This is a genomic window from Azospirillum terrae (genome assembly GCF_053470425.1).
In genome coordinates, this window is the sequence record NZ_JBPXMR010000009.1 from 1 (window position 1) to 55,851 (window position 55,851).

Genomic DNA, 55,851 nt, shown 5'->3' on the forward strand with positions numbered 1-55,851 from the left:
TGCGCGCCAACCTCATGCACCGAAAGCGCCTCGACCGCCTCAACGCTCCCCGTCCAAACCTAGGCGAAGAGCCAAGGCAACTCACCCTGCAATGGACATGATCCTTAACCGGACAGCCGTGGGCTTGACCCGGCCATCTCCGTCACCGCACGCCAGCGCCGGCCAGAGGTGGATGCCCGTGTCAAGCACGGGCATGACGGTGTGGGAGATGCAATGCTTCCTTGACCGCAAACGTCAGCGCACCACGGCCGAGCGTTCCTTGAAGTACGCCACCATCGCCGCATCGGCCGGCAGCAGATGCTCGACGAACATGGTGTGCGCCTCGGCGATCAGGGCGCGGGCGGCCGGCTCGTCGCTCCGCGCCACCGCAGCCGCCAGAGCTTCGAGCTTTTCGGAAAACGCCTCGTGCATGACGATGTGCTGTTCGGTGTCCGGCGTCGGGTGCTGGAGGAGGTAGGCCTCCTCGCGCCGGAAATGCTCGCGCGCCTCGATCACCAGCCGCTGCGCCATCGACGCCGGATATCCGCTGCCGGGCAGCATCGCCAGCGAGTCCTCCAGCAGGTCGAGCAGCGTCGCCAACTGCTTGTGGTCGAGGTCGAAGACGCTGTGTCCCGTGCGCCAGCTGTCATCCCAAGCCATAACACCCCTCTCCATAGGTCCTGTTTTTTGTCGGTGCCGCGTTCGGCGGTCACTTCTTCGCGTGGGCCTTCCAGGCCGAAACCAGGCGCGTCGCCTCGGCCGATTGCGCCGGGGTGAGCTGCGCGGCCACTTCCTTCAGCAGCGGCGAGGCCACACGCTTCACCTCGGTGTCGCTGGCCTCGTTGGCAAGGTAGAGCCAGCGGTAGGCGCTGACGGTGTGCTTCAGCTCGCCGGTGCTCTCCAGGCGGCCCAGGTTGAACTGCGCCCAGGGGTCGCCCTGGTCGGCGGCCAGCTGGTACCAGATCGAGGCGGCGCGCAGGTCGCGCGACACGCCCATGCCGTGCTCGTACATGGCGGCCAGATTGTACTGGGCGATGGCGTAGCCCTGCTCCGCCGCCTTCTCGTACCACTTGGCGGCCTGCTTGTAATCCTGCGCCACGCCGGAGCCGGTGGCGTACATGACGGCAAGGTTGTTCTGCGCCACCGCGTCGTTCAGTTCGGCGGCCTTGGTCAGCTCCGGCAGGCTCTTGCCGATGGCGGCGCCGTGGCCGGCCTGTTGGTTGGCGAGGGCGATGCCGGTCGTGACCGACAGGGTTCCGGCGATGGCGAGCGCAACGAGCAGCCTCATGATTCTTGTCCTTATTCGTCGATGCTCGTGGGGGAGGTTTCTTCGAGCTTGCGGTAGAGGGTGGAAAGGCCGAGGCCGAGGTTCCGCGCCGCGATGCGGCGGTCGCCCCCGGCGGCCTGGATGGCGTTCAGGATCAGCTTGCGCTCGAACGACGCCACCTGATCCTTGAGCGAGTTGTTCGAGTCGATGGGCGCTGCGTCCGCCACCGCCGGCATGCCGGCGTTCGTCCCGGTGATGCTGGCCGGCAGGTCCCACTTGGTGATCGTGTTGTCCTCACACAGCAGAACCGCACGCTCCAGCACGTTCTCCAGCTCGCGCAGATTGCCCGGCCACTGGTAGCCGCGCATCAGCGCCTCGGCTTCCGGGTCGATGGTCAGGCCGTCCATCTGGTGGTTGGCGCGGTAGCGCGACAGGATGAACTCCACCGCCGTGGGGAACACCGACATCTGCTGGCGCAGCGGCGGCAGGCCAACCTCGAAGATGTTCAGGCGGTAGTACAGATCCATGCGGAAGGTACCGGCCGAGACCATCTGTTCGAGGTTGCGGTTGGTGGCGGCGATGATGCGCACGTCGGTCTTGCGCGAATGGTTGCCGCCCAAGGGGCGCACCATCTTCTCCTCGATGGCGTGCAGCAGCTTGACCTGCATGGCCAGCGGCAGCTCGCCGATCTCGTCGAGGAACAGCGTGCCGCTGCTGGCGCCGACGAACAGGCCGTCCTTGGCCTTCTCGGCGCCGGTGAAGGCGCCTTTCACGTGGCCGAACAGCTCGCTCTCGACCAGCGTCTCGGGGATGGCGCCGCAGTTGACCGGGATGAACGGCTTATCGGCGCGTGAGGACAGCGAGTGGATAAGACGGGCGGTCATGCCCTTGCCGGTGCCGGACTCGCCGGTGATCAGCACGGTCAGGTCGGTGCGGCTGACCTTGCCGAGCATCTGCTTGATTTGGTGGCCGTCCGAAGTGTCGGGGAACCAGTAGCGCCCCGGCTCCTGCTGGATGATCTTGCGCAGCAGCTGGTTTTCGCGCTTGAGCTGATCCAGCTCGTGGATCTGGCGGAGCCGCCGGATCAGGTCGGGAACGCGGGCCGGCTTGATGATGTAGTCGGCCGCCCCGGCCTGGAGCGCGCTGACCGCGGTGGACACCGAGGCGTAGGCGGTCATCAGCAGCGCCGGGATCTCGATGCCCTGCTCGCGCATCTCTCGCAGGATCTCGACGCCCTCGCGGTCGGGCAGGCGCAGGTCGGTCAGCAGGATGTCGAAGCCGCCGTCGGGCAGCAGCGCCAGAGCCTCCTCGGCCGTGCCGACGCCGACCCCCTCGATGCCGTCCTTGCCCATCTGCTCGATCAGCACCTGACGGAACGAAACCTCATCTTCGACGACCAGTACCCTCATGCTGCGCACTCGCTGTAAGGCAAACGGATCACGATGGACGTCCCGGAATCCGGGGCGCTGACGATCTCGATCTGACCGCCGTGGTCCTTGACGATGGAACGACAGATGCTGAGCCCGAGCCCGGTGCCCTTGCCTTCCGGCTTGGTGGTGAAGAACGGCTCGAACACGGCCTTCTTCACGGACTCGGGGATGCCGGGGCCGTTGTCGGAAACCGACAGGATCACGCGCCGCCCGGCCCGGCGCGTGGTGACGAGGATCCAGCCCTGCTCCGGGTCCACCGCGTCGGCGGCGTTGATCAGCAGGTTCATCAGCACCTGGACGATGTGGTCCGGGACGCCGTCGATGTACAGCCGCTCGGCGCACAGCTCGGTGCTGAGCTTGATCTTCGCCAGCCGCGGCTCGAAGCGCATGAGGTTCAGCGTGCGCTCGACCACGCGGTTGAGGTCGAAGCGTTGCGTCTCCGGCACGCTGGGCCGCGCGAAGCCGCGCACCTCGTCCAGCGTGCGGGCCATGCGGCCGGCGTGCTCGGCGATGACGTCGGTGTGGCCGAGGAGCGTGTCGCGCCGCTCGCACGGCGATTCGCACAGGCAGCCGGCGAGCTGGTCGCACACCGCCATGATGGACTGCAAGGGGTTGCCGACCTCGTGCGCGATGCTGGCGGCCAGCGTGCCGAGCGCCAGCATCTTTTCCTGCTGGGCGGCCTGCTGGCGCACCGCATTGGCCTCGCGGTCGCGCTCGGCCAGCTTGCGCGCCATGGTGTTGACCGCCTCGATCAGGTGGCCGACCTCGTCGCCGCGGCCGGCGGGGATCGGCTCGCCGTAGTCGCCGGCGGCGATGCCGCGACTGCGCCGCTCCAGCACCGCCAACGCCTTGACCAGACGGGTGACGAACAGGCCCCCCAACACCGCGATGCCGGCGAAGGCGCCGACGCACAGCGCCACGAAAACGACCATCAACTGCTGGCGCCGGGTCTTCGCCTGTTCCAGCTCGTCGATGTGGCGGCGGCGCATCTCGACCAGCGCGTCGTGCGCCTGACCGGTGAAGCGGTTGATCGCCATCTCGATCTCGGAGCGGAACTCGTCGAGGCGCTCCTGCGTGTTCAGCCCCTCGGTCAGCATGGCTTCCAGGCGCTGCACGTCGTACTCGAAGGCGGTGACGTCCTTGGGGTGGAGCGCCGCAGCCAGCAGCCCGTCCGGGCGCATGGCGGCAAGGTCGCCGAGCCAATGTTCGGCCAGCGCGCGGCTGTGCGGTCCGCCGGCGTCCGCGGGAATGGTCAGGTCGCGCAGCAGATCCTCGCCCTGGGCCGAGACGCTGACGAGGCCGTAGGCCAGATGCTCGATGGTGTTGACGCGCCCGAGGTCGCTCTCGGCGCGCTGGTAGTAGACGACGGCGAGCCCGATGGAGAACACCACCAGCAGCCCGATCGCCGCGAACAGCATCCGCGCCTTGGCCGCCAGCGTGTTGGCGCTCAGCCGCCCCACCCATCCCGGCAGACCGGCGGGCACGCGCGACGGCCCGGACTCCGCCCGGGCGGGTTCCCCGCCGGCGATGTCCGGGGCGCCGTCGTCGCGCCGCAGTGCCTGGATGCTGGACAAAAGGAAACGCCTCCTCAACCTGCCCAGGGCGACAACGCACGCCGGAAGGCGCGCCCCGAACCCGTGGAGCCGGATGGACGGGAGCATGCCGCGTGCCAACCGGTCATACCTCTCCGCGTAAATTTCCTGCTGCGACAATAATGTACAGCGGTTGCCTCAATTGCCGGGGATGCCCCGGTCCGTGCCGGACGCCCATGCACGGCACACCCGGCGGGACGGCGGCAGCGCTCGGAAAAATTCCCGGTTGTGGGACGGACTTTCCCGCCTCGGGGAATGGGCGCGGCGATTCTCACGTTTGGAACAGGCTGCGCTGGCTGACGGGGTAGGGCGGGATCGGCTGCTCGCGCGGCTTGCCGAACAGGCTGCCGGCCAGCATGGCGTAGCCGGCGCCGATGGAGAGCTGCGCGTCGAGCCGCGTGTCCACGCCCCAGATGTAGGTGTAGAAGCCGCGCCGCAGGCAGTCGCTGCCGAAATGCGAGATGTATTTGCGGATCGTCTTCTTGCCGAACGGCGAGATGAACGCCGCGTGCAGGCTGATACCAAGATGCCGAACGCCGAAATCCTTGACGTACTCGATGTTGGACGCCTCGGTTTCGCAGCGGATGATGATGAACTTGGCCGACGGCGACAGCAGCCGCAACGCGTTCTCCAGCACCGCGCGCGAGGTGTCGTCGTTGACGCCGATCAGCTCGTAGACGATGTGCTGGCGCCAGGGATCGGCGGCCAGCGTCATGGCGAACTGCTCGAACTCGCGCTTCCCCTCGTTCAGGAAGGTCCCCATGTGGATCGGCACGACGAGCTGTGCGTCGGCGTGCAGGCCGCGCGAGATCATGTCGGCGGCGGTCTCCAGCATGAACAGGTCGAGGTAGGCGACCATCGGGTCGAAGGCGCGCTCGATCAGGATCGCCTCGCCGGAAACCACCTTGCCGCGCACGGCGCGCGACGGGTACAGGCGGTAGCCGAACACCTGCTGGTTCTGCAACGACCAGACCGCCACATATGTGATCTCGACGGAGTTGAGGACGCGCCGCACCAGACTGTCGGCGTTGCCGCTGCGGTCGTCGCCGCCAGTGGAATGGTGATACTGGGCGTGGCCGCGTGGCCCGCGCGGCGCCGGCTTGGCATCGGCACCGAACTGGCGGACATCGACCACCGAGGCGGCGATGTCGATGCCGTTCATGGACGAGCCCTGGACGCCGATCAGCTTCTCGCGGATGCGGCGGGCCACCTGGTTGGCCTTGAGCGACGCCTCCTGCATGGACAGGCCGGCGAAGATCACGATGAAGCGGTCGTCCTGGACGAGGAAGCCGTCGCGCGGCGTCAGATTCTGCGTCAGCACGCGCTCGGCCATGGCCATGGCGCGCTCGCGGATGCGCCCCCACTCAACCGCTCCGAAGGCGGTCGCGACCTGATCGAGGCTGATCACATGCAGGCGGTCGAAGGTGGCGACGTCGCCGTCCTTGAGCTGGGTGCGAAGCAGGTCCTCGAAGTTCGTCCTATTTGTCTGCTGGTCCATGGGACACCGCCTCGGCCGCGTAGGCCATGTCTTCGCTCATGATGTGCTCGAACAGCCAGATGCGAAGGAATTCAGCCATCTCCCCAGCAAGCATCGAGCGCCGCCCCTCCCGGTATTCGGTCACGAAGAACTGGACCTTCTGGATGAACAGGTCGTGCTTCTGCTCATGCTCGGCGATCTTCGAGTAGCCGATGTCGCGCATGTACGACTCTTCGCGGCCGAAGTGCGAGACGGTGTACTTGAGCAGGCGGTTCAGCACCGGCTGCACCTTGTCCCCATCATCACTGCCCTTGAGCGCGGAAAGCTCGTTCAGGGCCTTGATAATGCCTTTGTGGTCGCGGTCGAGCTGGTCTCGACCGACGCTCATCGCGGGGCTCCAGGTGAATGTCTCGCTCATGTCCGGCCTCCTGGCGCATGGCCCCGGTTCTTTAACCTAAGACCAAGCAATTATTATGCCGCACGACACCCGCAGCGCGCCTGAAACAAAATTGGATGGCGCGCGCGTTACACGCGTACGGCGGCACGTGTGTTGCAACGATAACCGAGCGGTCGCGCGGCCGCGGGAGGCGTTTTGTCCCACTTGCAACGACGCGCGATCGAGCGACTTGACGAACGACCCAAGGCCACGCGGATGCGCCCCATGCCCCGGTTCCTCCTGACCCTGCCGATCACGGTCCTGTTGCTGGCCGGCTGCAACGCCACCACATCCGGCACCGGCGCCCGCGACACCGCCGCCCAGGCGGCCCGCGAAGCCGCGGTGCTGCCCGCGGCGGAGGCCAATCCCGGCTTCGAGGAATGGGCGCGCATGGCCGAAATCGGCGTGGCCTTCGGCCCGGCCATCGCGCCGGTGGTCTTTGACGGGCTGTCGGCGTCCGACAAGGCGACGCTGCTCGCCCTGTCCCGCTCGACCGCCGGGCGCGAGGGCGAGTTCGCCAGCCTGAGCCACACCGCGCCCAATGGCTGGACGTTCGAGCGGGTGTTCCTGCGCGCGCCAACCGAACGCCCCTGCGCGCTGTTCGAGTTCCACGCCCGGCGCGGCACGTCGGAAGCGACGGGCTTCGCGCTCGGCTGTCAGGTCAAGGACGCGCTGCTCGTGTATCAGGTCGGCGGATCGGACGTGACCAGCCCAAACATCTTCGACAGCATGTTGAGCTTCGTGCCCGATGGCCGCCTGTCCAAGGTTGCGAATTACGTCAAGGCCGACGCCGGCCGCTTCCAGACGACGCCCCCGCCGGGCGACTGGGAAGAGCTGGGGGCACGCCGCGCGCAGTGGCGCCGGGAATTCCGCGAAGACGCGCCCGTCATGATCGAACGCACTGCCGCCGCCAAAGAGTAGCCCGCCCCAATCCGTCGCACCCCTGCCCGGTTCCCCCTCCCTAGGCGATGTGGCATCAGATGTTGGAATGGCCCTTCCCATACTCGGAAACTTTTCCCGCCCCAACCGGGCGCTGCGGGGCCTCGTCGGCAAAAAACGGCGGAAATTCAGCGATTCGCGTCAGGCACGCCGCTTGCTTATATGACCTCCAGGAAGCAGCCGTATGGTGCGGCACCACTGGAGGGGAACCCCATGCAGAGAATTCTCTTGCCGCTCGAGCCCCTGCTCCAGCTCGTCAGCGGCCAGGTGAACGGCATGCCGGCGCCCTCGCCGAGAATCCTGGAAGCCATCGCCGCGGTGGACGCCCAGGTCGCCTGCGCGCTGAAGGAGCGCGGGGCGCTGATCTGCGACGTGCGCGGCCGGGCGAAATGGCGCGCCGCCCGCATTCCGGGCGCCCTCAACATGCAGATGGACCAGCTCAGGGAATTCGACTTGGCGCGCTTGGCCAAGAAGGACACGCCGATGGTCTTCTACGGAGAGGGCCACGGCTCCTACGACGCGGTGGTGGCGGTGCGGCGGGTGCACAGCTGGGGCTACAACGAGGCGTGCTGGCTGCCGACCGGGCTGAACGGCTGGATCGCCGCCGGCTATGCCGCCGAAACGCAGAGACAGCGCCGCGAGCGCTCGGCTCAGGGCTACGGTTTCGCACCGCCGATGGCGGCCACGGCCGGGTAACCGCCAGGAAAGGTTCCGGGGCATGAACGCACACGCTCGCATCGCAAAGCGCAGGGGTGTCGGCATGCCCGTCCGGGCGGTGGTCGGCGCGCTGGTCGCCTCGCTGCTCATCCTCGCTACCGTCGGCGTGCTCGACACCTTCGAGCGCGCCAGCCACCAGCAGGAAAACCGCCTTCAGGCGGTGCTCTACGCCAGCGTGCTGCGCGCCAAGTTGGAAGGCGCACTGAACAAGCGCCTGCGCCTCGTCTACGGCGTCTCCGCCTTCGCGCGCAGCCAGATCAACCACCTCGACGAGGGATTCGACTCCTTCGCCGACGCCATCGCCCACACCGGCGTGGACGGCATCCGCAGCCTGCAACTCGCCCCGCAGGGCATCGTCAGCCACGTCTATCCCTTGCAGACCAATAAGAAGGTCGTGGGCCACGATCTGCGCGCCGACCCGGCCCGCCGTCAGGCGGTGGACCGCACCATCGCGCAACGCCTGTTCGTCGTCGCCGGCCCGGTGGCCCTGGTGCAGGGCGGCACCGGTCTGATCGCCCGCCTGCCGATCTTCCTGTCCAGCACGCCGGGCGGGCCGGAGGACCGGTTCTGGGGCTTCGCTACCATCATCCTCGACCTGGAGCCGCTGCTGCGCGAAGGCGGGCTGGTGCCCAACGACAGCATCTACGACGTTGCGCTGCGCGGCGCCGACGGGCTGGGCGAAGGCGGCGCCAACTTCTTCGGCGACAACGCCCTGTTCGAGCGCGAGCCGGTGGTGCTGGACGTCAGCCTGCCGACCGGCAACTGGCAGCTCGCCGTCGTTCCGCGCGAGGGCTGGTCGTCGGCCGGCGCCGCGTCGACGGCGATCTGGATCATCGGCATCCTGCTGGCGCTGGCCACCGGGCTGCTCATGTACATCCTGCTGGCCTCACCCGAGCGGTTGAAGCGCGAGGTGACCCGCGCCTTGCAGACCGCGCGCGAGCGCGAGGAGCAGTTCCGCCGCGTCGCCGAATCCGCCACCGACGCCATCGTCTCGGCCGATGAGGACGGGCGCATCATCTTCTGGAACCGGGCGGCCGAGCGCTGCTTCGGCTACCGTGAGGCGGACATCCTCGGCAGCCCCATCGAGCGGCTGATCCCGCCGCAGTACCGGACCGAGCACGCACGTTGTCTAGTGTGCCGCGGCGGCGATGGCGAGGGCTATGAGAGCTGCGGGCGGCTGATCACCACCCACGGCCGCCACCAGGACGGCCACGAGTTCCCCATCGAGTTCACCAACGCCCACTGGGCGTCGCACGGGGCGATGTACTCCACCTCGATCATCCGCGACATCTCCGAGCGCCGGAAGGCCGAGCAGCAGCAGGCGCTGCTGACCGAGCGCTATCATCAGGCGCAGCGCATGGAGGCGGTGGCGACGCTGGCGGCCGGCGCCGCGCACGAGTTCAACAACATCCTCAACTCGCTGCTGGCCCGCGCCGAGGCGGCGGCCTACGAGATCGAGCCCGAGCACCCCGTGCAGAAGCACCTGTCGGAGGTGCTCGACGGCGGCTGGCGCGCCGCCGCCATCGTCCGCGACCTGCTGGCCTTCAGCCAGCCGGTGGAGGAGTCGGACGAGCCGGCGCATGTCGAGACCACCGCACGCTCCGTGGTCGAGCGCCTGCGGGTGAGCGCGCCGAAGGGCGTCGCCGTCGAGGCGCGGATCACCGATGCGCCGTGCGTCGTCCGCGCCAACCCGCAGCAGATCGAACAGGTGGTCGACGGGCTATGCCGCAACGCGGTCGATTCCATGGGCGATTCCGGCACGCTGACCGTGTCGGTGGACACCGTGACCGACGCCGCGGCGACGACGGGCGAGACCGTTGCCGATGCCGGCGGCGAGGCGTCGGGCAGTGTCGAGATCGGCTTGGTGCCGGCCGGCAGCTCCATCCGTCTGGTCGTGCAGGACACCGGCTGCGGCATCCCGGCGGAGAATCTGGCGCGCATCTTCGAGCCGTTCTTCACCACCAAGCGCGTCGGCGACGGCAAGGGCCTCGGCCTGTCGGCGGTGCACGGCATCGTGCAGCGCTACGGCGGCGCCATCCGCGTTCAATCGCGTCCGGCGTGGGGAACACGGGTGGAGATCTTCTTCCCTTGCGAGGATGCACCGCCGCCTGCTATCGCGGAACCGGCGCACCGCCGGGCCTGAGCGGCGCCCGCCCTCGAAGGAGACCGCCGTGCTGACACGCCTGCTTCCCCTGCTGCTGCTGGCGGGCTGCACGTCCGCCGGCACCGTCCCCGCCGCTTCCGAGCCGTCCGCCGTCCAGGCCGCGGAAAGCTGCACGGCGCCCGGCGGCTGGTACGACGGGCGGGGCCGTCAATTGGGCACCGACACCGTGCTGGGGCGGGCCGCCGCGGCACCGGCGGTGCTGTTGGGCGAGCGGCACGACAGCGCCGAGCACCACCGCTGGCAGCTCCAGACGCTGACCGCGGTGCACGCGCTCAACCCGAACATCGCCATTGGGCTGGAGATGCTGCCGCGCTCCAAGCAGGCGGTGCTGGACCGCTGGGTGGCCGGCGAGCTGAACGAGGCGGAACTGCTGCGCAACACCGATTGGGGCACGCTGTGGGGTGTCGACGCACAGTTCTACCTGCCGATCCTGCACTTCGCCCGCATGAACCGCGTGCCGCTGGTGGCGGTCAACATCGACCGCGCGCTGGTCACCCGCACCCGCAAGGAGGGCTGGGCCGCCGTCCCGGTGTCCGAGCGCGCCGGCATCGGCGATCCGGCGCCGCCGCCGGCCGCCTACATGGACTACCTCTCCGCGGCGCTGGGCATGCACGACGAGGGCGGGAAGGACAAGCCAGCGGATGCGCCGCGCGAGCCGGGGCGCGAATCGCCGGAGTTCCGCCGCTTCATCGAGGCGCAGTCGGTGTGGGACCGCGCCATGGCCGAGCGCATCGCCGAGACGCACCGCAGCACCGGCCGCACGGTGGTGGTGATCGTCGGCTACGGCCACATCGAGCGGCGCTTCGGCATCCCGCACCAGCTCGACACGCTGGGCGTGAACGGGTCGGCGGTGCTGCTGCCGTGGGACGGGGCGCGCACCTGCGCCATGTTCGACGGCACGGTGGCCGACGCGGTGTTCGCCATGGCCCCGACCGACGACGCCTCGCTGATGCCGAAGCCCCGCCTGGGCGTGACGCTGGAGCCCGGCCAGGACGGCCTGCGCATCACCCGCATCGGCGAGGACAGCGTCGCCGCCAAGGCCGGGTTGGCGGTGGACGACGTGCTGGAGACCGCCGCAGGCGTCCCGGTCCACCGTCTGGCCGAGGTCACCGCGGTGGTGCAGCGTCAGGCGCCGGGAACCTGGATGCCGATCACCGTGAAGCGCAACGGCAAGACTCGCACCATCGTGGCGAAGTTTCCGGTGCAGCAGTAGCGGAGTGCAGGCTTCGTGGGTGAGGCAAGGTTTCACACGGATTACACGGATTTAGGCACGGATTACACGGATTTTTTATTCGTGCGCAGCAGCGGCCTTCGGGGTGACCCGAGACTTTGCAAGCATCAAAGAAAATCCGTGTAATCCGTGTTCAAATCCCCAAAATCCGTGTGAATTCCTGCCCTTACCAACATCACACCGCCCGCACGCAATCCCGGCCATCGGACTTGGCGCGGCGCAGGGCGTCCTCGGCGCGGCGGATCGCCACGTTGATGTCGTCATCCGGCAAGCAGCGCGTGATGCCGATGCTCGCCGTCACCGGGCGACCGCCACCGGCCGGCGCGGTGGCGGCGGAAACGGCGCGTCGGATGCGCTCGCCGAACAACACCGCGGCGCTGAGGTCGGAGCGCGACAGCACCGCCAGGAACGTGCCGCCACGGTGGCGGCCAAGCAACTCCTCGTCACCCATCTGCTCACGGATGGCGGTGGAGACGACGCGCAACGCCTCGTCCACCATCACCGGGGCGCCGGTGTCCACCAGGGATGGGAACTGGTCCACCTCGATCAGCGCCAGACAGGTCGCCCCCGCCTGCCTCAGCTCCTCCGCCTTCTCCAGGAGGGCGTGGTGGTTGAGCGCGCCGGTCAGCGCGTCGGTGGCATCGCGGCGTTGCAGCTCCGTCAGCGCGGCGGCGTAGCGCGCCGCGGCGCCGCGGGCGAAGGTGTACAGCATGGCGAAGGCGGTGACGATGAGCAGCACCGCCACCGCCAGCGACGACACCACCGAGCGGCCGAGATGCTCGTACTGGCGGCCGAGGTCCAGGTAGACCTCGAAGCTGCCGATGATGCGGGCCTCGTGGCGGATCGGCAGGTAGGTCTCGACCACATCGACGCCGAAGCGCACCCCGCCGCCGAGGTCGGCCACCTGCCCCCGCCGCTTGATCGACGACAGCGTGCTGCCGGTGGCCAGCACCTCGCGGAGCACGGGGTTCTCGGTGTCGGTGCGGTCGATGAGCGGCATGTCCGTACTGTACACGATGCGCGTGTCGGCGTTGTAGATCTTGATCTTGTAGATGCCGAAGGGCTGGAGATAGCGCCGCATGCGATGGTCGAAGGCGGTGAACTGCTCCTCCGGCAGCCGCACCGCCACCACGCCCGGTTGCGCCGGCAGCAGCAGCAGATCACGCTCCTGCGCCAGCAGCGCCTCGCCGACACTGGAGGCCAGCACCTCGGCGTCGCGGATCATCTCCGAGCGGTAGATCGCGTACACGCCGGCGCCCATCAGCAGCGAGATCGTCACCGCCGCGACGGTCAGCAAAACGGCGAACCGGCGCAGCAGGTCCGCCGGGAGCGACGGGTCGAAAGCCCCACGCGGCGTCCGGGCGCGCCAGCCCGCGCCGTTTCCGAAAAATGAAATCCTGCCCGAACTCACGAGCGCACCGAACTTTCTCAAAGCCCCGGCCCCGCCGCCAGCACAACGCACACAAACGAGCGGTCACCGAACAGTTTAATTCAATACAGCATTTTACAAATACCGCAAGCTCGACACGTGAAAAACCGAGCCGCAACTTGGTATGACCACAATGCTGTGCCGCACAACATATCAGCGCACTCGACACTGTCACACCAGCCACCAAAAGATCTCAGATCAGAGAACCTGGAATTCGCCTTCCCAATATTGAGAATATTTGGATATTTATCCTCCCCGCTCGCAGATCATGGCGGCTCTGCGACTTACAATGATTCCATAGTGTGCAATCCCCTCTTTCTAATACCGGGGAATTGTGATAAAGAAAACGGCATCGCGATCTTCTACCGGCGCAGCGGGAACTGCGTTCAATCCAACGATTGCTAAGGCGTTGAACGGACCGTCCATGCACATTGTCCTGGCGACACATCACTCTTTGCTGATAGACGGGCTGCGCCCGTACATGTCCCCGATGTGCCGCGAGGGCGGTCTGGTCGAGGCGAGCACCATGCGCGCCCTGCGCGAGGCGGTGCAGGCCGACGCGCCGATCGATATCGTGATCGTCGACTTCTGCATGCCTGGTGTGAACACCGTCGAACTGGTCACCGACATCCACCGCCAGCGGCCCGACACCAAGGTGATCGTGATGGGCCCGGCGCTGCACCGCTCCTTCATCCTGGACGTCATGAAGTCCGGCGCGTCCGGCTACATCTCCAAGCAGATGAACGCCAACATCGTCATGTCGGCGGTGCGCCTCGTCGCCAGCGGCGAGCAGTACGTGCCCGCCGCCATGCTGTCGCTGGAGGACGCGCCAAACGGCCAGATCTGCGGCCACGACCTGGCGCCGGACGGCGCCTGCGGCGCCAAGGCGCTGACCGACCGCGAGCGGGACATCCTGCACCTCCTCAAGGAAGGGATGCCCAACAAGGTGATCGCCAACACGCTGGACATCAGCGTCGTGACGGTGAAAAGCCACCTGTCCAACGTATTCCGCAAGATCGGCGCCCGCAACCGCGTGCACGCGCTGCGCCTGCTGAACGATAGCGGCAACAAGGCGCAGTATTCGCGCGCCTGCTGCTGACGCACATTCCTGATCGGCGTGAAACGCGGCGTTGCGTTCGTGACCGCCGACGTTGCAATCACGTGCCGGTAGGGGCTTGCTGGTTTCGTTGAACATCAATGGCTTAGCCTGAACCGGCAGCGGCGGATGCAACGCTATGAAACACTATGAAACGCGATTCGATGGTGGACTGCACCCCTGGAGTGAGACAAAGAATGTGTCACAGGGTTGTCAGCAAAGGTTGTGCCGGCTGGCCAGCCGGCACAACCTTTGGAATATTTTCCTGAAGCGCCATACCTTCGGCTTCGGCCTCGGTGGGAGTCCGATAGCCGAGAGCTGAGTGCAGGCGCTGGGCATTGTAGACGGTTTCGATGAAGCGGCCGATAGCTTGTTTGGCGTCGGCGAGGTCGCGGTAGCGCCGTCCATCGACCTCTTCCAGTTTGAGGGTTTTCATGAAGCTCTCCGCCATGGCGTTGTCGTAGGGACAGCCGGCCCGGCTCATGGACGGCAGGATGCCGCGGGCCTCCAAGCGGGCGATGTAGTCGCCGCAGGCATACTGGATGCCGCGGTCGGAGTGATGAACCAAGGCGCCCGCCACCACCGCGCGGTTCGCCAAGGCCATCTCCAGGGCGGCGAGGGCGAGGCTGGCCTGCAGGTGGTCGGCCAGCGCCCAGCCCACCACCCGCCGCGAGAAGGCGTCGAGCACCACGGCCAGATAGACGAAGGCTTCGCCCAGCCGGACGTATGTGATATCGGCCACCCACAGCTGGTTGACCGCCAACGGGTGCAGGTGGCGGGCCAGATTGGGCCAGATCCGCCAGGAGTGGCGGGCGTCGGTCGTCGCCGGCCGGAAGGCCGGGCGGCGCAGGCACAGCAGATTGTCCGCCTGCATCAGGCGCAGCACCCGCTTGTGATTGACCCGCCGGCCGTCGCGCCGCAGCAGCGCGGTGATCCGGCGATAGCCGTAATGGCGATGGGCCAGCGCCAAGCGCTGGATGGTGTCGCGCAGATCCATCTCCTCCTCGCCGGGGGCGTCGCTGCGCCACTCCCGGTAAAAGCCGGCCCGGCTGCCCCCGGCCAGCCGACACATCCTCTCCACCGACAAGCCGCCTTGCTGCGTCGTCATCGCCCGGATGCTGGCGTAGACGCCGGTCCGCCAGAGCCGAGTTGCGGCTGGCGGGCCTCCTCGAGATGCCGCAAGGCGTGCTTGAAAAAATCCAGTTCCAGTTGCTGCTGGCCGACCTTGCTCTCCAGCAGGGCCAGTCGCTCGCGGATCGCCGGAGGGAGGTCGTCGCCCTCCAGCGCGGCCACCGGAACCGGAGCTCGGCCAGCCGCCAGCGCTTGCGCCCGCCCCCGCCGCCCGGGAGGCCGAAGCCCGGCCTCACCGTGCGCCTTCCAGGCCCGGTACCACCGGTACAGTTGCGCCCGGTGGATCCCGACCTCCCGCGACAGCGCGCTCACAGCGCACCCGCCGTCCATCCGCCGCACAACGGCCAACTTCAGATCCAGAGAATATGATCCCGTCATCAGCTCTCCTTCCTATGAGAACTGTGACACGTTTCACTGTCTCGGTTTAGGGGTGCACTCCAATGGAGTGTTGCATCCGCTCGGCATCGCGCGGATGCGCCTCGGCAACGAGGATTTTCATCCTAGAGCGAACAACCGGCCAGAGCAAGCGCGCCGTTCAACCGACGCCCGAAACACTATTGTCCGAAGAGTCCGGGAAAGCCGCGAATGCGACGCTGACAGGAGATAAAGTGCTCAGCCGAGCAGACGGCTTTTCTGCATTCGAATTCGCAAAAGGCGAGCGATTCAGGGACCGGAACGACAAGGCGAGCCATAAACTTGTCGACGAGCCGACGCAGCACCTTGACCTCCGGTTGCTCATTCCATCGTCTTCATATCAGACGATAAAAGACAGAATGAGACTCTATGCGCAGCATTCTGCGGCGGTCAAGGCATTCATTAGCACTCTAACGAATCATAACGTTCGCCCGAAGAGCCTCACTTGGTTCGGGTCACCACCTCCCTACCCCAGCCGGATTCCCATCAGGCGGCCGAGGGTCGACAGCATGGCCGGGTCGTCCCAGTTGGCGGCGCCGATCATGCGCGTCTTGGTGCGGCCGGCGGCGTCGATCACGATGGTCGTCGGGTAGTCGGCCAGATCGAGACGCCGCGCCGTGCTGCGGTCGGTGTCGATGTGACGGGCGAAGGTGATCCCCTGCCCGCGCAGGTACTCGCGCACCGGGAAGGGGTTGGAGTCCTCCGACACGCCGAGCAGCAGCCCGCCACGCGACGCCAGCCGGGTCGACAGCCGTTGCAGCGACGGCATTTCCGCCCGGCACGGCGGACACCACGTGGCCCAGAAGTTGATCAGCAGCGGCTTGCCGGCGAAGTCGGACAGCCGATCCTCGCCCGCTTCGTACAGCCGGACCAGCCGCAGGTCGCCCGGCAGGTCCGAGGCGGAGGGCTCCGGCGCCGCCTCGTCGCGGCAGCCGGCCAGCAGACCCGCCATCGCGGCGGCCGAGGCGCCGCCCAGGAACGTCCGGCGATCCATATCAGTTGCCCTCCTTCGGGGCGGCGGGCTCGGGTGGGGCGGGCTCGGGCGGTGTGGCGGGCGGCGGTGTCCGCGCTTCCTCGCGCTTGGCGCGCAGCGCGGATTCCCACTCCCAGATGGCGCCGCTGGCCAAGCGGCGGAACTTCTGCTCGTCCTTGGGCAGCAGGTGCTCGAAGGTGCGCATGGCGCCCAGCGCCTCCTCCATCCGCTCCATGCCCTCCAGCGCCATGGCGAGGCCGTAGTAGGCGTTGGCTTGCGACGGGTTGATCTCCAGCGCCCGGTCGAACGCCTCGGCGGCGTTCTGGTGGTTGCCCAAGGCCTCGTGCGCGAAGCCGATGTTGACGAAGACCTCCGGCACATGCGGGCGCAGATGGCTGGCGGCGTTGAAGCTGACCAGCGCCTCGTGTGCGCGGCCCTGGCGCATGTACTCCACGCCGCTTTCGAAATACTCGCGGAACGGATCGGCGCCCGGTGCTGGGGCTGGGGCTGGAGTTGGAGCGGCGACCGCGGCCACCGGGTCCGGCACGGCAACCCCGTGGTCGCCGCCGCTCAGCATGACGATGGCGGTCCCCACCGCCGCCACGGCGGCGAGCACCCCGGCCAGAACCCGGGTGGTGCGCGGCGTCTTTCTCATATCATTCCCTTGTGCGGGGCGACCGAGATGAACGGCATGCCGAAGAAGGTGCCGAAGGCGATCACGAAGATGGCGAGGATGGCCAGCGCCGACACCTCCGGCGGCGGCCGCTTGGTGACGCGCAGGTGCAGATAGCCGGCCACCGCCATCCAGGTCAGGAACGCCCAGGTCTCCAGCGGGTCCCAGTCCCAGTAGCGGCCCCAGGCGTCCTGCGCCCACACGGCGCCCGCGCACAGCATCAGACACTCGAACACGAAGGCCAGCAGCACCAGACGGAAATTGATCTCGTCCAGCAGCTTGGTGGAGGGCAGCGCCGCGAAGCCCTGCGGCGAGGCCCAGCGGCGCAGCAGGATGACGATGCTGCCGCCCACCGCCACCACCGTGATGCCGAGGAACACCTTGCCGAGGAACACGTGCACCGGCAGCCACAGCGTGTCGTAGGTGACCGGGAAGACGGTGTCGCGCACCTCCACCGTCAGCAGCCAGAGCACCAGGATCTGCAACACCGGCAGCACCGCCGCCAGCAGCCCGCGCAGCCGCGGCATCAGCAGCACGGCGGCAAGCGCCGCGGCGTGCAGGCTCCAGACGTTGCTGGACAGCACTTCGAACATGTCCACGTACGGCCCGTGGTCGAGCCGCTGCCAGCGCAGCGCGATGGACACCGCGTGCACCAGCAGCGCCACGGCGATGGGCGCCGCTACCGGGAGCGGCTTGGTCCGGCCGCGCCGCGCCTCGACGACGGCCATCACCGCCGCCACGGCGTACAGCCCGAGCGCCACCAGCAGCGTCCAGTCCTCAAGCATCCGCTTCCCCCGAAACCGCCCGGATCTTGGCGACCGCGTGCCAGCCCAGGCCGGCGCAGGCCACCAGCGCCGCCGCCGCCAGCCACGGCAGCGACGGGTCGTAGAACACGGTGTAGCCCATCCAGGCGCGCAGATCCTCGTAGCGCAGCCGCGCGTCGCCGATGCGCACCTCCTGGCCGGGCTTCAGCTCGTGCCGCCGCCCGCCAAGGCCGACCACCAGCGTGGCGTCCTCGGGCACGCGGAAGGTCCAGGCGGAATCCTCGGCCAGCACCGGCGTGGGCATGTCGAGCCACAGATCGAGCACCGGGCCGCCGTCCGGCATCGGCCAGCTGTTGGCCTGCTTGTACTCGTTCATCGGGTAGGACGGCAGGTGCACGGCGCCGGTCTGGCGCCGCCCATCGGCGCCGATGTGCGTCAGCACCAGCGCGAAGCCCTTGTTGGGGGTGGTGTAGAACCGGTAGCCGGAGATCTTCAGCGGCCGGTCGTCGCCGACGTCCACCTCGTCCCAGGTCCCGCCGGCCGCCGGCACGAAGATCGTGCTGTGCGTGTGGCGGCGTTGCAGGCCGGGCTCATAGTCGATGCGGAACGGCCCCTGCACGAAGGTGACGCCACCCAGGCCCCAGGGGTGCAGCGGCGCCGCCTTGGCGGTCACTTGCGCGGCATCGAAGGCCGAGCCCTGCGTCACCTCGACCGAGCCGGAAAGCGCCGTCAGGCGCCCGACCGCGGCGGTCAGCGCCAGCACCGCCAAGCCGACGTGGAAGACCAGCAGGCCGGGCTGGGTCCGCAGCCGCTCGTTGGTGACGAGCGCCGCCGCCAGATTGACGAACAGCCCGCCGCACGGCAGCGCCAGCCAGCGCGCGTCCAGCGCTCCGCTCAGCTGACCGTGCACCAGCACGGCGGCGGCGAGCGCCATCCACGCCAGCGTCCACCACAGCGACGACAGCACGGCCAAGGCGCGCGCCAGCGGGCGCACCGGCGCGCGCGGCGTTGATCCGGACGCCGGGGAGCGGCGCGCCGCCTTCGCGCGGCGCCGTTCGAGCGCGGCGGCGCCCATCAGTCCTTCCCCTGGGTCAATTCCTTGAACACTGAGACGCGCCCGTTGAACATGTCGGCGACGTAGACGCGGTTGGTGGCGTCGGTCCACACGCCGGCCGGCAGGTAGAAGCGCCCCTCGTCCGTGCCGGTGCCGCCGATGGGCATCAGGAACTGCCCGGCCGGATCGAACACCAGCAGATGGTCGTAATAGGATTCGACCACGTAGACCCGGCCGTCGGCGCCGACCGCCACGCCCTTCGGCCGCGACATGTTGCCGACGTTGAGGCCGATCTGGCCGAAGCTGAGCCGCCCGTCGCCCTCCAGTGTGAAGACCTGGATGCGGAAGTTCAGCGTGTCGGCGACGTACAGGCGGTCGCCGGCTATGGCGAGGTGCGTCGGGAAGTTGAACTCGTACTTCTCGTGGCCGCGGGCGCCGATGGTGTCGATCAGGTGCCCGTCCGGCGCGAAGATCAGCACCTTGTGGCGGGCCGTGTCGGTGACGTAGATGCGGCCGCCCTTAGGATCGCGGGCGATGCCCGTGGGGCGCGTCATCTCGCCCTTGCCGAACGTACCGAGTGGCTTGCCGCCCTGGTCGAGGTGAACGACGACCCCCAGCTCGGCGTCGGTGACGTACACCCCCCCGGCACCATCGGTGGCGACGCCCGAGGGTGCCGCGAAGTCCTGCGCCTCGGACACTTGGCTCCAGCGCAGGAACTTCTTGGCGGGCATGTCGAAGACCATGACCGCCTGCTGCCCCATGTCGGCCACCATCACGCGCCCGGCGGCGTCGACGGCGCCGGCCACCGGGCGCTGCAACTCGACCGGCGCCGCCTGGCCGAACAGGGCGCCGGTGATGAACTCGGCGATCTTCAGCGCGGTGCTGCGCGTCGTGTCGGCGGTGTCGGACGCGAAGTCGTTCTCGCCGATCAGCGTGCCGGCGTAGGCGTACCGCGGAGTCTCCGGCGCCGCCGGCCAGACGTGCGCCTTGGGACCGGGGGCCAGCGTGGGCGCCAGCTTGGGCCCGGCACAGCCGGCAAGCAGCAGCACCGCCAGCAACGCCGCGGCGGCCCGCCTCATTTCGTTTCTCCCTGCGGCGCTTCGCTTTTGGGGGCTTCGGTGCCGGTGCTGGTGTCGGAGGCGCGCTGGCGCGCCTGATCCTCGGGCACGACGCGGAAGACCTGGATGCGGGCGTTCTGCCGGTCGGCCACGTACAGGCGGCCCTGGTAGTACGCGAGGTTGCCGGGGTTCTGGAACTCGCCTGGGCCGGAGCCGGCTTTGCCGTAGGTCTCCACGACGCGGCGGTTGGCGTAGACGATGATGCGGTGGTTGAAGCCGTCCGACACGTAGACGCGCCCGTCGTCGTCCACGGCGATGCCGCCGGGGTCGGTGAACGTCTCCTTGCCGAAGGTCGCGATGTACGACCCGTCCAGGCCGAAGACGTTGATGTGCCGGCTGATGCCGTCCACCACGTAGAGCAGGCCGTCCGGCCCCTGGATCATCGCGCGGATATTGCGGAAGTTGCCGTCGCCGTCGCCGCGCGCGCCGATGCCGTACAGCGAGATGCCGGCGCGGTTGAAGGCGACCACGCGGTCGTACAGGCCATCGGCAACGAAGACGCGCAGGCCGCGCTTGTCGGTGGTCACCGCCACTGGGCGGTTGAGGCTCTCGTCATCCTTGAAGACGCGGACCTGCTCGGCGTCCTTGTCGTACTGGACGACCTTCTTGCCGTTGCCGTCCGACACGAAGATGTCGCCGAGCTGGCTCAGGTGCAGGTCGGTCGGCTCGTCCACATCGCTCAACGTGCGCAGGCGCTGGAAATCGGCGCCGGGCATGCCGTCCTTCGCTTCGTCCGCGCGCCAGCGGAAGCGGTAGAGCGCGTGCGAGGCCTCGTCGACGATGAAGATGCCCGGCTCGCCGGCCGCCACCGCCACCGGCGTGCGGACCAGCGGCGTCAGCTCGGACGCCCCGGTGATGGCGCGGGCGACCGCCCCCATGCTGCTGCCGGAACGCGCCAGATAGCCGTCGAGCGTGGTGTAGGGGATGAGCCGCCGGCCGCCGCCGCCGGCCTGCTCGACCGAATAGAGGCGCCATTGCCGCTGGTTGTCGGACGCGCTCATGGACCCGGTCTGGCAGGCCGCCAACAGCAGCGCCACGACGACCGCGGCCACACGTGTAGAGGTCGTGCGCATGGCCGGCCAACGCATCACTTCAGTCTCCGGGAATCCTGTGGCGTGTTGTGGCAGCGGAAGCAGTCCGTCAGCGGGAACGCCACCTTGCCGTGGCACACCCCGCAGAACTCGCCCTTGAGGATGGAATACATGTTGATCGGATTGCCATCCTTTTTCGGCAGGAATATGGCCGGATGGCAATTGGTGCAGGCGAGCCACTCCGTGTGTTCGCGGTGCGGGAACTTGACGTTCGGCATCGACGCCGTGCGGCTCATCAGCACGTTCATGTCGACGACGTTCATCTGCGCGTCCGCCGCCACGCCCTTGCGCGGGTTGATCTGGCCACGCCGCAGCGCCTCCACCCAGTTGACGTGGTTGCCGCCCGACAGGCCGGGCGGGAGCGGGCCGAGCGCCTCCTCCGGCGCCTGGAGGACAGACAGGGACGGGTTGGTGGGGTCGTAGATGCCCTCAGCCCCCAGGGGCGGGTGCATCTGTGCCTGTGCCGGCGCGCCCTTTTCCGCCGCAGGGGCGGACGCCGCCCCCCACAGGAGGACGGCGCTGAGGAACACGGCGATGGTGAGGAACCGACGCATGATGCCTCTCAAATGGCCGGCGGATGATGCACGCACCGTCCGCCGGCCGTAAAGCCCGACCGATCGGCGCCCTTTGGGGGCGCCGTCCGCATCAGCCGGGGATGTAGGCTCCGGCCATGCGCAAGGCGCGGATCAGAAGATCCGTCGATTCGCCGAGCTGATCGATGGCCTTTTTGTGATCGTTCCGCTTGGCCTTGCCCTCGGCGTCGGTGCGCATGCTCTGGGCCTTGCCGCGGAGATCCTCGACCTGCTTGAGGATCATCGGATCAGGGTTCTTCTCCGAGATCGTCAGCTTCAGCAGGAAGAAGTGGCTGTCGTTGCGGTCCACCTCGTAGACGTACTCGTCGGCGGGCGAATCGAACTTCAGCGTCTTGGTCAGCTTGTCGCCGTCGCGCAGCGCCGCGACCTCCTTGGTGATGGAGGTGTAGGCCCGCTCGGCGATCACCAGGGCGCCCTCATGGTTGCCCTTGGCGGCCATCGATTCCGCCTCGTTGAGGGTCTGCTGGATGGCCGCCTTGCGTTCCGCGGCCTTGCCCGCCTGCTTCTTCTCTTCGGCGACGCGGGTGTAGGCGTCCATCATCGCCTTAACCGAGGCGATGCGGCTGGCGTAGACCTCCTGCGCCCGGCCCGACTTGACCGTCGACTCCGACAGCCGGCGGGACTGCGTCATCACATGGTCGACCGCCTGGTTCAGCTTGGTGTCGGCGGCTTCCCACTTGCTGGCGGCGATGTCCTGCTTGGCCGCCTCGATCAGCGAGCGGGCGGTCGCCAGGGCCTTCTTAGCTTCGGCGTCGTTGCTGGACTCGATGGTCCGGCTCGCCACGGACTGGGAGACCAGGTTCGTGACGAACTTCGCCTTCTGCTCGGTGGTCGAGGGCGTCACCGGGACGCGCTTGTCCGACGCCATCGGCTGCGAGCACACCAGAACCAGGGCCACGAAGGCGGCGGCAGCGGCGCCGCCAAATCTCAAAAGCACGTTCATGTCGTTTCCCCGTTATCTCGCGGCCTTGATGGCGGCGGGCTGGACCACGTCGCCGGTGTTGTTGCCCCACGAGTTGCGCTTGAAGGTGATGACCGCCGCGATGTCCTCGTCGGACAGGTTCTCACCCCACGGCGGCATGGCCGTGTTCTCGACGCCGTTGAGCACCGTCTTGATGTGCTTGTCCAGCGGGCCGCGCACGACCTTGCTGCCCTTGAGCGCCGGGAAGGTGCCGGGCTGGCCCTCGCCGTTCTCGCCGTGACAGCCGGCGCAGTTGTCCAGGAAGACAGCCTTGCCCTTGGTCATCAGCTGCTCCTTGGTCATGTTCGCAGCCGCCTTGGCCGGAGCCGGGGCCGGAGCCGCGGGAGCGGCGGCCGGAGCAGCGGCGGGCGCCGGAGCCGGAGCGGCGGCCGGGGTCGCCGCGGCCGGAGCCTCGTCGTTGGCGCGCGGGGCGGACGAGGCCAGCTTCGCGTTCGACTTCGGCTTGGAGTGGCACTTGGAGCATTCCGAAACCGGGAACGCCACCTTGCCGTGGCAGACGCCGCAGTACTGGCCCATGAGGATGGCGGCCATGCTGATCGGGTTGCCGCCCTTCTTGGGCACGAAGATCTTCGGATGGCACTGGGCGCAGTCCAGCCACTCGGTGTGCGCCAGGTGCGGGTAGACGACGTCGGGCATGGAGCCCTTCACCTCGCGGATGATGTCGAGGTCCATCGTCTGCTTGGGCGTCTTGGTGCCTTCCTTGTCGACGCGCGGGAACACCGCCTGCGTGCGCAGGGCCTTCACCCAGTCGACCTTGTTGCCCGAATTGCCCTTGGGCAGTTCGCCGAAGGCTTCCTTGGGCGGCTGGAGGGCGCCGGTGCCGGCGTTGGTGGCGTCGTGGATGCCGTCGGTGGTCGGCGGAGCGTTGCTCTCGATCGACGACTTCATCAGACGGTTGAACTTGTTGGCACCGTCCTGGGCCTGCGCCGGGGCGGCGCCCACGGACAGGCACCACAGCAGGGCAGCACCCACCGCGCCCAGTGTGTTCAAGCGGATGCGGATCATTTCTGGCCTCCCGCGGGAGTCTGCCCGGCCTTGCTGGGCGGCGTGACCAGACGGTCGATGGTGCTGTTGTGCACCTTCGTCGGCGTGTTGGGCTTGCCGGAATGGCAGAGCGTGCAGTTTTCCACCGACCATGCGATCTGGCCGTTGTGGCAGGCGCCGCAGAACTGGCCGTCGAAGATCTTCAGCATGGTGATGTCGTTGCCGCCGGCCTTGAACTGGAAGCCCAGATCGCCGTGGCACACCTTGCAGCGGAAGCGGATGCGGTGGAACCAGTGGGGGAACACGGGGGGCCGCATCCCGGCCGCGTCCGAATAGTTGTTGATGACGACGTCACCGTATTCGGCTTTCGCCTCGTTGAACGAGGCCGTCGCCAGCACACCCACGACCGCCAAGACCAGCAGGGCGGCTGCGACGTGCCATTTGGCAAGGATCCTTCTCAGCATAACGAACTCCTGGGCGAACGGGCATACGCGCCCCGGACCTCCATGATGCAAGACCCGAGCCGAATTGCCGGAACCCCTGGAATCGCCGGATTTCGCCGATACTGCCGCGTCCGATCCGGCGCCATTGCCAGAATTGGGAAAAGCGGTCAGTACGATCTCCCCAGTTGGAAAAAGACGCTTTCGCCGATCCCCTTGGGCGTGTTCATCACGCGCCCGATCAGGCTCGCGCGCAGCTTGCCGATCGTATAGTCGAGCCGGTTGGTCCAGCGCTGGGTGCCCAGCCCCGGATCCTGCTCCTTGACGCCGAGCTGGGAGGTCGAGAAGAACGAGCGCTCGCTGCGGAACATCGACGGCGGTTCCAGCGAGATGTCCGAGGTGAAGTTCAGCCGCTCCATGCCGAAGACGTTGCTCTGGCGGAAGCTGATGCTGCCGGACAGCGTGTCGGTGGCGACCGCCTCGCCGGTCGCCGAGCGGAAGCGGGCGATCTGATAGGTGACGCTGCCGCTCAGGCTGGTGAAGCGGTCGGGGTCGTAGCCGCGGGTGAACTGCGCGTGGATCAGTTGCCCATCGGTGGCCGCGGTGCCGAAGGCGCGGCTGTCGCTGATCGAGACCTGGGCGTAGTCCCAGTTCTTGCCCTCGCGCGCCGAGCGGCTGATGGAAGCCGAATGGCTGAGGCTGAGCAGGTAGCCGGTGTCGGCGTAGCCGGTGCCGACGCTCTGGCTCAGGCTGAGCGCGAACGGCGTCTCGATGTAGGGAAGTTCCAACTGATAGCGGCCGCTGTGGCCGATGTTGACGGTTTCCTGATGGTTCACGCCCGCGCTGGAATGGCGGGCGGTGGCGCCGGCGGACGAGTTCCAGTTCCAGTCGAAGCCCATGAGCTGCTGGCTGGCCGAGGTGTAGGAGAGATTGGTGCGCGTCCCGTAGCGGATCGCCGAATTGCTGGTGGGGGTCGTCGCGACCTGCTGCTGCTTGCTGGCGTCGTAGCCGGCGTCGAAGCCGATGTTGCCGATCAGGCGCGGCGCGAACAGATAGCTCGCCCCCAGATCGACGAAGGCGGTCTGGTAGGCACTCTGCGTCCGCTGGTTGGTGTTGGTGTAGATCGCCGTGCCGTTCTGGCTGTAGGTGCGCATCGCCGCGGACACGCCCAGCTCGGGCAGTTCCTTCGGGCGCCACAGGGCGGTGGAGACCCCCTGGAAGACGAGGTTCTTCTCGCTGTAGACTTGGCTTTCCAGCGTGCTGTAGCGGATCGTCGTGACGCTTTCGGTGGTGACGTCGAGGAACGGGACCGAGCGATAGCGCCACGACAGGCTGCTGGCCCGGCCGAGTTCGCTGGTGCCGTCCGGGCGCGAGAAGTCGCGGTCGCGGTAGGTCAGCCGCAGGTTCACGTCGTCCTTGTCGAACGACCGCGTCGCGCTGATGTCGGCTTCTTTGTAGTTCTCCTGGAAACCGTCGTCCGAGCGGGTTCGGGAGACGCTGAGCGTGGTGCCGATCGACGTCTTCTCGAATGAGAGAATGCGCGATTGAAGTTGGAAACTGTCGCCGGTGATGTCGCTGGCCGCACCCGGACTGCCGGTGCCGTAGCTCAGCGCGCTGTTGTAGCGGTTGTAGGAGATCTCGACCGGGTAGAGGCTGCGCGGCAGGATGCCGATGGTCGCGTTGCCGGTCAGCATCAGCGAGCTTTCGCTCGATGACTGAGAGCTGCCGACCGCCTTGGTGACGTTCAGCGTGCCGGTCACGCCGGCAAGCCAGGGGGCATAGACGTAGGTCGACCCCTCCAGCGACTGCGTCACCGCCTGCCGCATGGTGCGGGTGCTCTCCCCCGCCGCGCGGGCGGAGGAGATGCTGTAGCTCGTCCCGCCGCCCCAGTTTAGGGCCGGCCAGTCAAAGCCCGACAGCAAGTCCTCTGCCGCGGCGGGCTGGGCGAGGAGGGCGGCGACAACGATGCAGCCGCAATGCAGGAGAGGGCGCATGGCTCATGCCCCCTTGGCGCTGCCGCGGGCTCAGTTCCGCGCGGCAGACGGCTTCGGCTTGAAGGGTTCGTCGATCCAGATCTTCGTCTCGCGGCGCAGCTTTTCCGCCAGTTCCGCCCAGCGTTTCTCGCCGGTGTTGCGGCGGTACAGCTCGGTGGCCCGCTCGCGCACGTCCTCCAGCTTGCGGACCTGCGCGGGCAGCCGTTCGGTGAGCTGGAACACGCCGTAGCCTTGCAGCATCAGGAGCGGTTCGGACAGCTTGCCGATAGCCAGCTTCTCAAGGGCTTCCTCGATTTCGCCGGGCAGCATGCCGCGGTGCAGGTAGCCCATGTCGCCGCCGTTGTTGGCCGAGGGATCGTTGGAGTGCATCTTGGCCAGATCGGCGAAGGACTCGCCCTTGAGCAGGCGGGCGCGGATGCGCTCGGCCTCCTGCCTGGCGGCATCCCAGGTCTCGCGCGGAGCGGACGGATCGACCTTCAGCAGGATCACCGAGACGCGAGTGCGCTGGGGCTCGGTGAAGGACGAGATGTTGTCCTTATAGAAGGTCTTGAGCTGCGCCTCGGTCGGCGCGGCGACATCGCGCACCTGCGCCTCGAGGCGGGCGCGCAGGCTGTTCTCGCGCATCTTCTCGCGCAGTGCCGGAATCGCCTCTTCGCGCATCTGCGGCCACTGCGGGCTGTCCTTGTACTGCTTCTCGAAGCCGGCGAGACGCTCTTCCACGGCCGCTTCGTCCGGCCCGATCCCACGCTTCCGGGCCTCGGCCAGCACCAGCCGCTCGGTGATCATCTCACCCAGCACCTTCTGGCGCAGCTCCACGAGCCGCTCCGGGGTCACGCTGCCGTGATAAAACGATTGCCGCACTGTCCGAGCCAGCACGGCATCCAATTCCATCATGGTGATGGGAGCGGACGCGACCTTCGCGATGATCGCGTCGGCGGGCCGATCCTGGGATTGGGGGTAGGCCGAAGTCGGCAACAGGATCGCCGCAGAGGCGATCCACGATGCCAGAAGCAGACCGCGCTTCATGGGATTTCCTTTCTGATTCCGGCCGGGCGGCGGGTGCCGTCCGGCCGGATTTCAGGACTTTATAACCAAATGCCTAACTATTTCGTATGGCAGGTCAGGCACACTTGGCTGTTGGTGTTCGGAATGCGCAGGAAGGTCGCGTTGTCCGAGTGCGGATCATGGCAGCTGGCGCACTCGACGTACGGGGTGTCGGTGCCGTTGATGTTGCGCGTGTAGAGGAACATGTCCTTCTTGTCGCGCGCGGCGGCGTCGAGAGAGGCGGCGCCCGCTTCGACGTACCAGACGTTGAGGCCGCCCTTGACGATCTTGGTGGCCTTGGCGAAGTCCTTGTCGAGCGGCGCGTTGTTCCAGTTGGCGTATTCCATGCCGACCGGGTGGTCGTTCTTCAGATCGCCGTCGCACATCAAGCAGGCCAGGCCGGTCATCTTACCGCCGCTCTGGTTGGCGCCGCTCCAGCCGCCGGCGAAGGTCGCGCCGTTGGCGTTGTAGCCGCCCGAACCCGGTGCGTTCAGCACGGTGTCCATGGCCTGCGTGCCGTCATGGCAGCTCAAGCAGGCGAGCGACACCGAGGAGCTGATGAAGCCGACGGTGTCCGCACCGTCGAAGGTCTGCGAGCTGTACATCTTGCCCGCGAAGTCCGCCGGATTGGCGAGCTTCTTGTTCCACAGCGGGGCGACGGCCGTCGTGGACGATCCGTGCGGGGTGTGGCAGAAGACGCAGATTTCGCCGACGTCGGTGGTCTTGTTGATGCCCGGCCCGTCTTTCGACAGGTTGTGCTTCGTGTTGCGGATGCCGGTGAGGCTCTGGGCGTCGGCGGAGCCTGAAAACGCCGCGAACAGACCCGTTACGACCGCAGCCGTCGCCGCCATCAGCGTGGCCGTGCGAACGAACGATAGGCGTTTCATTGTAGTCACTCCTCCAAGCCGTTCTGGTCTTTGGTGTCTTGCCCTGGGCTTTGCATGCCGCATGCCAATGCTAAAAAGCCCGGCAATTCGCGCCTCCCGGCGAAACCGGCGCCCGACACGTCTAAAATGCGGGAAGCCCCCTCCCGGAATCGGGATGTCGCGGCGAAGTTCTCCGGGAAGGGACTTGAGGGATGGGGCTTTTCGCGGCCCGCGCGCGGTCGGGCGTTTGGCCCGCGTGTTGCACTAAAAATTCAGCGCGCTGAAACCGCCGCCGCAATCCGACGGCTGCGGCCAGGGCCAGGGCCACTCTTTCAGCAAACCTCGTTCGCCCGCCGGCTTGACCACATTCTGTCGTTCCCCACGGCCCGCCGAACGGGCACACTGCCAGTAAGGCTTCCGCTCCAGCGAGACCCCCGATGATGAAGAAAGCCCTCCTGCTGCTGATCGCGCTCACCGTCACGGGCTGTGGAACGCAGAACTATTCGGCCACGGTCACGCGCTTCCACCGCGACCTGCCGCCGGCCGGCGAGACCTTCGCCATCCAGCCGCAAAACGACCAGAAGGGCAGCGTGGAGTTCGACACCTACGCCGGCACCGTGGTCAGCCAGATGGTGTCCGCCGGCTACAGGCCGGCCACCCCCGGCAAGCCGGCCGACCTGCTGGTCGAGTTCCGCTACGGCATCGACAACGGCCGCTCGGAACTGGTCTCCACCCCGCTGTTCGCGCGGGACGCCTTCTGGCATCGGCAGAACTGCGCGCGGGTCGCGCCGCCGTTCGACTGCGGCGTACCGCCGCTGGCCTCCAGCGACATCCAGAGCTACACCGTCTTCACCCGCTGGGTCGAACTGAGCGTCGTCGATTCCCGCAAGAAGAGCGCCCAGCCGGTGAAGCTGTTCGAGGGCCGGGCCTACAGCGAGGGCAGCAACCGCAACCTGCCCGAGGTGGTGCCACCGCTGGTTGCGGCGCTGTTCACCGAGTTCCCCGGCCTGAACGGCGAGACGCGCACCGTCGTGGTGGCGCCGGATTGCTGCGGCGCCCCAAAGCGCAAGTAACACCGCCCGGTCCGATTCCAGAATCCGGGAACCACACCCTACGATTCAAGAAAACCTTTAGATCCCACCAAGCAACGGCGCCGCCCCAAGCGGCGCCGTTTTGGTCCGGGCCTTGCAATACCGAGAGTGACATTTGTGCTTCACGCAAGCACGCTCGCTCCGGTGACTGCTATGAACGTCATTTTTTCTGCGTCAGGGACGGCCCGCCGCATGGCGCTGGCCCTGGCGTGCAGCGCGGCCCTGTCGGCCTGCGCGCACTCCCTCCCCTCCCCCTTCGAAGCCGCGGCCAAGCCCGAGCGGCCGGCCGCCAGCCTTCCGACTCCGACCCCCGCGCGCGCCTCCAAGGACCCGTGGTCCCCGCTCGTCCATGAGGCGAGCGAGCGCTTCGGCATTCCCGAACCGGTGATCAGCGCCGTCATCCGCCATGAGAGCGGCGGCCGGGCCGACGCCCGCAACGGCGGCGCGGTCGGGCTGATGCAGGTGACGCGGGACACTTACCGCGGCCTGCGCAACCGTCACGGCCTGGGCGGCAACCCGGCCGACCCGCGCGACAACATCCTGGCCGGCACCGCGTACCTGCGCGACCTGTACGACCGTTACGGCTCGCCGGGCTATCTGGCGGCGTACAACTGCGGTCCGAAATGCTACGAGGCGGCGCTGGCCGGGCGCCAGAAACTGCCGCGCAGCACGATGACCTATATGGCCGCGCTGGCGCACCGCCTGCCGCCGATACAGACCGCCGAACGGCCGGACACCGCGGTCGGCGCCGCCGACTGAACGGGGCGTGCGGTCCCGCATCGTATTCTTCCAGCCCGGCGCCTATAGTGCGCTGCACACCCTGCGGAGAACCGCCCGTGTCCGTAGCCGACACCCTGCACACCGCCATGGCCCACCATCAGGCCGGACGTTTCGACGAGGCCGCGCAGGGCTATGCGACGGTGCTGCGCCTGCAGCCGAAGCATCCCGACGCGCTGCACCTCATGGGCCTCGTCGAGCACAAGCGCGGCAATGGCGACCTTGCCGTGGACTTCATCCGCCGCGCGCTGAAATTCAACCCGAAATGGGCCGAGGTGCACGCCAATCTGGGCGCGGTGCTCTACGACCTCGGTCGGCACGATCCGGCGGCGGCGGCGCTGCGCCAGTCCATCGCGCTGAAGAAGGACCATTACGAGGCGCACGTGACCATGGGGCTGGTCCTGCTCGCCAAGGCCCGGCCGGTGGAGGCGGAGGCGTCGTTCCGCCGCGCCCTCGCCCTGCGGCCGGACAGCGCCAAGCCGCGCATCAAGCTCGCCGACGCGCTGGCGGCGCAGGGCCGGCATGAAGACGCGCTCAGCGTTCTGGACGAGGCCCCGGCGCTGGCCGACGACGGCGCGGCGCTGCTGTGCCGGGGGGCGGCGCTGATGGGGCTCGGCCGCGAAGACGACGCCGTCGCGGCGCTGGACGCCGCCGCGCAACGGCTTCCCGGCGATCCGGGGCCGCACATCGAGATGGGCAACCTGCATCAGGTGCGCGGGCGGTTCGACAAGGCCGAGGCCTGTTTCCTGAAAGCGGCCGAGCTGGACTCCGGCAGCGTCGCCGCCTGGAACAACCTCGGCAGCCTGCGCCAGGACCAGGGCCGCAACGCCGAGGCGCTCCAGGCGTACGGCAAGGCCCGCGACCTGTGCCCGCAGCTGGCGACGGTGCACTACAACATCGGCACGCTGCACGAAGACCTCGGCGCGTTCAAGGCGGCGCTGGCGGCCTACCGCGAGGCGACCGTGCAGGACGCCAATTATGCCGACGCGCACTGGAATCTGGCGCTGCTGAAGCTGCTGACCGGCGACTGGCACGAGGGCTTCGCCGCCTACGAGTGGCGCTGGCGCCGCAACGGCGCCGAGCCGCTGCCCGTCTATCGCAACAGCCAGCCCTGGAACGGCAAGCCGAAGCCCGGACGCAGCATCCTGCTGTTCGGCGAGCAGGGCCTGGGCGACACCATCCAGTTCGTCCGCTTCGCCGGCCGCGTCGCGGCCCTGGGCATGGAGGTGGTGCTGCACGTCCAGCCGGCGCTGGTCCGCCTGTTCCAGGGCTTGCCCGGAATCCGTCAGGTGGTCGCCCGTGACGAGACGCCGCCGCGCACCGACTACCACGCCGCGCTGATGAGCCTGCCGCACCTGCTGCGCCTCGCGCCCAAGGACGCGGCGATGCCCGCTTATCTGGCGGCACCGGCGGAGCCCCGGCGGACGGACAAGCGCCGGGTCGGGCTGGTCTGGGCCGGCAACGCCGGGCACCGCAACGACGCCAACCGCTCGATTCCCGCCGCCCTGCTCGGCGACCTCGTGCGCGGCGCGCCGGATGTGGAGTTCGTCTCGTTGCAGGTCGGGCCGGCGGCGGGCGCTTTGTCCGGCGTTGCGGACGCCGGGTCCGGTTTCACGGATTTCGCCGACACGGCGGCGGTGATCGGCGGGCTCGATCTCGTCATTTCGGTGGACACCGCGCCCGCCCACCTCGCGGGCGCTCTGGGCTGCCCGACCTGGGTGCTGCTGCCGGCGGCGCCCGACTGGCGCTGGGGCCTGGGCCGCGACGACACGCCGTGGTACCCCTCGGCCCGCCTGTTCCGGCAACCCTCCCCCGGCGATTGGCCGGCGGTGATCGCCGCGGTGGGCGCGGCGCTCGGCGGGGCTTCCAAGCGTGCGTAACGTGCTGTGGGCCGTCCTCGCCGCCGTGCTGCTGGTGGGTGGAGCCAACGCCGTGCTGGTGCTGACCGACGTGCTGCCGGCGCTGTCGAACGGCGCCTTCGTGCATCAGACCGACGCCGACAGCTACACCCGTCTCCTGCGCGTCCAGGCCATGTGGCAGGGCGCTTCGCCCCGCTCCACGCAACTGGACGCCATGGCCGCGCCCGAGGGGTTGGACGTGCACTGGGGGCACGTGGTCGAGTACCTGCTGCTGGCGGCCGGCGGGCTGATGGCGCCGGTGCTCGGCTTCGAGCGGGGGCTGTTCTGGGCCGGGCTGTTCTTCGCCCCGGTCATGGAGATCCTGGCCTTGCTGGCGCTCTGCCGCGGCCTGCGCGGTATCGTGCCGTGGTGGGGCATCGGGTTCGGCATGCTGGCGCTGGTGCTGGCGCGCAACGTCACCATCAACTCCGGCGTCGGCCGAGCCGACCACCACGCGCTGGAAGCGTGCCTCGCCGTCGCCGTGCAGGCGTGGCTGCTGCGCGCGGCGCTGCTGGAGGAGGTGCGGCGGCGGGAGACGCTGCTGGCCGGGCTCGCCTGCGGGCTGGCGGTGTGGGCGACGCCGGAGGGGCTCATCATCTTTCTGCCGGCGGTGTGCGCCATCGTGCTGAGCGACCGCGGCGGCGCGCGGCTGGTGACGTTCGCCGGGGCGGCGCTGGCGGTGATGGCGGTGGGGCTGGCGGTCGAGCGGCCGGTGGCGGACTGGCTGGCGGTCGAGCCGGACCGCCTCTCGGCGCTGCAAGTCGCCATCGTCGCCATGCCGCTGGCGGTGGGGGCCGTGGCCCGGCGCGGGTTCTGGCGAACGGGGGGCCTGCTGGCGGTCGGCAGCGCGGTGCTAATCGCGGCGTTTCCCATGCTGCTCCAGGGCGGGTACGCGAACATCGATCCGGTGTCGCGGCAGGCGATCCTCGCCGCCGTCGAGGGCGAAGCGTCGCTGATGCCCAACAGCCCCGAGAACGCCTATTCCTTCTTCTACGACGTCTGGGCCTCAGCGCTGGTGCTGGCGTGGTGCGCGGTCGTGGCCGTGCGGTCGCGGGGAACGGCACCGGCGACGGCGCTGCTGCCCTACCTCGTGGTCGGCATCCTGCTGACCATGCACGCCGCCCGCGTCACCCTGTTCCTGCAATCCTTCGCGGCGGTGCCCTGGGCGCTGATGGTCGTGGCGGCGGCGCGGCACCGGGAGTGGGCCTGGGTTCCGGCGGCGGCGCTGTTCGCCAGCGGCCCGGCGGTGGCCGAGGGGATCATCGCCCCGACATGGTTCCCCACCGCGACGAGCAGCCACCGGCCGCTCTGCGAGTATTCGGACATCGCGCCGACGTTGCGCGCCCTGACGCCCGAGCCCGGCGCCGGGACCATCGTCACCGACCTGTTCCACGGCCCGGAGGTCGCCTACAAGACCGGCTGGAAAACGCTGAGCGGCCCGTATCACCGGGCGGCGGCGAGCATCCTCGACTTGCAGACCATCATGGTCGCGCCCGACCCACGGAGCAGCGAGGCGACCGCCCGGCACCGTCAGGTCGGCCTCGTCCTGCTCTGCCGCCGCGAAGGGCCGTACATGCGGCGCTTCTTCATGGAGAACCCGGCGGCGCTGGTGACCCGGCTGTACCGCTCGGCCCCGCCGCCGTGGCTGGAGCCGGTGGCGCTGCCGCCGGCACTGGCGCGCACCTACGTGCTCTACCGCGCGAGGCCGGCGCTGAAAGATTGAGTGGCGCGCTGCAACGTGCGCAGATGGTAGACAGCCTCCGGCTGCGGGAACGGATGCAGCAGCGACGCCGCCACGTTGGCGTGCAGGCCGAGCACCGTCGTGGCGAGCACCACCCCCCAGGCGGCGCGCCGCATCCAGGCGCGCTCCAAGCCGGCGAGCACCGGCAACCCCAGCGCGGCGGCGAGCACCAGGATCGGGAAGAGGTCGTGGACGTAGCGCTCGGTGATGGTCGAATAGAGCAGCACGGGCGCCCCGCCGACGACGCTCCCCGCGAGCAGCGGCCACCAGCGCCGCGCCCGCCCCACTCCCAAGGCCGCCAGCAGCAACAGCGCCGGGTGCGTGTATTGGATGGCGAGGAACGGCTCGATGTTGTCCATGTTGGTGCCGCGGCAGGCCTCCAGGCCGGGCGGCAGCGGCTCCGGCGGCATCCAGATGCCCGTCGCCGGGCCGATCCAGGGGAAATTCGGGCCAACGCGGACCGAACCGAACGAGGCATAGGCGGCCAGCGTGCAGGGCACGTTGCTGAACTGGAAGATGCCGAGCTTCACCCGCTTCAGCCGCACCGGGTCGCCGATGTAGAAGCCCTGCCGGTCCATGGGCGGGCTGGTCTGGTCGAACTTCAGGTGATTGACCGCCAGCGGCGTCACCGCCGCCATGCCGACCAGCAGCAGCCCGGTAGCGGCCAGCACCCGCCCGCGGCCGAGCAGGCGGGGCAACAGCACCAGCCCGGCCGCGACCACCACGCCGCCACCGGTGCTGATCCGGCCGTTGAGCGCCAGCAAAATTGCGACGATGGCGACCGCCAGCGCCCACGGCCGGCCGTTCGCCCCGTATTCCGCCAGCGCCCAATAAGCCAGCAGCGCAAAGGCGCCGCCCCACAGGATGGCCTCGTGGTAGGGGATCGGGTTGCCGGCCAGGAAGATCAGCGAACTGCCCAGCGCGCCCGCCGAGCCGAAGGCGGTCGCCCAGACCAGCCGGCGGGTGCCGGAGAGGTCCGTGCCGTCCAGCGCGCGGCGGGCGATCAGCACCATGGCGGCGTAGCTCAGCAGCAGCGCCGCCAACACCATGAACCGCGCCCATTGGAAGACGCAGGTCGGGCACACGGCGTTCAGCGGGATGCGCAGCAGCGACGGGGTCAGGCCAAAATAGCCGTAGCACGCATCGCCGATGAAGAAGGCCTCGCCCTTCAGCACCCCACAGGGCACGTCCAGCCGCCCGGCCAGCAGCGCCGCCGCCTGGGCGTCGAAGAAGCGCCCGGTGACGAGGCTGAGCAGGTCGCGGATCGGCGACACCACCGGCAGCAGGTCGGCGCCCAGCAGCCACAGCCCGACGAGCATAGGTGGGACGGCCCCGGCCACGGGGATCAGGACGGCCGCAAGTTTCCGGGGGACAGACATCGTGCGCTTCCCGGTGCTGGGCAAAAGAACGGGCCCATGTTGCCATGAGCCCGTAAAGGTCGGTCTACTTGGAGGGGAACTGGAAGAACAGGCGTCTTACTGCTTGACGCCTTCGATCTCGAGGAACAGCTCGAGGTCGTCGCCGATGGCCGGGACCGAATAGGTCAGGCCGAAATCCGAACGCTTGATCTTGGTGGACGCCGACAGGCCGGCCATCTGCACTTCCTTGCGGAACGGGTGGGCACCGGCGTTGTTCAGAACCGCGTCCAGCACCACCGGCTTGGTGACGCCCAGCATGGTCAGGTTGCCGTGCACCTTGGCGGCCTTGTCGCCGGTCTTCTCGACCTTGGTGCTGACGAACTTCATCTCCGGGAACTCGACCGCGTTCAGGTAGTCGGGCGAGCGCAGGTGGTCGTCGCGCTTCTGGTGGTTGGTGTCGACGCTCTCGGTCTTAATGACGACTTCGACCTTGCTGTTGGCCGGCGCGTCCTGGTCCAGCGCGAAGGCGCCCGAGACGGTGTTGAAGCGGCCCCAGATGTTCGAGTAGCCGAGGTGATTGACCTTGAAGACGACGCTGACGTGCGCCGGGTCCATCTTGTAGGTGTCGAGCGCCAGAGCGGGGGTGGCGGCACCGGCGAAGAGGCCGGCGAGGATCAGGGCGGAAGCGAAGGTCTTCATGGCGGTGCTCTCGCGGACAGGGGACGGGGGTACTGACCACCGCTCTGCAAGCGGCAGGCCACACCCGGAAGCCCGGCATTTCCGTGACGCGGGACCCGCGTCCTTCCCGAAGCCGGGAAGCGGCGCCGGTCATTCCCGGGAACGGGACGGCCGCCGCCCCGCGCCCTCGGCCACATCCGCGATTTCCCGGCATTTTCGGCAATTTGCGCCAACGGCCCTGAACTGCCCCGGTTCTTGCAACCATACCCGAGACTGTTCGTTTTGGAGGGTATGGCCATGCGCACCGGAGTTTTGCGCAAGCTGCTCGGGGGCATCCGCGTCAAGCTGACGGGGTGGCTTCTGGTCTTCGCGGCGATGCCGGCGGTGGGCGGTTTCATCAGCGTCGTCGGCAGCGAGGGCGAGTTCCGCGACATGGGGCTCCAGCGCGCGGGCGATGCCGCCGTTCAGATCACCGAGACCATCGACCGCAACCTGTTGCAGCGCTATGCCGACGTACAGGCGTTCGCGCTCAACCGCGCGACGCAGGTCAAGGCGTACTGGAGCACGCCCGACTACCCCAACCCGCTGACCGACGCCATGAACGCCTACATGCGCGTCTACGGCGTCTACAAGCTGATGGCGCTGGTCGATCCGCAGGGCAAGGTGCTGGCGGTGCCGAACGTCGACGGCGCCGGCAAGCCGCTGGACACGCTGTGGCTCTACGACCACCAGTTCAAGGACGCCGAGTGGCTGAAGAAGGCGGTCGCCGGCCAGTTCCTGGAGGGCCGCAACGGCCTGACCGGCACCGTGGTCGAGCCGCCGCAGTTCGTGCCGGAGGTCGCCAGGCTCGGCGGTTCGGACGGCTACAGCCTGGTGTTCGCCGCCCCGGTGCGCGACAAGGACGGCAAGCCCATCGCCGTCTGGGTGAACTTCGCCGACTTCGGCGTGGTGGACGACATCGTCGCCACCGCCTATCAGCACCTGTCGGCCGGCGGCATGCCGGGGACCGGGATCGTGCTGCTCGACCAGAAGGGCCGCACGCTGGCCGAGCTGGACCCGGTGGAGCGCGCCAAAGGTGTGGTGCGCCGCGACCCGGCGGCGCTGGGCAAGACGCCGTGGATCGACAGCGGCTCCGTGGCCGCGGCGGCGGCCATCAAGGGCCAGAGCGGCGCCGTGCTGGCCCGCCACTACGCCAAGGGCACCGAGCAGGCTGTGGGCTACACGCACAGCGCCGGGGCCGGCGACTTCCCCGGCCTGAGCTGGTCGGCGCTGGTGCTGCTGCCCGAGCGCGAGCTGTTCGCCACCATCAACCAGCTGGAAAAGGAAATGCTGCTGATGGGCGCCGGTGCCGCGGTGCTGACGCTGCTGGCCGGGCTGGGAGTCGGCACGCTGATGAGCCGGCCGATCCAGCGCCTGACCACCGCCATGGACCGCCTGACGCACGGCGAGCTGGAGGTGGACGTCCCCGGCACCGCCATGGGCGACGAGGTCGGCGACATGGCCCGCGCGGTGGAGGTGTTCAAGGAGAACACCATCGCCATGCGCCGCCTGGAACAGCAGCAGAAGGAACGCGACGCCCGCGCCGAGATCGAGAAGCGGCAGATGATGCAGCAGCTCGCCGACAGCTTCGAGGCGAGCGTCAATCAGGTGGTGCAGACGGTGGCCGCCTCCTCGACGGAGCTGGAGTACACCGCGCAGTCCATGGCGCAGACCGCCGACCAGACCAGCCGCCTGTCGTGCGTGGTCGCCGGGGCGGCCGAGGAGGCGACGCGCAGCGTGCAGAGCGCGGCGTCGGCCGCCGAGAGCCTCGCCGCCTCCATCGAGCAGATCAACGCCAAGGTCTCGCAGTCCAGCAGCATCACCCACGCCGCGGTGGACCGCGCCAATGGCAGCCAAGCGAACGTGCAGTCGCTGAACCTCGCGGCGCAGAAGATCGGCGAGGCGGTCAGCCTGATCCACCGGATCGCCGGGCAGACCAACATCCTGGCGCTGAACGCCACCATCGAGGCGGCCTCGGCCGGCGAGGCCGGCAAGGGCTTCGCGGTGGTGGCGACCGAGGTCAAGCAGCTTGCCATGCAGACGGCAAAGGCGGCGGACGAGATCCGCCACCTGATAGCCTCGGTGCAGACGGCGACGGGCGACGCCACGGCGGCGATGACCGACATCGGCGCCATCATCGGCCGCATCGACGAGGTGGCGGCCGACATCGCCGCGGCGGTCGTCCAGCAGCACACCGCAACGCTGGAGATCGCCCGCAGCACCCAGATGGCGGTGGCGAGTACGGTGGAGGTGTCCGCCAACATCGCCAAGGTCAGCACCGTGGCGAACGACGCGGGGAGTGCCGCGGAGAACGTGCTGTCGGCATCACACGGGGTGACCGAGCAGTCCGGCCTATTGCGCAACGAGGTGGAACGCTTCCTGCGCACGGTGCGGGGCTAAGTTTTTTCAACCCTCTCCCGTCCCGGGAGAGGGTGGCCGCTGAAAGCGGCCGGGTGAGGGTAAAGGCAAGGATCCTTGGATTTACCCTCACCCTCCCGCTCGTGCCGAGCGGGCCCCTCCCTCTCCCGGGGCGGGAGAGGGGTTTACTGCTGCCCCTTCAAGAACTCGCCCAGTTCACGGTCCGTGTGCATCACGTGGCCCTGGATCCAGACGCGCAGCAGGCCGACCACGTCGGACAGCAGGTTGGGGTCCGCCTCCACCCGCGCCACCAAGGCGGAAACCGTCGCCAACAGCGCCTGATGCTCGCGCCCGTGCTCGTGGCGGCCGGGGTAGTGGCTGGCGGCCATCACCGCCTGCTCGGTGGTGAAGTGGTAGCCGGTGTAGTCCAGCAACGCCTGGAGCACCGCCCCCGGCGTCAGATCCTCGGGGTGCTCCCGCAAGGCACGGAGCGCCTGATTGTAGAGTTCGAAGAGCTGCTGGTGCTGCTCGTCGATCTCATGGTGGCCGATGGCGTAGGCGGCGCTCCATTCGAGTTGCGGAATGCGCGATTCCATGGTCGTTCCCTTTCCCGATGCGGCAAAACGGGAAACGGGGCGCGGAGCGTGCCGCACCCTTCACTCCCCTGCCGATTGGCGTCCGATTCAGGTCTTGTACGTTATGCCGCGGCCGTGCCTCGGGTGCGCCGGCGCGCCGGGCGGCTGCCCTCCAGCGCCTTCAGCGTCGCCTCGCGGGCGCGCAGACCGCGCAGCGTGGCGACCAGCAGCCCGAGCATCACCAGGATCGCCGCCGCGTAGGCCGGCCAGACATAGGCGGCGTAGCCGCCCATCGCGAAGAACTCAGCCATGATCTTACCCCCGGTTTTACCCCCGAGCCTCGCTGAAGCGGAGCGTCTGCACCTTGCGGGCGATGATCTCGCCCCGCACGCGCAGCAGCACGACGGTAACGAAGTAGGACGTGAAGGCCACCGCCATGACCAGCAGCGGCCACAGCATGGAGCCGGCGATGGCCGGGCCGCCCATCTTGATGACGCTGGCCGGCTGGTGCAGCGTGTTCCACCAGTCGACCGAGAACTTGATGATCGGCACGTTGACGATGCCGACCAGCAGCAGCACGTTGCCGGCCTTCACCCCGCGCTCCGGGTCATCGAAGGCGTTCACCAGCGCCATGTAGCCGATGTACAGGAAGAACAGGATCAGCACGCTGGTCAGCCGCGCGTCCCACACCCACCAGGTGCCCCACATCGGCGCGCCCCACAGGCTCCCGGTGAACAGGCACACGAAGGTGAAGCCGGCGCCGATGGGGGCGGCGGCCTTGGCGAACAGGTCGGCCAGCGGGTGCTTCCACACCAAGCCCACCGCGGCGGCGACGGCCATGTTGGTGTAGACGAACAGGCTCATCCAGGCGGCCGGCACGTGGATGTACATGATGCGCACCGTCTCGCCCTGCTGGTAGTCGGGCGGCGAGCCGAACAGGCTGAGGTACAAGCCCAGCACCAGCAGGATGACGGTCAGCCCGGCGCTCCACGGCAGCAGCACGGCGGCGATGCGCAGAAAACGGGCGGGGTTGGCGAAACGATGCATGGCAACGGGTCTCCCTGAAACCGACTCAGGCCGCGGTGAAACGGATCATCGGCCCGGCGGCCGGAACGATGTGGGCGGCGAGCGCGCCGGACGCCTCGAAGCAGGCGCGCGCCCGCTCGGCCGGCAGCACGCACAGCGCCGTGGACAGCGCATCGGCCGTGGTGGCGTCGCGCGCGACGACGGTGACGCGGCGCGCCTGCCGGCTGCTGTGCCCGGTGGCGGGGTCGAAGATGTGGTGGATGCGGCCGGACGGCTCGAAGGGCGTGCCCTGCCCGCTCGACGTGGCGACCGCACGGTCGGCGAGGTCGAGGTCGAGCGCCTCGCCCGGCCCTTCGACAGCGACGCGCCAGGGGACGCCATCGGCGCGCGCGCCCAGCGCGCGCAGCTCGCCCATGTCCACCAGCACGTGGCGGAAACCCTGGTCGCGCAGCAATGCGGCGATGCGGTCGGTGATGAAGCCCTGGGCGATGCCGTTCAGCGTCACCGCCATTCCCGGTTTCGAGAAAGAAATTCCCCGCGCGGAGAACACCACCCCGTCCATTCCCACGGATGCGCGCGCCGCGGCGACCGCGGTTTCGTCCGGTCCGGCGGGATTGGCGCCGGGGATGGCGAAATGGTCGGCGTGCAGCGTCCACAGCGGCTGCACGGTGGGATCGAAGGCCCCCGACGACAGCGCGTGGAAGCGCCGCGCCTGCTCCAGCACCTCGACCAGCTCGGCCGGCGGGGTGTCCAGGCGGCCGTCGCGGTTGAGGCGCGACAACGCGGATTGCGGTTGGAACAGGCTGAAGATCCGCTCCAGCCGCGCCAGCTCGACCAGACAGAGGCCAACGGCGCGCGCCGCCGCCTCGCGGCCGGCGCCCTGGAGCGTCAGGCTGGCCGTGGTGCCCAGCGCCGCGCCGGACCAGCGCACCGCCTCCTCCGCACGCGCGGCCGGTGCCAGGCCGGTCAGGCTGGCGGCGGCGGCGATGGTCAGGAAGCGGCGGCGGGTGAGGCTCATGGTCTTTGTCTCTGGGGCCGGGTCTCGGTCGATATCCCGTGCATGCGATGCACATGGCGCGCCACCCCCGGCGCAGGGCTGGCATGGGCGTTGCTACCCCACGGCAGCCCGCCTTCCCACCGTTTTCCCGCAGAGACCCCCGATGTCATCGGCCGAGCCTGAGATCGCCCCGCGCCGCACCGGCCGCGCCCTCATGCTGGCCGCGCTGCTGCTGGGTGCGCCTATGCTGGTGCCGCCCGGCGCGCGGGCGCAGGAGGCGTGGCATTTCCTGGCGCCGCACGGCTATGTGGTGACCGGGCATTTCCCGCTGGAGCAAAAGGTGCACGGCATCGACGGGGCGCTGGAGTTGCAGCTGGACGACCGCATCCCCGGCCGGGTGCGGCGCGACTATGCGCAGATGTACTGGTTCGGCACCACCGGCAACCCGGCCATCGAGCAATCGGTGATGGGCCAATGGCTGATCCCGGCGCAGCTCCGGCTGGTGGACCGGCAGGGCGACACGCTGGCCGAGTTCCCGCTCACCTCCCCCTTCGCCGACGTGCAGCCGGTGGCGCTGTCCTCGGCCTGGCCGGAGGAGTTCCTGGTGCTGGTGCAGCAGGGCGGCTTCGGCGCGTTCAACGGCACGCAGGGGTTGGCGCTGGCCGTCGCCGATGGCCGCATCCAGCCGCTGCGCGCCACCGACACGCTGACCGAGGAGGTGCGCCCCATCGAATTGCAGCGTACCATCCGCACCGACTGGCAGATCCTGCCCGGCCCGTCCGGCGCCGAGATTCTTCAGCTGTCCTGCACGCCCGAGGACATCAGCGAGGACGGCTTCCGCGAAATCTTCGCCCTGTACAAACACGGGCGGGATGGCTGGACCTACGAAACGCGTCTTGACCGCGGCTACTGCGCGTGGCACGGCGAGTTCCCACCCCGAGAGCTTTTCCCCTGAGGATGGCCATGCTGGACGAGATCCTCATCAACCCCGCCGTACAGAGCGGCCTGCTGCCCCTGGCGCTCAGCGTCGCGCTGTGCCTGCTGGCGCGCCTCGGCGGCGCCCGCTGGGCGACCGGCGCGGCGGTCGGCGTGGCGTACCTTGTCTCGCACGTCCTGACGCTCGGCCTGCCGCCGCTGCCGCCGGTGTCGGCGCAACAAAAACTGCTGTACGTGGCGGTGGGCTTCCTGGCGCTGGGCATCGCGCTGGACGCCACGGCGGCGCGGCGGGCGGTCCGGCTGGCCGCCGTGGCGGCGGCACCGGTGGCGGCGCTGGTCTGGCTGACGCTGCCGCTGCTGCTGCGCGGCTGGTCCGCCGAGGTCTGGCTCGGGCTGGCCGGCGCGGTGCTCGGCACCATCGTCGTCATGCTGCGCCTGGAGCGCCGGCTGGAGGATGGCGGGGTGGGAAACGGGTTGACCGTCCCGGTCACCATCGTCGCCGCCGCGGTGGGCACCGGCGTGGTGGCGCTGCTCGGCGGTTCGGCGTCGATCCTGCAACTGGCTCTGGCGGTCGCCACGGCGACCGGCGGCTTCCTGCTGATCAACTGGCCGCATCAGCGCCAAGCGGTCGGGGCGGCGCTGCTGCTCGGCCTGGGCGGGCTGGTGCCGGTGCTGGCCGGACAGCTCGTGCTCTACACCAAGACGCCGCCGCTGGCGGTGGCGCTGCTGCTGCCCATCGTCTTCGCCGATTCCCTGGCCGAGCGCATGCCCGTGCGCGCGGCGCTGCGCCCGGTGCTGCTGGGGGCGCTCTGTCTGGTGCCGTTTGCGCTGGCGGTCGCCGCCGCGTGGTTCGGCGCCGAGACGCAGGGCGCCTACACCGGCTGACCGCCCCTCCCTCCCCCGTTCATCCGTCCATCACGGAAGGCCACACCATGAAAGCCCCCGCCATCCTCGCCGCCGGCCTGCTCGCCGCCACCCTGGCGGCCCCCGGCGCGTCCGCGCAGGAGCACGTCCACCAGGAGCGCGCGCCCTACCAGGACCCCTGGATCAAGGGCACGCCCGCCGACCCCAGCGAGGAGTGGACCATCGCCTACGGTGGCCGGCTCTACGACCAGTGGGCGGAGATCCTCGACCAGAACCTGCCGGCGCGCACGCACCTGTCCTACCCCCGGACCGGTGCTGCCAAGGGCGCCGACACGTGGCGCTGCGTCGAGTGTCACGGCTGGGACTACAAAGGCGTCGACGGCGCCTACCGCAGCGGCGCGCACACCACCGGCATCAAGGGCATTTCCGGCATGGCCGGCGCCGACCCGGAGGCGGTGGTGGCGATCCTGCGCAACCCGACGCACCGCTACACGCCGGAGATGATGCCCGACGCCGCGGCCCGCCGCCTGGGCCTGTTCATCTCCAAGGGGCAGCTGGACACCGCGCGCTTCATCGAGCCGGGCACCGCGAAGTTCAAGGGCGACCCGGCGCGCGGCAAGGCGATGTTCCAGAACCTCTGCGCCACCTGCCACGGCTACGACGGCAAGGCGCAGAACTTCGGCAGCAGCAGCGCGCCGTCCTATGTCGGCACCATCGCCGTCGAGGACCCCTGGCGCCTGCTGCACAAGATCCGCAACGGCCGCCCCGGCGAGGCGATGCCCGCCAACATCTGGATGGAGCCGGACACGCTCGCCAACCTCGGCGCCTACGCCCAGACGCTCGACGTGAAGTAAGGGCCACCGTCACCCAGGCCGAACCGCAGGGGTTCTCCTTCCTAGGATGCACCACCCCGCCGTGCGCACCAGACCTCTGGGTCATGGCGGGGGACGGCCGTGGCCGTTAATGTCTGGTCAACCAAGACGAGCCGTTCGGTCAAGAATAAGGCTCCGGAGGAAATGTGGAGGGCCAGCGATCCAGCCCCGGTCCATGGGCCGGCGGGTTGCCGTCCGGCCCGGTTCCATCATCGGTGTCCCGATGGAGCCGGGCCGGGGCTGGACCCCTTCACTCCCGACTGAGTTCCATGACGGCGTCCAGGATGCGGTTGTTCGCCTGCTCCACGCTGCGGATCGCGGCCTTGACGTTCCCGGCCTTGGCCTGAGCCTGCGCCGCCTCGGCCATCTTGGCGGCCTCGGCCTGGGCGGAGAGCAGGCGGCTGCGCTGCGGCGCCGGACGCTCGGCGTCCAGCGCGCGGGTGATGAGCTGGCGGTTGCCGTCGAGGCGCGCGGTCTCGAAGCGCAGTTCGTCCTCCGGCGTGCGGAACACGCGGCTGTAGGTCACCGTGTCGTGGGAGCGCAGGCGGACCACCGCGGCTTCCAGCTTGCCGTGCGCCTCCAGCAGCGGCACCAGCGCCTCGCGGTGCTTGCCGTCCTCGGAGAGCTGGCGCGCCTGCGCCACCAGGGCCTCCACCTTCGGCATGTCGACCACGCTGGTGAGCGCCGAGCCCTTCAGCCGCACCGCCTCTCCCAACGCCTCGCGGAAGACGCCGATGCCTTCGGTCAGTTCGCCATAGCGGCGGCGGTTCTCGGCTTGAGCGACGGCGCCGGCCGGCCCGGCGGACAGGTTCTGTGAAGCCAACTGGCGCAGCGCCGCGGACAGCAGTTGGTCGGCCTCGGGGTTCTGGCCGGCCTTAATCGCCTCCTCGGCCTTGCCGCGCAGGCGCAGCGCCTCGTCCAGCGAGGTGCCGCCGACGGCGCGGGCGCGCTCGATCAGCATGTCGACGAAGCGGATCTTCTGCGACAGCATGTCCCCTCCGGCCGCGTCGGCCTGCGCCCCGAACGCCAGCATCGCCAGCGCCACGGCCGTAGCGCTCCCGGCCTTGGCCCGCGCGGTGCGCGCCGGGCGGGTCGAACGATCCATCATACCCTCCATTCCATGTGCCAAACTTTCCCATGGGGCATCGTCCCGCCGCGGCCTTGCGCCATATCGCTGGCGTGGCCGTAAGGAGATCCGTCATGACGCCGCTGAGCCGGCTGTGCGCCGTCCTGATCCTGTTCGTGCTGCCGCCCGCCGCAGCCGGCGCCGCCGATGCCGTGGCTCCGCCAGCCGACATCGACGCGCTGATCCACCGGAGCGTCGATGCCTACGGCGGTGAGGCGGCGCTGAAGGGCGTCACCGGCATGCTCCAGCGCGGCCGGCTGGTGTCGCTGCGCACCGGCGCCGAAGGGCCGGTGGAGCGAGTCTTCCAGCGGCCGGACCGCTTCCGCATCCGCATCGAGGCGCCGGGCCAGCCGGCGGAGGTGCGCGTTCTGGACGGCCCGCGCGCCTGGAAGGACGGTGCCGAGGCGCCCAAGCCGCTGCGCCAGTCCATCATCCTGCAAGCGGTGCGCTTCAACCTGCCGCTGCTGTTGCTGGAGAACCGCGCCCGAGTGCGCGACCTGGGGCCGGTGACCGACCAGCAGGGCCACGCGCTGCGCGCGCTGGCGGTGCCGCTGGACGAGGGCATGATGCTGGTCGCCGACATGGAGCCGGACAGCGGACGCATCCTGCGCTCGCGCGGGATTCTCGCCATGGGCGGGCAGCAGATGGAGTTCGCCACGCTGTACGACGGTTTCCGCACGGTGGACGGCGTGCTGGTCCCCTTCCGCGAGCAGCACTACGCCATGGGCATGAACACCGGCACTACCACCCTTGAAGCGGTGGAGGTGAACCCCGCCCTGCCGGCAACGGCGTTCCGGCCGTGAACGGTCAGGCGGCATCATGCCCGAGACGACAGTTGTGCATGAGGCGGGATTCCGATGGCTAGGCGCTGCGTTCGAACGGCGTCAGCCCAGACAGCAATTCGCAGGCCAGCCGGGGCCGCTGGAAAAACCCATCGCCCGCGTGCGGCGGCGGGCAAGGCGGTTGCCGATCATGGGAACCGCGCCGGAAACGTTCCCGGAAATGGGCAAGCCGCCCGGAAGGGGCGCCGGTTCACCGGGTCAGGGCAAGCCGGCGCAGGCGACCTTCATCCAGTCCTTGCCGGCGGTCCCGCTCAACGGCCCGCAGTTGGCGTCGGTCCATTGGCCGGCCTTCGCCCAGGTCTTCACCCGCAGAACGGAGCCCATGTAGTAGGGCGCCCGGTAGTAGCGGCCACCGTTGGCCAGTGCGATGACCGTTCCGTTGGTCAGGCCGACCTCCTGCCCGACGTCGTTCAGGTTGGCGAGGAACGCCTTGTTCTTCCAGCCGTGCGGCACCGCGATGTGGCACAGCGAGCACTTGTATTTGGACGTATTGCCGCTGTTGACGTTGGCGATGCGGTCGACATGGTGGCCGTGCAGGTTCTGATTGCTGCCGCCGGCGTCCCAGAAGCCGCTCTTGCGCGTGGTCTTGCCGCCGGCGGTGGCGTAGGCGACGGAGTCATGGCAATGCAGGCACAGATCGTTGGAGTTGCTCGGGTTGCCGGTGTTCTCGCTCCACGGCGCCTTCAGGATGAACTTGTTGCTGGAGCCGTGCGGCCCCCAGGGGTTGCCGTTCTCGTTGCTGGCCGAATTGCCGTCCGGCGTCACCGTGCCGGCGGTCGGCACGTTGCTGCCGTGGCAATCCGAGCAGTACATGGTCTGGGTGCCGACCGCCTTGCTGAACGGGCCCAGCCAGTTGACGTTCATGCCGGTGTTGCCGCGGGTTCCGGGGTCACGCCCGGTGGGGGCCATGACCGGGTGCCAGGAGCGGTGATTGTTGTTTACCCCGCCGGTCCCCGTCTGCTCGCCGGTGTCGTTGGTCGGCGCCTGGAACTCCATCGCCTGGTTGGTGTAGAGCAGCGAGCCGGTCCAGGTGGTGGTCTCGCTCGGCGTGAAATACTTCGACGTGGTGCCGGACAAGGTGCCCAGCGTCGGCGGGCTGATGCCGTAGGCGTAGTTGGAGTGGCACTTCAGGCAGATCTGGTACTCTTTGGTCACGTAAGTCTGGTCGACGTCGGTGGCGGTGCTGACCCCCGGATCGCCGCGCTTGACGGTGAAGCCCGTCGGGTTGGTGCCGAAGGCGCTGGTCAGCACCGACGCGTACGTCGGTTCGACCCCCCAGGTGCCGCGCAGCACGCCCGAGATGGTGTTGCTGTGCGCCGTGGCGCCGGTGTCGTCGTGCACGTGCGTGCCGGCCGTGGTGGCGCCGGAGCCGTCGAAGACCTTGTTCTTCAGCACGCGGTGCGGGTTGTGGCAGTCCGGGCACTCGACGTGCCGGTTGGCGAGGGTGGCCTGCGCCTCGACGCCGTCCTTGTTGATGATGTCGTGCTCCTCGGCGCCCGCGATGGTGATGGGCATGTGCGAGCCGGGCGAGGGCTGGGTGAAGTCGGTCTTGACGTCCGGCACCTCGAAATTGGCGGTGCCCTGACTGGTCAGCACCGTCTTGGCGAAGTTGCCGGCCTTGGAATGGCAGGCGTAGCAGACCTCCTCGGTCGCCGAGCTGCCGCCGGTGTGGTGGCCGCTGCCGTCGTCCGGCCCGTCGGTGCCCTCGCGCAGCAGCCGGCGCGAGCCCTGCACGGTGTGCGGGTCGTGGCAGTTCAGGCAGCTCGCCTGCCAGACCTGGGTGCCCACCGGGAACCCGCGGTCGGTCGCGGCGGTGTTGGTGTAGGTCTCGTTGGCCACCGTGGAGTCGGCGTGCGCCGACTGGGCGTAGCCGTCCTTGGTGTGGCAGGCCAGACAGATCAGGTCGTTCGCCGCGTTGAACGTCGTCGTCGGGCCGTTGTTCTTTTGCAGCCGGTTGAGGCGCAGGAACTTCCGGTTGGCATCGGCCGGGTCGTACAGGTGCGGGTCATGGCAGGTCGTGCACTGCATCTGCCCGTTTTCCAGCGGCAGCGTCGGCCGGTAGCCGATGGCCCGGCTGTCGATGAGGCGCGGTGTGCCGCCGGACAGCGTGGGCTTGCGCAATTCGCCGTCCTTGGCGGCCAGCGCGTCGTCGTAGGTGAACGAGATCGGGTGGTCGTTGCTCAGATCGATGCCGAGGCGGCGGGTGAAGCCGGTGGTGGCGCCTTCACCGGTCGGAATGCCGTCGTCGGGGGCGGTGCCGGTCATGGTGACGGTGGGATTGGTTTTGCCGTTCAGCACGCCGATCTTGCTGATGGCGACCGTCCCATCGTGGCAGGACAGGCAGAGCTTGCTCGACCCGCCCGGCTGGTCGAGGCCGACAGCCCCGGACGGCAGCGAGTCCAGCGACTTCGACGCATAGGTGGTGTAAGTCGCGGTGGACAGTTTGCGGTTCCACAGCGGCCCCACCGGGCTTTTCGTGTTGTCCTGGGTGGCGGCGTGCGGCGTGTGGCAGAACACGCAGACCTGATCCACATCGGTGGACTTCACCGTGTTCGCGGCGGGCGCGTTCTTCGACAGATTGTGCTTGGTCTGGCGGATGTTCGACTGCGTCGTCTGCGCCTGGACGTCCGATGGGAGCACCGCTCCGGCGGCGGCAAGCAGCGCCACAGCCAAGGCGAGGACCCCGCGGCGCGCCCGCGCCATCGGCCGGGTGTTCGGGAATTGCATCAGCGCGTTCGATCTGTTCAGCATCGCCGTCCCACCAATACCGCCGCCAGCGCCGGGCGCGGCTTCGACGCCTTCGATTATGCAAAACTTGGTCCGCTAATACACCCCTGCCGTGCGCCGTTTTCCAACACGATGTTCCCGCATTGTGGAAACCATGCTGCGCTGCCGTTCCCGGATCGGAGATCATGCTTTACAGCGGCGCGGCAAACCGGGCACAGGGAAGCGCCCCTCTCCGCCACTGCGTTGGTGCCGTGATGGACCCTGTCCCGTTTCCCTTCCTCGACCCGGTATCCGCCTTCCGCCGCTTCGCCGGACGCCCCCACGCCATGCTGCTGGACAGCGCCGCGGACGCGGGCGGGCGCGGGCGTTTCTCCACCATCGCCATCGACCCGGTGCGGGTGATCGAAGCCGTGGACGGGCGGGTGCGGGTGGACGGCGCCGCGGTGGAGGGCGCGCCCTTCGCCGTGCTGGAACGCGAACTGGCCGCGCGCCGTGGCGGCAGCGGGTGCGCGGTGGGGTTCCTCGGCTATGAGCTGGCGCGCGGGCTGGAGCGGCTGCCGGCGCGTCACGGCAACCCGGATGGCCTGCCCGACATGGTGGTGGGGTTCTACGAGACGGTGGCCGTCTTCGATCACCATGAGCAGCGGGCCTGGACCACCGGCCCGGACGCCGCGGCGCTCGCCGGGCAGCTCGCGGCACCGCCCCTGCCGGCCGAACCGGTTTCGGTAACCGCCGCCTGGACGCCGGACCTGGACCGCGCCGCGTACATGGCGCGGGTCGAGCGGGTGTTGGAGTACATCCGCGCCGGCGACATCTTCCAGGCCAACTTCACCCAGCGCTTCATGGCGCCGCGGCCGGCGGAGGTGAGCGCCTACGCGCTGTACGAGCGGCTGCGCGCGCTCAGCCCGGCGCCCTTCGCGGCGTTCCTGAACTGCGGCCCGGCCTTGCGGATCGCCAGCGCCTCGCCCGAGCGGTTTCTGCGTGTGTCGGCGGATGGGCGGGTGGAGACCCGGCCGATCAAGGGCACCCGCCAGCGCCACCCCGACCCGGCCGCCGACCGCGCCGCGGCGGAGGAACTGCTGGCCAGCCCCAAGGACCGCGCCGAGAACCTGATGATCGTCGATCTCATGCGCAACGATCTGGCGCGGGTGTCCGAGGTGGGCTCGGTGCGCGTGCCGGAACTGGCCGGGCTGGAGAGCTTCGCCTCGGTGCATCATCTGGTGTCGGAGGTGACGGCGCGGCTGTGCCCCGGCCTCGGGCCGGTGGATCTGCTGCGGGCCGCCTTTCCCGGCGGGTCGATCACCGGCGCCCCGAAGGTGCGCGCCATGGAGATCATCGACGAGTTGGAAGAGTCGCGCCGCGGCGCCTATTGCGGCAGCGTGGTGCGCATCGGCTTCGACGGGTCGATGGACAGCAGCATCGTCATCCGCACCCTGTCGATCACGCCCGACGCGGTGATCGCCCAAGCCGGCGGCGGCATCGTCGCCGACTCCGACCCGGCCGCGGAATGGGAGGAGATGCTGGTCAAGATCCGGCCCCAGCTGGCCGTTCTGGGAGGAGCCTGGGCATGACTCATCTGTGGCTGAACGGCGCGTTGCTGCCGGAGACGGAGGCGCGCATCGCGCCGGCCGACCGCGGCCTGCTGCTGGGCGACGGCCTGTTCGAAACGTTGCGCGTGGCGGCGGGCCGGCCGGTGCGTCTGGACCGCCACCTCGCCCGCCTGCGCGCTGGGGCGGCGGTGCTCGGCCTGCCGGTGCCGCTGGACGATGCCGGCATTGCCGCGGCGATGGCGGCGCTGCTGGAACGCCGCGGACTGGCGGACGCCTCCTTGCGCCTGACGCTGACGCGCGGGCCGGGGCCGCGTGGCCTGCTTCCGCCCGTCGAGCCGAGCCCCACCCTGCTCATCACCGCCGCTCCGCTGCCGCCGCCCCTGCCGCCGGCCCGCGTCGTGGTGGTGCGGGACACCAGGCGGAACGAACACTCGCCGTTGGCGCGGATCAAGTCGCTGAGCTATCTCGACGGCGTGCTGGCGCGCCAGGAGGCGGCCCGGCGCGGTGCCGACGACGCGCTGCTGCTGAACACCGCCGGCCGCCTCGCCGAGGCGTCCGCCGCCAACCTGTTCCTGGTGCTGGACGGCGTATTGGTGACGCCGCCGGTGAGCGAAGGCGCCCTGCCCGGCGTGATGCGCGCGGCGGTGCTGGACGCGGTCGCGGTGGTCGAGCGGCCGGTCGCGCCGGACGAGCTGTCCCGCGCTGACGAAGTCTTCCTGACCAGCAGTCTGGGCGTCCGCCCGGTGGTCGCGGTGGACGGCACGCCGGTCGGCGGCGGCCGGCCGGGAGTGCGGACGATGGCGGTCGCGGAGGCCTGTGATCCAGCGGGCGCTACGGGGTAGGTGGACCGGGCTACCCCGCCTTTTCCTCGGCTGAAGACGCGCCCGCGGCTTAGCTTCCAGGCACGGAGTGTCCAGCCCGCGGAGCCCAGCCCATGTTCAAGGACCCCATGAGCGATGACAGCATCGGCCTGCGCCCTGCGGCGCGCTCCGGCTCGCTGGCGTGGCTGGCGCCGGTGTCGCTGATGCTGCTGATCGCGGCGGCGGTGCCGGTGCTGCTGCCCGAGGTGCCGCCGCTGACCGACTACCCCAATCATCTCATGCGGCTGCACGCCATCGCGTATCTGGACCTCGATCCCGACCTGTCACGGTTCTACCGCATCCAATGGGGCATCCTGCCCAACCTGCTGATGGATGTGCTGGTGCCGCCGCTGGGCACGCTGATCGGCATGGACGCGGCGTTCAAGGCCTTCGTCGTCGCCATGTTCGTGGCGCTGGTGTCGGGCAGCTTCGCGCTGTACCGGGCGGTGTGGGGGCGGCTGGAGCTGGGGCCGCTGGCGGCGTTCCTGTTCCTCTACACCGTCGCCACCTACATGGGCCTGTTCAACTACCTGTTCGGCCTGGGGATGGCGCTGTGGGCACTGGCCGCCTGGGTGGCGGTGTCCGGGCGCGGGCCGCTGACGCGCGCCGCCGTGTCGCTGGCAGCCGTGCCGCTGCTGTTCTTCGCCCATCTCTTCGCGCTGGGGATCTACGGCTTGGGCTTGCTGGCTTATGAGTCGTGGCGGCTAACCGCCACAGGCACCTGGACCGAGCCGCAACGGCTGATTCCCGATCTGGCGGCGTTCGGCCTGCCATTGCTGATCGGCCCTGCCCTGCTGCTGCAAAGCCCCGCCGCGGACTTCGCCGGGGCGTTTCTGTGGGTGGGCAGCGCCAAGCTGATGGGGTTCGACTGGCTGTTCGGCGCCTATGCCATGCCGATCGGCGTGGTCACCGGGGCCGCGGTCGCGCTCGGCCTCGCCTGGGGGCTGTGGAGCGGCGCGCTGCGCCTTCATCCCGCCGGCTGGATCGTCATCGGTCTGGGACTCGCAAGCTTTGCGGCGCTGCCGCTGGTGCTGTTCGGGTCGTATTTCGCCGACAGCCGGTTGCCGGTGGGCATCCTGTTCCTCGCCATTGGCTTCGCCCGCTGGGAGTTGCCGAGCGCCGCCGCACGCAGCGCCTTCGTGGCCGTGATCGCAACCTTGGCGCTGCTGCGCTGCGTCGACGCCGGCACCGCCTTCGCGCGGATCGAGCCGGACCTCAAGGACATGCGCCAAGCCCTGACGCTGATCCGGCCGGGCAGCACCGTGCTGGTCGCCATCGCCGATGGGGTGGAGCGCCGCTCGCTGTTCCGTCACACCCAGTACACCGACGACCGCGTGGTGTCGCTGGGCCTGCACCACATGCCGGTGCTGGCGATGGCGCGCGGCAGCTACGTCTCGACCGCCTACGTGCACCCCGGCAAGCAGGTGCTCCAGATCCGGGACGAGTACGCCGACCTGGACAGCTCGATCATCGCCTCTCTGCCGCGGACGACCGACCTGCTGGCCGCGACGCTGGAGCCGTGGACCCAGGCCGACCGCTACTGGGGCCGCTGGACCACGCGCTTCGACACCGTGGTGGTGCTCTACACCGCACCGTTCATGGACAACCCCGTCCCCGGCCACCTCGTGCTGGCGCACGAGGGCCGGATGTTCAGGATCTACCAGGTAAAGCCTTAACGCCGGAACAGGAACTCGCGGCCCACCTTCACGCGCTTCTCGCCGTCGTATTCGATGATATCGGCCGTGGCGTAGGTCTCGGCCCAGCGCTCGGGCAAATAGCTGCCGGTGCCGATCATGTTGACCGGGGCGTTGGCCTCGGCCATCACCCGGCACTTGGCCGGGCTGAAGCCCGACGACGCCACGATCCTCACCGCCGGGAAGCCGGCCTCGTCCAGCTTCTCGCGCACGTAATGGATCGCCGCCGCCGAGACGCCGGTGCCGATCAGGTAGCGCAACTGCGTCTCGTCGCGATAGCCGCGCACGGCGTGCGGCGCGTGGCGCTCCAGCACCGCGTAGGAGCCCGGCGGGTCCAGCCCCTCGACGAAGCGGCCGCCCGGCGTGTCGAGCCTCACGGACAGCTTGCCCGCCGCCGCCAGCTTGGGAAAGCGGCGGCACACCTCCAGCCCGTCGGTGATCTCGCGGCCGAAATAGTCGACCAGCACGGTCAGCGGCAGGTCGGGGAAGGTCTCGTTGAACATCTCCGCAGCGCGCAGCGTCGATCCGGCGTAGCCGATCAGCGCATGCGGCATGGTGCCCATGCCCTTTTCCTGGCCGAAATAATGCGCGGTGGCGTCGGTGGCGTTGGCGATGAAGCCCTTGGCCCCCACCTTGCGCCGCGCCCGCGCCGAACCGACCGAGGCGGCGTAGGCCATGATCTCCGCCATTTCCGTACCGGCGCAGTGGCGCGCGTCCATGGCGAGGAAGGCGACGCCCGGCAGGTCGGCGCACATGGTGAAGGCGTTGTAGGCCGCCACGCAGGCCGGACCCAGCTTCATCAGCAGGATCGTTTCCAGATCGACCAGATGGTAGAAAGAGCCGGTGATGTACATCATCGGCTCACCCGCCCCCACCCACTTGCCCTCGGGGTAGTTGAGCTGGACGTCGACCTCGCTGCCGCGCTCGCGGCACACGCCTTCGAGCCATTCGATGGCGAGGCGCGGCGCGCAGACCACCGGGCGGCGCATGAACACCGCGTAGGTGACGCGCTTGTCGCCGAACTTGCCCGCCGCTTCCTTGGTCCGCCGGAAATAGGTGTCGGTCCAGTCGCTCACCGCCGCAGCGGAGGGATGGGTGGGCACGCCCTTCCGCATCGTCTCGTCCATCGAAATCCCTTCCCTGTCTTGAACAACCGTCGGGGCGCTTCGTGTCGCCCGGCCGTTCCGGCGGATCGCTGGCCCGCACTGTAGGAGGGATTTCGCAAAAGGAAAAGGCGCGCGGGCCGTAGGGACCCGCGCGCCTTGTCTGATGAATGCCCCGGAGATTACTCCGCCGCGGCCGCCGCGGCGCGGCGTTCGGCGTCGCGCTCGACACGGCCGCGCTTCAGCTCCTCGGCCAGCAGGAAGGCCAGTTCCAGCGACTGGCTGGCGTTGAGGCGCGGGTCGCAGGCGGTGTGGTAGCGCTGCGCCAGCTTGTGGTCGGTAATCGCCTGGGCGCCGCCGGTGCACTCGGTCACGTCCTGGCCGGTCAGCTCGAAGTGCACGCCGCCGGCGTGCGTCCCTTCGGCCTGATGGACGGCGAAGAACGCCTTGGCCTCGGTCAGCACGCGCTCGAACGGACGGGTCTTGTAGCCGTTCGACGACTTGACCGTGTTGCCGTGCATGGGATCGCACGACCACACCACCTTGCGGCCCTCGCGCGTCACCTTGCGCAGCAGCGGCGGGAACTTCTCCGCCACCTTGTCGGAGCCCATGCGCACGATCAGCGTCAGACGCCCAGCCTCGTTGGTCGGGTTCAGCACGTCGATCAGGCGGATCAACTCGTCCGGGTCGGTGGTCGGGCCGCACTTCACGCCGATGGGGTTCCGGACGCCGCGCAGGAACTCCACGTGCGCGCCGTCCAACTGGCGGGTGCGGTCGCCGATCCACAGCATGTGCGCGGAGACGTCGTACCAGTCGCCCGACGTGCTGTCGACGCGGGTCAACGCCTGCTCGAACGGCAGCAGCAGCGCCTCGTGGCTGGTGAAGAAGTCGGTCTCGCGGATCTGCGGGGTGGTGTCGGCGGTGATGCCGCAGGCGGCCATGAAGGCCAGCGCCTCGTCCAGGCGCTGCGCCAGATCGTGCATGCGCTCACCGGCCGGCGAACGCTCGACGAAGCCCAGCGTCCACTGGTGCACCTTGTGCAGGTCGGCGTAGCCGCCCTGGGCGAAGGCGCGCAGCAGGTTGAGCGTCGAGGCGGCCTGGGTGTAGGCCTGCATCATGCGCTCGGGATCGGGGATGCGGGCATCGGCGGTGAAGTCGAAGCCGTTGATGATGTCGCCGCGGTAGCTGGGCAGCTCGACGCCGTCCACCGTTTCCATGTCGGCCGAGCGCGGCTTGGCGAACTGGCCGGCCATGCGGCCGACCTTCACCACCGGGATGGCCGCGCCGAAGGTCAGCACGATGGCCATCTGCAACAGCACGCGGAAGGTGTCGCGGATGTTGTTGGGGTGGAACTCGGCGAAGCTCTCGGCGCAGTCGCCGCCCTGGAGCAGGAACGCCTTGCCCTCGACGGCCTGGGCCAGCGACGCCTTCAGACGGCGCGCCTCACCGGCGAAGACCAGCGGCGGGTAGGCACCCAGGCGTTCGAGCACGGCCTCGACCTTGGCCGGGTTGGGATAGACCGGCATCTGCATGGCCGGCTTGCTTTTCCAACTGTCGGGGGTCCAACGCTCCGCCATGACACGCACTCTTTCCGCTAGAACTGCCGCGCATTAGGCCGGGGACCGGCCGTGGGGGTCAACCCTATACGTCCTGGGACGGATTTTTTCCACCCCTTCCCGAATCGGGGACGGCGAAGGCCCGAAAAAGCGCCCTCGCCCCGTCGCCGGGCGGCGGCTATAAACGGGAAACGTCCGACCTCATAAGGGTTCGCTCCCGTGAAAGCGTCGTCCTGGGCACAAGCCGCGTCGGTCTATCTCCACCCGCGCATCCTCGCCATCCTGTTCCTGGGATTCTCCGAGGGGCTGCCGCTGGCGCTGACCGGCTCGACGCTGACGCGGTGGCTCAGCGAGGGCGGCATCAGCAAGGAGGCCATCGGGCTCTTCGCGCTGGTCACCGTCCCCTACGCGCTGAAGTTCGTCTGGGCGCCGATCATCGACCGGCTGCGCCTGCCGCTGGTCACCCGCCTGTTCGGGCGGCGGCGCGGTTGGGCACTGGTGACGCAGGGAGCGCTGGCGCTGGCGTTGCTGGGCTTGGCGGAAACCGACCCGGCGGTCGATCCCTGGTGGACGGCGCTGCTCGCCGTCGTCGTCGCCTTCTGCTCGGCCAGCCAGGACATCGTCATCGACGCCTTCCGGGTGGAGAGCCTGCGCGACGACCAGCAGGGCGCCGGGGCGGCGACCCTGGTGCTGGGATACCGCTTCGGCATGCTGGCGTCCGGTGCCGGGGCGCTCTATCTGGCGGAGGTCGTCGGCTGGCACACCTCCTACACCGTCATGGCCGGACTGATGGTGGTCGGCATGCTGACCATCCTGCTGAACCCGGAACCCGCCGCCCCCACCTCGCGCGAAGCGCAGGCGCGTGAGCGCCACGTCGCCGAGTGGCTGGCGGCGCGCCCGCACATCGCCGGACGGCGGGCCGAGCTGCTGGCGTGGCTGTACGGCGCGGTGGTGGCGCCGTTCGCCCAGTTCATGACGCGGCGCGGCTGGATCCTGATCCTGCTGTTCATCGCCACCTACAAGATGGGTGAAGTGATGGCCGGCCAGATGTCCCAGCCCTTCTACAAGGAGTTGGGCTTTGAGAAGAGCGAGGTGGCCGCCGTCTCCAAGGTGTTCGGCCTGTGGGCGACCATCGTCGGCGGGCTGATCGGCGGCGTCTTCGTCAGCCGGGTCGGCGTGCTGCGGGCGCTGCTGACCGGCGGTGTGGCGCAGATGCTGTCCAACCTCGCCTACGTGCTGCTGGCGTGGTCCGGGCACGACGTGGTGATGCTGGCGGTGACAGTGGCGATCGAGAACGTCTGCGCC

The 55,851-nt window shown here is 69.0% G+C and carries 50 protein-coding genes (1 of these 50 only partly in view); 18 read left to right on the plus strand and 32 right to left on the minus strand.

Annotation, left to right across the window (positions count from 1 at the left end):
• Positions 1-234: 234 nt before the first annotated feature.
• The 6 genes from ACSVDD_RS20975 to ACSVDD_RS21000 form a co-directional block, all read right to left on the minus strand.
• Complete coding sequence (locus ACSVDD_RS20975; protein ID WP_448191338.1) at positions 235-639, minus strand: bacteriohemerythrin; 405 nt, start codon at positions 637-639, stop codon at positions 235-237.
• Positions 640-688: 49 nt separating this feature from the next.
• The gene (locus ACSVDD_RS20980) at positions 689-1,267 is read right to left on the minus strand and encodes a tetratricopeptide repeat protein (protein ID WP_448191339.1); all 579 of its coding nucleotides are present in this window, start codon (positions 1,265-1,267) and stop codon (positions 689-691) included.
• Between the two features lie 11 nt (positions 1,268-1,278).
• Positions 1,279-2,655 carry a sigma-54-dependent transcriptional regulator gene (locus ACSVDD_RS20985; RefSeq protein ID WP_448191340.1) on the minus strand — a complete coding sequence of 459 codons (1,377 nt, stop codon included), beginning with the start codon at positions 2,653-2,655 and terminating at the stop codon, positions 1,279-1,281.
• Positions 2,652-4,250: a sensor histidine kinase gene (locus tag ACSVDD_RS20990; protein ID WP_448191341.1), complete on the minus strand. Its 1,599-nt coding sequence runs from the start codon at positions 4,248-4,250 to the stop codon at positions 2,652-2,654. Before ACSVDD_RS20990 ends, ACSVDD_RS20985 begins: the two co-directional genes overlap by 4 nt.
• Before the next feature lie 289 nt (positions 4,251-4,539).
• Entirely contained in the window at positions 4,540-5,766 is a 1,227-nt protein-coding gene (locus ACSVDD_RS20995) for a hypothetical protein (RefSeq protein ID WP_448191342.1), read from the minus strand.
• Complete coding sequence (locus ACSVDD_RS21000; protein ID WP_448191343.1) at positions 5,747-6,163, minus strand: bacteriohemerythrin; 417 nt, start codon at positions 6,161-6,163, stop codon at positions 5,747-5,749. The genes ACSVDD_RS20995 and ACSVDD_RS21000 overlap by 20 nt, the downstream gene beginning before the upstream one ends.
• 243 nt (positions 6,164-6,406) lie before the next feature.
• Here ACSVDD_RS21000 and ACSVDD_RS21005 point away from each other — a divergent pair, with 243 nt between their 5' ends.
• From ACSVDD_RS21005 to ACSVDD_RS21020, 4 genes are all read left to right on the plus strand, one after another.
• Positions 6,407-7,102 (plus strand): hypothetical protein, encoded by a 696-nt coding sequence (locus ACSVDD_RS21005; RefSeq protein ID WP_448191344.1) that lies wholly within the window; start codon positions 6,407-6,409, stop codon positions 7,100-7,102.
• 231 nt (positions 7,103-7,333) lie between these two features.
• The gene (locus ACSVDD_RS21010; RefSeq protein ID WP_448191345.1) at positions 7,334-7,816 is read left to right on the plus strand and encodes a rhodanese-like domain-containing protein; all 483 of its coding nucleotides are present in this window, start codon (positions 7,334-7,336) and stop codon (positions 7,814-7,816) included.
• Between the two features lie 22 nt (positions 7,817-7,838).
• Positions 7,839-9,980: a PAS domain S-box protein gene (locus ACSVDD_RS21015; protein ID WP_448191346.1), complete on the plus strand. Its 2,142-nt coding sequence runs from the start codon at positions 7,839-7,841 to the stop codon at positions 9,978-9,980.
• 28 nt (positions 9,981-10,008) lie between these two features.
• Positions 10,009-11,214: a ChaN family lipoprotein gene (locus tag ACSVDD_RS21020; protein ID WP_448191347.1), complete on the plus strand. Its 1,206-nt coding sequence runs from the start codon at positions 10,009-10,011 to the stop codon at positions 11,212-11,214.
• A 193-nt stretch (positions 11,215-11,407) separates the two neighbouring features.
• On the opposite strand, the gene ACSVDD_RS21025 is transcribed toward ACSVDD_RS21020, so the two are convergent.
• Complete coding sequence (locus ACSVDD_RS21025; protein WP_448191348.1) at positions 11,408-12,529, minus strand: GGDEF domain-containing protein; 1,122 nt, start codon at positions 12,527-12,529, stop codon at positions 11,408-11,410.
• Positions 12,530-13,142: 613 nt separating this feature from the next.
• Here ACSVDD_RS21025 and ACSVDD_RS21030 point away from each other — a divergent pair.
• Positions 13,143-13,760, plus strand: a complete 618-nt coding sequence (locus tag ACSVDD_RS21030) for a LuxR C-terminal-related transcriptional regulator (protein WP_448191349.1) — start codon at positions 13,143-13,145, stop codon at positions 13,758-13,760.
• 199 nt (positions 13,761-13,959) lie between these two features.
• On the opposite strand, the gene ACSVDD_RS21035 is transcribed toward ACSVDD_RS21030, so the two are convergent.
• The 15 genes from ACSVDD_RS21035 to ACSVDD_RS21105 all read right to left on the minus strand — a co-directional run bounded on the left by ACSVDD_RS21035 (position 13,960) and on the right by ACSVDD_RS21105 (position 27,899).
• The gene (locus ACSVDD_RS21035) at positions 13,960-14,865 is read right to left on the minus strand and encodes an IS3 family transposase (protein ID WP_448191350.1); all 906 of its coding nucleotides are present in this window, start codon (positions 14,863-14,865) and stop codon (positions 13,960-13,962) included.
• A complete protein-coding gene (locus ACSVDD_RS21040) occupies positions 14,862-15,266 on the minus strand; it encodes a helix-turn-helix domain-containing protein (RefSeq protein ID WP_448191351.1) in 405 nt (134 codons plus the stop codon). The genes ACSVDD_RS21035 and ACSVDD_RS21040 overlap by 4 nt, the downstream gene beginning before the upstream one ends.
• Positions 15,267-15,768: 502 nt before the next feature.
• The gene (locus ACSVDD_RS21045) at positions 15,769-16,296 is read right to left on the minus strand and encodes a TlpA family protein disulfide reductase (RefSeq protein ID WP_448191352.1); all 528 of its coding nucleotides are present in this window, start codon (positions 16,294-16,296) and stop codon (positions 15,769-15,771) included.
• Position 16,297: 1 nt separating this feature from the next.
• A complete protein-coding gene (locus ACSVDD_RS21050) occupies positions 16,298-16,930 on the minus strand; it encodes a tetratricopeptide repeat protein (protein WP_448191353.1) in 633 nt (210 codons plus the stop codon).
• Positions 16,927-17,733, minus strand: coding sequence for a cytochrome c biogenesis protein CcsA (gene ccsA / locus ACSVDD_RS21055; protein ID WP_448191354.1), 807 nt, complete (start codon positions 17,731-17,733; stop codon positions 16,927-16,929). Before ccsA ends, ACSVDD_RS21050 begins: the two co-directional genes overlap by 4 nt.
• The gene (locus ACSVDD_RS21060) at positions 17,726-18,787 is read right to left on the minus strand and encodes a cytochrome c biogenesis ResB family protein (protein WP_448191355.1); all 1,062 of its coding nucleotides are present in this window, start codon (positions 18,785-18,787) and stop codon (positions 17,726-17,728) included. The genes ccsA and ACSVDD_RS21060 overlap by 8 nt, the downstream gene beginning before the upstream one ends.
• Positions 18,787-19,845: a 6-bladed beta-propeller gene (locus ACSVDD_RS21065; RefSeq protein ID WP_448191356.1), complete on the minus strand. Its 1,059-nt coding sequence runs from the start codon at positions 19,843-19,845 to the stop codon at positions 18,787-18,789. The genes ACSVDD_RS21060 and ACSVDD_RS21065 overlap by 1 nt, the downstream gene beginning before the upstream one ends.
• On the minus strand, positions 19,842-20,972 hold the full coding sequence (locus ACSVDD_RS21070) for an NHL repeat-containing protein (RefSeq protein WP_448191357.1): 1,131 nt from the start codon (positions 20,970-20,972) through the stop codon (positions 19,842-19,844). Before ACSVDD_RS21070 ends, ACSVDD_RS21065 begins: the two co-directional genes overlap by 4 nt.
• A complete protein-coding gene (locus ACSVDD_RS21075) occupies positions 20,972-21,529 on the minus strand; it encodes a c(7)-type cytochrome triheme domain-containing protein (RefSeq protein WP_448191358.1) in 558 nt (185 codons plus the stop codon). The genes ACSVDD_RS21070 and ACSVDD_RS21075 overlap by 1 nt, the downstream gene beginning before the upstream one ends.
• A 91-nt stretch (positions 21,530-21,620) precedes the next feature.
• On the minus strand, positions 21,621-22,511 hold the full coding sequence (locus ACSVDD_RS21080) for a hypothetical protein (RefSeq protein WP_448191359.1): 891 nt from the start codon (positions 22,509-22,511) through the stop codon (positions 21,621-21,623).
• Between the two features lie 12 nt (positions 22,512-22,523).
• The gene (locus ACSVDD_RS21085) at positions 22,524-23,555 is read right to left on the minus strand and encodes a c(7)-type cytochrome triheme domain-containing protein (RefSeq protein ID WP_448191360.1); all 1,032 of its coding nucleotides are present in this window, start codon (positions 23,553-23,555) and stop codon (positions 22,524-22,526) included.
• Positions 23,552-23,998, minus strand: a complete 447-nt coding sequence (locus ACSVDD_RS21090) for a c(7)-type cytochrome triheme domain-containing protein (RefSeq protein WP_448191361.1) — start codon at positions 23,996-23,998, stop codon at positions 23,552-23,554. The genes ACSVDD_RS21085 and ACSVDD_RS21090 overlap by 4 nt, the downstream gene beginning before the upstream one ends.
• A gap of 146 nt (positions 23,999-24,144) precedes the next feature.
• Positions 24,145-25,968: a hypothetical protein gene (locus ACSVDD_RS21095; RefSeq protein ID WP_448191362.1), complete on the minus strand. Its 1,824-nt coding sequence runs from the start codon at positions 25,966-25,968 to the stop codon at positions 24,145-24,147.
• Positions 25,969-25,998: 30 nt separating this feature from the next.
• Positions 25,999-26,994, minus strand: coding sequence for a peptidylprolyl isomerase (locus ACSVDD_RS21100; protein WP_448191363.1), 996 nt, complete (start codon positions 26,992-26,994; stop codon positions 25,999-26,001).
• Between the two features lie 77 nt (positions 26,995-27,071).
• Positions 27,072-27,899 carry a cytochrome c3 family protein gene (locus tag ACSVDD_RS21105; protein ID WP_448191364.1) on the minus strand — a complete coding sequence of 276 codons (828 nt, stop codon included), beginning with the start codon at positions 27,897-27,899 and terminating at the stop codon, positions 27,072-27,074.
• Between the two features lie 416 nt (positions 27,900-28,315).
• On the opposite strand from ACSVDD_RS21105, the gene ACSVDD_RS21110 reads away from it, so the two are divergent.
• From ACSVDD_RS21110 to ACSVDD_RS21125, 4 genes are all read left to right on the plus strand, one after another.
• Positions 28,316-28,951 (plus strand): DUF4136 domain-containing protein, encoded by a 636-nt coding sequence (locus ACSVDD_RS21110; RefSeq protein WP_448191365.1) that lies wholly within the window; start codon positions 28,316-28,318, stop codon positions 28,949-28,951.
• A gap of 210 nt (positions 28,952-29,161) precedes the next feature.
• Complete coding sequence (locus ACSVDD_RS21115) at positions 29,162-29,728, plus strand: lytic transglycosylase domain-containing protein (RefSeq protein WP_448191366.1); 567 nt, start codon at positions 29,162-29,164, stop codon at positions 29,726-29,728.
• A 77-nt stretch (positions 29,729-29,805) separates the two neighbouring features.
• Positions 29,806-31,626, plus strand: coding sequence for a tetratricopeptide repeat protein (locus ACSVDD_RS21120; RefSeq protein WP_448191367.1), 1,821 nt, complete (start codon positions 29,806-29,808; stop codon positions 31,624-31,626).
• Complete coding sequence (locus ACSVDD_RS21125; protein ID WP_448191368.1) at positions 31,619-33,367, plus strand: hypothetical protein; 1,749 nt, start codon at positions 31,619-31,621, stop codon at positions 33,365-33,367. The genes ACSVDD_RS21120 and ACSVDD_RS21125 overlap by 8 nt, the downstream gene beginning before the upstream one ends.
• On the opposite strand, the gene ACSVDD_RS21130 is transcribed toward ACSVDD_RS21125, so the two are convergent.
• Both ACSVDD_RS21130 and ACSVDD_RS21135 read right to left on the minus strand, forming a co-directional pair.
• Entirely contained in the window at positions 33,337-34,764 is a 1,428-nt protein-coding gene (locus tag ACSVDD_RS21130; protein WP_448191369.1) for a hypothetical protein, read from the minus strand. The two genes, ACSVDD_RS21125 and ACSVDD_RS21130, sit on opposite strands and share 31 nt — an antisense overlap.
• Positions 34,765-34,860: 96 nt before the next feature.
• Positions 34,861-35,442, minus strand: coding sequence for a YceI family protein (locus ACSVDD_RS21135; protein WP_448191370.1), 582 nt, complete (start codon positions 35,440-35,442; stop codon positions 34,861-34,863).
• A 276-nt stretch (positions 35,443-35,718) separates the two neighbouring features.
• On the opposite strand from ACSVDD_RS21135, the gene ACSVDD_RS21140 reads away from it, so the two are divergent.
• Positions 35,719-37,860 (plus strand): methyl-accepting chemotaxis protein, encoded by a 2,142-nt coding sequence (locus tag ACSVDD_RS21140; RefSeq protein WP_448191371.1) that lies wholly within the window; start codon positions 35,719-35,721, stop codon positions 37,858-37,860.
• 143 nt (positions 37,861-38,003) lie between these two features.
• On the opposite strand, the gene ACSVDD_RS21145 is transcribed toward ACSVDD_RS21140, so the two are convergent.
• From ACSVDD_RS21145 to ACSVDD_RS21160, 4 genes are all read right to left on the minus strand, one after another.
• Entirely contained in the window at positions 38,004-38,414 is a 411-nt protein-coding gene (locus tag ACSVDD_RS21145) for a bacteriohemerythrin (RefSeq protein WP_448191372.1), read from the minus strand.
• A gap of 101 nt (positions 38,415-38,515) precedes the next feature.
• Positions 38,516-38,704, minus strand: coding sequence for a heme exporter protein CcmD (gene ccmD, locus ACSVDD_RS21150; protein ID WP_448191373.1), 189 nt, complete (start codon positions 38,702-38,704; stop codon positions 38,516-38,518).
• A 16-nt stretch (positions 38,705-38,720) separates the two neighbouring features.
• Positions 38,721-39,440: a heme ABC transporter permease gene (locus ACSVDD_RS21155; RefSeq protein WP_448191374.1), complete on the minus strand. Its 720-nt coding sequence runs from the start codon at positions 39,438-39,440 to the stop codon at positions 38,721-38,723.
• Positions 39,441-39,465: 25 nt separating this feature from the next.
• Positions 39,466-40,437, minus strand: coding sequence for an FAD:protein FMN transferase (locus ACSVDD_RS21160; RefSeq protein WP_448191375.1), 972 nt, complete (start codon positions 40,435-40,437; stop codon positions 39,466-39,468).
• A gap of 142 nt (positions 40,438-40,579) precedes the next feature.
• Between ACSVDD_RS21160 and ACSVDD_RS21165 the strand changes: the two genes are divergently transcribed.
• The 3 genes from ACSVDD_RS21165 to ACSVDD_RS21175 are packed head-to-tail and all read left to right on the plus strand — an operon-like array spanning position 40,580 to position 43,070.
• On the plus strand, positions 40,580-41,371 hold the full coding sequence (locus ACSVDD_RS21165; protein ID WP_448191376.1) for a hypothetical protein: 792 nt from the start codon (positions 40,580-40,582) through the stop codon (positions 41,369-41,371).
• 8 nt (positions 41,372-41,379) lie between these two features.
• Positions 41,380-42,237 carry a hypothetical protein gene (locus ACSVDD_RS21170; RefSeq protein ID WP_448191377.1) on the plus strand — a complete coding sequence of 286 codons (858 nt, stop codon included), beginning with the start codon at positions 41,380-41,382 and terminating at the stop codon, positions 42,235-42,237.
• A gap of 47 nt (positions 42,238-42,284) precedes the next feature.
• Positions 42,285-43,070, plus strand: a complete 786-nt coding sequence (locus ACSVDD_RS21175) for a c-type cytochrome (protein WP_448191378.1) — start codon at positions 42,285-42,287, stop codon at positions 43,068-43,070.
• 268 nt (positions 43,071-43,338) lie between these two features.
• Here the strand turns inward: ACSVDD_RS21175 and ACSVDD_RS21180 are convergent, their stop codons facing one another.
• Positions 43,339-44,193: a hypothetical protein gene (locus tag ACSVDD_RS21180; protein ID WP_448191379.1), complete on the minus strand. Its 855-nt coding sequence runs from the start codon at positions 44,191-44,193 to the stop codon at positions 43,339-43,341.
• Between the two features lie 95 nt (positions 44,194-44,288).
• Between ACSVDD_RS21180 and ACSVDD_RS21185 the strand changes: the two genes are divergently transcribed.
• Positions 44,289-45,017: a hypothetical protein gene (locus ACSVDD_RS21185; RefSeq protein WP_448191380.1), complete on the plus strand. Its 729-nt coding sequence runs from the start codon at positions 44,289-44,291 to the stop codon at positions 45,015-45,017.
• 237 nt (positions 45,018-45,254) lie between these two features.
• Here the strand turns inward: ACSVDD_RS21185 and ACSVDD_RS21190 are convergent, their stop codons facing one another.
• Positions 45,255-47,807, minus strand: a complete 2,553-nt coding sequence (locus tag ACSVDD_RS21190) for a hypothetical protein (protein ID WP_448191381.1) — start codon at positions 47,805-47,807, stop codon at positions 45,255-45,257.
• Positions 47,808-48,037: 230 nt separating this feature from the next.
• Here ACSVDD_RS21190 and pabB point away from each other — a divergent pair, with 230 nt between their 5' ends.
• The 3 genes from pabB to ACSVDD_RS21205 all read left to right on the plus strand — a co-directional run bounded on the left by pabB (position 48,038) and on the right by ACSVDD_RS21205 (position 51,869).
• Complete coding sequence (pabB, locus tag ACSVDD_RS21195; protein ID WP_448191382.1) at positions 48,038-49,354, plus strand: aminodeoxychorismate synthase component I; 1,317 nt, start codon at positions 48,038-48,040, stop codon at positions 49,352-49,354.
• Positions 49,351-50,175, plus strand: coding sequence for an aminotransferase class IV (locus tag ACSVDD_RS21200; RefSeq protein ID WP_448191383.1), 825 nt, complete (start codon positions 49,351-49,353; stop codon positions 50,173-50,175). Before pabB ends, ACSVDD_RS21200 begins: the two co-directional genes overlap by 4 nt.
• A 92-nt stretch (positions 50,176-50,267) precedes the next feature.
• A complete protein-coding gene (locus ACSVDD_RS21205) occupies positions 50,268-51,869 on the plus strand; it encodes a hypothetical protein (protein WP_448191384.1) in 1,602 nt (533 codons plus the stop codon).
• Here the strand turns inward: ACSVDD_RS21205 and ACSVDD_RS21210 are convergent.
• A complete protein-coding gene (locus ACSVDD_RS21210; protein WP_448191385.1) occupies positions 51,866-53,014 on the minus strand; it encodes a beta/alpha barrel domain-containing protein in 1,149 nt (382 codons plus the stop codon). The genes ACSVDD_RS21205 and ACSVDD_RS21210 overlap by 4 nt on opposite strands.
• A gap of 158 nt (positions 53,015-53,172) precedes the next feature.
• The gene (locus ACSVDD_RS21215) at positions 53,173-54,567 is read right to left on the minus strand and encodes a class II 3-deoxy-7-phosphoheptulonate synthase (RefSeq protein ID WP_448191386.1); all 1,395 of its coding nucleotides are present in this window, start codon (positions 54,565-54,567) and stop codon (positions 53,173-53,175) included.
• 198 nt (positions 54,568-54,765) lie between these two features.
• Here ACSVDD_RS21215 and ACSVDD_RS21220 point away from each other — a divergent pair, with 198 nt between their 5' ends.
• A protein-coding gene (locus ACSVDD_RS21220; RefSeq protein ID WP_448191387.1) for an AmpG family muropeptide MFS transporter crosses the window boundary here: on the plus strand, positions 54,766-55,851 show its 5' portion. 279 nt of this gene lie beyond the right edge of the window; only the first 1,086 of its 1,365 coding nucleotides appear in the window; its start codon is at positions 54,766-54,768; the stop codon falls past the right edge of the window.

What these genes read in the sequence shown, in the direction of transcription:
- ACSVDD_RS21040 (WP_448191351.1), bottom strand. Translation starts at nt 15,266, where the DNA reads ATGACGGGATCATATTCTCTGGATCTGAAGTTGGCCGTTGTGCGGCGG.
- ACSVDD_RS21210 (WP_448191385.1), bottom strand. Translation starts at nt 53,014, where the DNA reads ATGGACGAGACGATGCGGAAGGGCGTGCCCACCCATCCCTCCGCTGCG.
- ACSVDD_RS20975 (WP_448191338.1), bottom strand. Translation starts at nt 639, where the DNA reads ATGGCTTGGGATGACAGCTGGCGCACGGGACACAGCGTCTTCGACCTC.
- ACSVDD_RS21180 (WP_448191379.1), bottom strand. Translation starts at nt 44,193, where the DNA reads ATGGATCGTTCGACCCGCCCGGCGCGCACCGCGCGGGCCAAGGCCGGG.
- ACSVDD_RS21030 (WP_448191349.1), top strand. Translation starts at nt 13,143, where the DNA reads ATGTCCCCGATGTGCCGCGAGGGCGGTCTGGTCGAGGCGAGCACCATG.
- ACSVDD_RS21095 (WP_448191362.1), bottom strand. Translation starts at nt 25,968, where the DNA reads ATGCGCCCTCTCCTGCATTGCGGCTGCATCGTTGTCGCCGCCCTCCTC.
- ACSVDD_RS21045 (WP_448191352.1), bottom strand. Translation starts at nt 16,296, where the DNA reads ATGGATCGCCGGACGTTCCTGGGCGGCGCCTCGGCCGCCGCGATGGCG.
- ACSVDD_RS20985 (WP_448191340.1), bottom strand. Translation starts at nt 2,655, where the DNA reads ATGAGGGTACTGGTCGTCGAAGATGAGGTTTCGTTCCGTCAGGTGCTG.
- ACSVDD_RS21065 (WP_448191356.1), bottom strand. Translation starts at nt 19,845, where the DNA reads ATGAGGCGGGCCGCCGCGGCGTTGCTGGCGGTGCTGCTGCTTGCCGGC.
- ACSVDD_RS20995 (WP_448191342.1), bottom strand. Translation starts at nt 5,766, where the DNA reads ATGGACCAGCAGACAAATAGGACGAACTTCGAGGACCTGCTTCGCACC.
- ACSVDD_RS21215 (WP_448191386.1), bottom strand. Translation starts at nt 54,567, where the DNA reads ATGGCGGAGCGTTGGACCCCCGACAGTTGGAAAAGCAAGCCGGCCATG.
- ACSVDD_RS21070 (WP_448191357.1), bottom strand. Translation starts at nt 20,972, where the DNA reads ATGCGTTGGCCGGCCATGCGCACGACCTCTACACGTGTGGCCGCGGTC.
- ACSVDD_RS21170 (WP_448191377.1), top strand. Translation starts at nt 41,380, where the DNA reads ATGCTGGACGAGATCCTCATCAACCCCGCCGTACAGAGCGGCCTGCTG.
- ACSVDD_RS21135 (WP_448191370.1), bottom strand. Translation starts at nt 35,442, where the DNA reads ATGAAGACCTTCGCTTCCGCCCTGATCCTCGCCGGCCTCTTCGCCGGT.
- ACSVDD_RS21205 (WP_448191384.1), top strand. Translation starts at nt 50,268, where the DNA reads ATGTTCAAGGACCCCATGAGCGATGACAGCATCGGCCTGCGCCCTGCG.
- ACSVDD_RS21015 (WP_448191346.1), top strand. Translation starts at nt 7,839, where the DNA reads ATGAACGCACACGCTCGCATCGCAAAGCGCAGGGGTGTCGGCATGCCC.
- ACSVDD_RS21145 (WP_448191372.1), bottom strand. Translation starts at nt 38,414, where the DNA reads ATGGAATCGCGCATTCCGCAACTCGAATGGAGCGCCGCCTACGCCATC.
- ACSVDD_RS21160 (WP_448191375.1), bottom strand. Translation starts at nt 40,437, where the DNA reads ATGAGCCTCACCCGCCGCCGCTTCCTGACCATCGCCGCCGCCGCCAGC.
- ACSVDD_RS21080 (WP_448191359.1), bottom strand. Translation starts at nt 22,511, where the DNA reads ATGAACGTGCTTTTGAGATTTGGCGGCGCCGCTGCCGCCGCCTTCGTG.
- ACSVDD_RS21000 (WP_448191343.1), bottom strand. Translation starts at nt 6,163, where the DNA reads ATGAGCGAGACATTCACCTGGAGCCCCGCGATGAGCGTCGGTCGAGAC.
- ACSVDD_RS21100 (WP_448191363.1), bottom strand. Translation starts at nt 26,994, where the DNA reads ATGAAGCGCGGTCTGCTTCTGGCATCGTGGATCGCCTCTGCGGCGATC.
- ACSVDD_RS21110 (WP_448191365.1), top strand. Translation starts at nt 28,316, where the DNA reads ATGATGAAGAAAGCCCTCCTGCTGCTGATCGCGCTCACCGTCACGGGC.
- ACSVDD_RS21175 (WP_448191378.1), top strand. Translation starts at nt 42,285, where the DNA reads ATGAAAGCCCCCGCCATCCTCGCCGCCGGCCTGCTCGCCGCCACCCTG.
- ACSVDD_RS21085 (WP_448191360.1), bottom strand. Translation starts at nt 23,555, where the DNA reads ATGATCCGCATCCGCTTGAACACACTGGGCGCGGTGGGTGCTGCCCTG.
- ACSVDD_RS20980 (WP_448191339.1), bottom strand. Translation starts at nt 1,267, where the DNA reads ATGAGGCTGCTCGTTGCGCTCGCCATCGCCGGAACCCTGTCGGTCACG.
- ACSVDD_RS21075 (WP_448191358.1), bottom strand. Translation starts at nt 21,529, where the DNA reads ATGCGTCGGTTCCTCACCATCGCCGTGTTCCTCAGCGCCGTCCTCCTG.
- ccmD (WP_448191373.1), bottom strand. Translation starts at nt 38,704, where the DNA reads ATGGCTGAGTTCTTCGCGATGGGCGGCTACGCCGCCTATGTCTGGCCG.
- ACSVDD_RS21115 (WP_448191366.1), top strand. Translation starts at nt 29,162, where the DNA reads ATGGCGCTGGCCCTGGCGTGCAGCGCGGCCCTGTCGGCCTGCGCGCAC.
- ACSVDD_RS21130 (WP_448191369.1), bottom strand. Translation starts at nt 34,764, where the DNA reads ATGTCTGTCCCCCGGAAACTTGCGGCCGTCCTGATCCCCGTGGCCGGG.
- ACSVDD_RS21035 (WP_448191350.1), bottom strand. Translation starts at nt 14,865, where the DNA reads ATGACGACGCAGCAAGGCGGCTTGTCGGTGGAGAGGATGTGTCGGCTG.
- ACSVDD_RS21155 (WP_448191374.1), bottom strand. Translation starts at nt 39,440, where the DNA reads ATGCATCGTTTCGCCAACCCCGCCCGTTTTCTGCGCATCGCCGCCGTG.
- ACSVDD_RS21200 (WP_448191383.1), top strand. Translation starts at nt 49,351, where the DNA reads ATGACTCATCTGTGGCTGAACGGCGCGTTGCTGCCGGAGACGGAGGCG.
- ACSVDD_RS21140 (WP_448191371.1), top strand. Translation starts at nt 35,719, where the DNA reads ATGCGCACCGGAGTTTTGCGCAAGCTGCTCGGGGGCATCCGCGTCAAG.
- ACSVDD_RS21005 (WP_448191344.1), top strand. Translation starts at nt 6,407, where the DNA reads ATGCCCCGGTTCCTCCTGACCCTGCCGATCACGGTCCTGTTGCTGGCC.
- ACSVDD_RS21050 (WP_448191353.1), bottom strand. Translation starts at nt 16,930, where the DNA reads ATGAGAAAGACGCCGCGCACCACCCGGGTTCTGGCCGGGGTGCTCGCC.
- ACSVDD_RS21165 (WP_448191376.1), top strand. Translation starts at nt 40,580, where the DNA reads ATGTCATCGGCCGAGCCTGAGATCGCCCCGCGCCGCACCGGCCGCGCC.
- ACSVDD_RS21010 (WP_448191345.1), top strand. Translation starts at nt 7,334, where the DNA reads ATGCAGAGAATTCTCTTGCCGCTCGAGCCCCTGCTCCAGCTCGTCAGC.
- pabB (WP_448191382.1), top strand. Translation starts at nt 48,038, where the DNA reads ATGGACCCTGTCCCGTTTCCCTTCCTCGACCCGGTATCCGCCTTCCGC.
- ACSVDD_RS21090 (WP_448191361.1), bottom strand. Translation starts at nt 23,998, where the DNA reads ATGCTGAGAAGGATCCTTGCCAAATGGCACGTCGCAGCCGCCCTGCTG.
- ACSVDD_RS21105 (WP_448191364.1), bottom strand. Translation starts at nt 27,899, where the DNA reads ATGAAACGCCTATCGTTCGTTCGCACGGCCACGCTGATGGCGGCGACG.
- ACSVDD_RS21185 (WP_448191380.1), top strand. Translation starts at nt 44,289, where the DNA reads ATGACGCCGCTGAGCCGGCTGTGCGCCGTCCTGATCCTGTTCGTGCTG.
- ACSVDD_RS21190 (WP_448191381.1), bottom strand. Translation starts at nt 47,807, where the DNA reads ATGCTGAACAGATCGAACGCGCTGATGCAATTCCCGAACACCCGGCCG.
- ACSVDD_RS21060 (WP_448191355.1), bottom strand. Translation starts at nt 18,787, where the DNA reads ATGGGCGCCGCCGCGCTCGAACGGCGCCGCGCGAAGGCGGCGCGCCGC.
- ccsA (WP_448191354.1), bottom strand. Translation starts at nt 17,733, where the DNA reads ATGCTTGAGGACTGGACGCTGCTGGTGGCGCTCGGGCTGTACGCCGTG.